67 protein-coding genes (2 of these 67 cut by a window edge) are annotated in these 57671 nt (G+C 29.3%); 62 read left to right on the plus strand and 5 right to left on the minus strand.

What is annotated here, in order from left to right; translation table 11 throughout:
• The 22 genes from CLHOM_RS05420 to CLHOM_RS05525 all read left to right on the plus strand — a co-directional run.
• Window positions 1-1130, plus strand: the 3' portion of a protein-coding gene (locus CLHOM_RS05420) for a DUF512 domain-containing protein (RefSeq protein ID WP_052220677.1). It extends 211 nt beyond the left edge of the window; only the last 1130 of its 1341 coding nucleotides appear in the window; the start codon falls outside the window, past its left edge; it ends in the stop codon at window positions 1128-1130.
• A 2-nt stretch (window positions 1131-1132) separates the two neighbouring features.
• The gene (der, locus tag CLHOM_RS05425) at window positions 1133-2449 is read left to right on the plus strand and encodes a ribosome biogenesis GTPase Der (RefSeq protein WP_052220678.1); all 1317 of its coding nucleotides are present in this window, start codon (window positions 1133-1135) and stop codon (window positions 2447-2449) included.
• 1 nt (window position 2450) lies between these two features.
• Window positions 2451-3443, plus strand: coding sequence for an NAD(P)H-dependent glycerol-3-phosphate dehydrogenase (locus tag CLHOM_RS05430; protein ID WP_052220679.1), 993 nt, complete (start codon window positions 2451-2453; stop codon window positions 3441-3443).
• Window positions 3444-3567: 124 nt separating this feature from the next.
• Entirely contained in the window at window positions 3568-5046 is a 1479-nt protein-coding gene (gene spoIVA, locus CLHOM_RS05435) for a stage IV sporulation protein A (protein WP_052220680.1), read from the plus strand.
• Window positions 5047-5288: 242 nt separating this feature from the next.
• Complete coding sequence (locus CLHOM_RS05440; RefSeq protein WP_052220681.1) at window positions 5289-6650, plus strand: NCS2 family permease; 1362 nt, start codon at window positions 5289-5291, stop codon at window positions 6648-6650.
• Between the two features lie 179 nt (window positions 6651-6829).
• Window positions 6830-7978 (plus strand): aminotransferase class I/II-fold pyridoxal phosphate-dependent enzyme, encoded by a 1149-nt coding sequence (locus tag CLHOM_RS05445; RefSeq protein WP_052220682.1) that lies wholly within the window; start codon window positions 6830-6832, stop codon window positions 7976-7978.
• A 131-nt stretch (window positions 7979-8109) separates the two neighbouring features.
• Complete coding sequence (locus tag CLHOM_RS05450) at window positions 8110-8991, plus strand: YicC/YloC family endoribonuclease (RefSeq protein WP_052220683.1); 882 nt, start codon at window positions 8110-8112, stop codon at window positions 8989-8991.
• Window positions 8992-9008: 17 nt separating this feature from the next.
• Complete coding sequence (remA, locus tag CLHOM_RS05455; protein WP_052220684.1) at window positions 9009-9281, plus strand: extracellular matrix/biofilm regulator RemA; 273 nt, start codon at window positions 9009-9011, stop codon at window positions 9279-9281.
• A complete protein-coding gene (gene gmk, locus CLHOM_RS05460; protein WP_052220685.1) occupies window positions 9281-9919 on the plus strand; it encodes a guanylate kinase in 639 nt (212 codons plus the stop codon). The genes remA and gmk overlap by 1 nt, the downstream gene beginning before the upstream one ends.
• Complete coding sequence (rpoZ, locus tag CLHOM_RS05465) at window positions 9900-10121, plus strand: DNA-directed RNA polymerase subunit omega (protein WP_052220686.1); 222 nt, start codon at window positions 9900-9902, stop codon at window positions 10119-10121. Before gmk ends, rpoZ begins: the two co-directional genes overlap by 20 nt.
• A gap of 1 nt (window position 10122) precedes the next feature.
• Complete coding sequence (gene coaBC / locus CLHOM_RS05470; protein WP_052220687.1) at window positions 10123-11313, plus strand: bifunctional phosphopantothenoylcysteine decarboxylase/phosphopantothenate--cysteine ligase CoaBC; 1191 nt, start codon at window positions 10123-10125, stop codon at window positions 11311-11313.
• Window positions 11314-11370: 57 nt separating this feature from the next.
• Window positions 11371-13572 carry a primosomal protein N' gene (gene priA, locus CLHOM_RS05475; protein ID WP_052220688.1) on the plus strand — a complete coding sequence of 734 codons (2202 nt, stop codon included), beginning with the start codon at window positions 11371-11373 and terminating at the stop codon, window positions 13570-13572.
• Window positions 13573-13636: 64 nt separating this feature from the next.
• A complete protein-coding gene (def, locus tag CLHOM_RS05480) occupies window positions 13637-14089 on the plus strand; it encodes a peptide deformylase (protein ID WP_052220689.1) in 453 nt (150 codons plus the stop codon).
• Between the two features lie 4 nt (window positions 14090-14093).
• On the plus strand, window positions 14094-15023 hold the full coding sequence (fmt, locus tag CLHOM_RS05485; RefSeq protein ID WP_052220690.1) for a methionyl-tRNA formyltransferase: 930 nt from the start codon (window positions 14094-14096) through the stop codon (window positions 15021-15023).
• A gap of 27 nt (window positions 15024-15050) precedes the next feature.
• Window positions 15051-15731: a zinc metallopeptidase gene (locus tag CLHOM_RS05490; protein ID WP_052220691.1), complete on the plus strand. Its 681-nt coding sequence runs from the start codon at window positions 15051-15053 to the stop codon at window positions 15729-15731.
• A 24-nt stretch (window positions 15732-15755) separates the two neighbouring features.
• Window positions 15756-17084: a 16S rRNA (cytosine(967)-C(5))-methyltransferase RsmB gene (gene rsmB / locus CLHOM_RS05495; RefSeq protein ID WP_052220692.1), complete on the plus strand. Its 1329-nt coding sequence runs from the start codon at window positions 15756-15758 to the stop codon at window positions 17082-17084.
• 7 nt (window positions 17085-17091) lie between these two features.
• Window positions 17092-18123, plus strand: a complete 1032-nt coding sequence (gene rlmN / locus CLHOM_RS05500) for a dual-specificity RNA methyltransferase RlmN (RefSeq protein WP_052220693.1) — start codon at window positions 17092-17094, stop codon at window positions 18121-18123.
• 29 nt (window positions 18124-18152) lie between these two features.
• Window positions 18153-18929 carry a Stp1/IreP family PP2C-type Ser/Thr phosphatase gene (locus CLHOM_RS05505; RefSeq protein ID WP_052220694.1) on the plus strand — a complete coding sequence of 259 codons (777 nt, stop codon included), beginning with the start codon at window positions 18153-18155 and terminating at the stop codon, window positions 18927-18929.
• Complete coding sequence (pknB, locus tag CLHOM_RS05510; RefSeq protein ID WP_052220695.1) at window positions 18904-20793, plus strand: Stk1 family PASTA domain-containing Ser/Thr kinase; 1890 nt, start codon at window positions 18904-18906, stop codon at window positions 20791-20793. The genes CLHOM_RS05505 and pknB overlap by 26 nt, the downstream gene beginning before the upstream one ends.
• Before the next feature lie 16 nt (window positions 20794-20809).
• Window positions 20810-21679, plus strand: coding sequence for a ribosome small subunit-dependent GTPase A (gene rsgA, locus CLHOM_RS05515; protein WP_052220696.1), 870 nt, complete (start codon window positions 20810-20812; stop codon window positions 21677-21679).
• The gene (rpe, locus tag CLHOM_RS05520; protein ID WP_052220697.1) at window positions 21673-22323 is read left to right on the plus strand and encodes a ribulose-phosphate 3-epimerase; all 651 of its coding nucleotides are present in this window, start codon (window positions 21673-21675) and stop codon (window positions 22321-22323) included. The genes rsgA and rpe overlap by 7 nt, the downstream gene beginning before the upstream one ends.
• Window positions 22324-22325: 2 nt before the next feature.
• Entirely contained in the window at window positions 22326-22961 is a 636-nt protein-coding gene (locus CLHOM_RS05525) for a thiamine diphosphokinase (RefSeq protein WP_052220698.1), read from the plus strand.
• 237 nt (window positions 22962-23198) lie between these two features.
• On the opposite strand, the gene rpmB is transcribed toward CLHOM_RS05525, so the two are convergent.
• On the minus strand, window positions 23199-23390 hold the full coding sequence (rpmB, locus tag CLHOM_RS05530) for a 50S ribosomal protein L28 (protein ID WP_052220699.1): 192 nt from the start codon (window positions 23388-23390) through the stop codon (window positions 23199-23201).
• A 199-nt stretch (window positions 23391-23589) separates the two neighbouring features.
• Between rpmB and CLHOM_RS05535 the strand changes: the two genes are divergently transcribed.
• The 6 genes from CLHOM_RS05535 to CLHOM_RS05560 all read left to right on the plus strand — a co-directional run bounded on the left by CLHOM_RS05535 (window position 23590) and on the right by CLHOM_RS05560 (window position 29375).
• Window positions 23590-23937, plus strand: a complete 348-nt coding sequence (locus tag CLHOM_RS05535) for an Asp23/Gls24 family envelope stress response protein (protein ID WP_052220700.1) — start codon at window positions 23590-23592, stop codon at window positions 23935-23937.
• Between the two features lie 13 nt (window positions 23938-23950).
• On the plus strand, window positions 23951-25618 hold the full coding sequence (locus CLHOM_RS05540) for a DAK2 domain-containing protein (RefSeq protein ID WP_052220701.1): 1668 nt from the start codon (window positions 23951-23953) through the stop codon (window positions 25616-25618).
• Window positions 25619-25668: 50 nt separating this feature from the next.
• Window positions 25669-27696: an ATP-dependent DNA helicase RecG gene (gene recG / locus CLHOM_RS05545; RefSeq protein ID WP_052220702.1), complete on the plus strand. Its 2028-nt coding sequence runs from the start codon at window positions 25669-25671 to the stop codon at window positions 27694-27696.
• A gap of 99 nt (window positions 27697-27795) precedes the next feature.
• Entirely contained in the window at window positions 27796-28353 is a 558-nt protein-coding gene (gene rsmD, locus CLHOM_RS05550; protein ID WP_052220703.1) for a 16S rRNA (guanine(966)-N(2))-methyltransferase RsmD, read from the plus strand.
• Window position 28354: 1 nt separating this feature from the next.
• Complete coding sequence (gene coaD / locus CLHOM_RS05555) at window positions 28355-28834, plus strand: pantetheine-phosphate adenylyltransferase (RefSeq protein ID WP_052220704.1); 480 nt, start codon at window positions 28355-28357, stop codon at window positions 28832-28834.
• A gap of 13 nt (window positions 28835-28847) precedes the next feature.
• Window positions 28848-29375 carry a hypothetical protein gene (locus tag CLHOM_RS05560; protein ID WP_052220705.1) on the plus strand — a complete coding sequence of 176 codons (528 nt, stop codon included), beginning with the start codon at window positions 28848-28850 and terminating at the stop codon, window positions 29373-29375.
• On the opposite strand, the gene ylbJ is transcribed toward CLHOM_RS05560, so the two are convergent.
• Both ylbJ and CLHOM_RS05570 read right to left on the minus strand, forming a co-directional pair.
• Complete coding sequence (gene ylbJ / locus CLHOM_RS05565; protein ID WP_052220706.1) at window positions 29355-30542, minus strand: sporulation integral membrane protein YlbJ; 1188 nt, start codon at window positions 30540-30542, stop codon at window positions 29355-29357. The two genes, CLHOM_RS05560 and ylbJ, sit on opposite strands and share 21 nt — an antisense overlap.
• 79 nt (window positions 30543-30621) lie before the next feature.
• Entirely contained in the window at window positions 30622-31848 is a 1227-nt protein-coding gene (locus CLHOM_RS05570; protein ID WP_052220707.1) for a nucleotidyltransferase, read from the minus strand.
• Window positions 31849-32047: 199 nt separating this feature from the next.
• Between CLHOM_RS05570 and pta the strand changes: the two genes are divergently transcribed.
• From pta to CLHOM_RS05670, 20 genes are all read left to right on the plus strand, one after another.
• Window positions 32048-33040, plus strand: coding sequence for a phosphate acetyltransferase (pta, locus tag CLHOM_RS05575; RefSeq protein WP_052220708.1), 993 nt, complete (start codon window positions 32048-32050; stop codon window positions 33038-33040).
• Window positions 33041-33106: 66 nt separating this feature from the next.
• Window positions 33107-34300, plus strand: coding sequence for an acetate kinase (locus tag CLHOM_RS05580; RefSeq protein WP_052220709.1), 1194 nt, complete (start codon window positions 33107-33109; stop codon window positions 34298-34300).
• A 129-nt stretch (window positions 34301-34429) separates the two neighbouring features.
• Complete coding sequence (locus tag CLHOM_RS05585; RefSeq protein WP_052220710.1) at window positions 34430-34930, plus strand: YceD family protein; 501 nt, start codon at window positions 34430-34432, stop codon at window positions 34928-34930.
• A gap of 14 nt (window positions 34931-34944) precedes the next feature.
• Window positions 34945-35127, plus strand: a complete 183-nt coding sequence (gene rpmF / locus CLHOM_RS05590; RefSeq protein ID WP_052220711.1) for a 50S ribosomal protein L32 — start codon at window positions 34945-34947, stop codon at window positions 35125-35127.
• 95 nt (window positions 35128-35222) lie between these two features.
• Window positions 35223-36221: a phosphate acyltransferase PlsX gene (gene plsX, locus CLHOM_RS05595; RefSeq protein ID WP_052220712.1), complete on the plus strand. Its 999-nt coding sequence runs from the start codon at window positions 35223-35225 to the stop codon at window positions 36219-36221.
• A gap of 91 nt (window positions 36222-36312) precedes the next feature.
• Window positions 36313-36546: an acyl carrier protein gene (gene acpP, locus CLHOM_RS05600; protein WP_052220713.1), complete on the plus strand. Its 234-nt coding sequence runs from the start codon at window positions 36313-36315 to the stop codon at window positions 36544-36546.
• A gap of 57 nt (window positions 36547-36603) precedes the next feature.
• Window positions 36604-37317 carry a ribonuclease III gene (rnc, locus tag CLHOM_RS05605; RefSeq protein WP_052220714.1) on the plus strand — a complete coding sequence of 238 codons (714 nt, stop codon included), beginning with the start codon at window positions 36604-36606 and terminating at the stop codon, window positions 37315-37317.
• Complete coding sequence (locus CLHOM_RS05610) at window positions 37310-38395, plus strand: elongator complex protein 3 (RefSeq protein WP_052220715.1); 1086 nt, start codon at window positions 37310-37312, stop codon at window positions 38393-38395. The genes rnc and CLHOM_RS05610 overlap by 8 nt, the downstream gene beginning before the upstream one ends.
• Window positions 38396-38464: 69 nt before the next feature.
• Entirely contained in the window at window positions 38465-38725 is a 261-nt protein-coding gene (locus CLHOM_RS05615) for a stage V sporulation protein S (protein ID WP_052220716.1), read from the plus strand.
• 158 nt (window positions 38726-38883) lie between these two features.
• Entirely contained in the window at window positions 38884-42441 is a 3558-nt protein-coding gene (gene smc, locus CLHOM_RS05620; protein WP_052220717.1) for a chromosome segregation protein SMC, read from the plus strand.
• Window positions 42442-42467: 26 nt separating this feature from the next.
• Window positions 42468-43379 carry a signal recognition particle-docking protein FtsY gene (ftsY, locus tag CLHOM_RS05625; RefSeq protein WP_052220718.1) on the plus strand — a complete coding sequence of 304 codons (912 nt, stop codon included), beginning with the start codon at window positions 42468-42470 and terminating at the stop codon, window positions 43377-43379.
• A 71-nt stretch (window positions 43380-43450) separates the two neighbouring features.
• On the plus strand, window positions 43451-43798 hold the full coding sequence (locus CLHOM_RS05630; RefSeq protein ID WP_052220719.1) for a putative DNA-binding protein: 348 nt from the start codon (window positions 43451-43453) through the stop codon (window positions 43796-43798).
• 10 nt (window positions 43799-43808) lie between these two features.
• The gene (gene ffh, locus CLHOM_RS05635) at window positions 43809-45161 is read left to right on the plus strand and encodes a signal recognition particle protein (RefSeq protein ID WP_052220720.1); all 1353 of its coding nucleotides are present in this window, start codon (window positions 43809-43811) and stop codon (window positions 45159-45161) included.
• 31 nt (window positions 45162-45192) lie between these two features.
• Complete coding sequence (gene rpsP / locus CLHOM_RS05640; protein WP_052220721.1) at window positions 45193-45450, plus strand: 30S ribosomal protein S16; 258 nt, start codon at window positions 45193-45195, stop codon at window positions 45448-45450.
• 19 nt (window positions 45451-45469) lie between these two features.
• Complete coding sequence (locus CLHOM_RS05645) at window positions 45470-45697, plus strand: KH domain-containing protein (protein ID WP_052220722.1); 228 nt, start codon at window positions 45470-45472, stop codon at window positions 45695-45697.
• Between the two features lie 76 nt (window positions 45698-45773).
• Window positions 45774-46262 carry a ribosome maturation factor RimM gene (rimM, locus tag CLHOM_RS05650; RefSeq protein WP_052220723.1) on the plus strand — a complete coding sequence of 163 codons (489 nt, stop codon included), beginning with the start codon at window positions 45774-45776 and terminating at the stop codon, window positions 46260-46262.
• The gene (gene trmD / locus CLHOM_RS05655; protein ID WP_052220724.1) at window positions 46259-46984 is read left to right on the plus strand and encodes a tRNA (guanosine(37)-N1)-methyltransferase TrmD; all 726 of its coding nucleotides are present in this window, start codon (window positions 46259-46261) and stop codon (window positions 46982-46984) included. Before rimM ends, trmD begins: the two co-directional genes overlap by 4 nt.
• Window positions 46985-47105: 121 nt before the next feature.
• Window positions 47106-47453: a 50S ribosomal protein L19 gene (gene rplS / locus CLHOM_RS05660; protein WP_052220725.1), complete on the plus strand. Its 348-nt coding sequence runs from the start codon at window positions 47106-47108 to the stop codon at window positions 47451-47453.
• A 73-nt stretch (window positions 47454-47526) separates the two neighbouring features.
• Window positions 47527-48369, plus strand: a complete 843-nt coding sequence (gene ylqF / locus CLHOM_RS05665) for a ribosome biogenesis GTPase YlqF (RefSeq protein WP_052220726.1) — start codon at window positions 47527-47529, stop codon at window positions 48367-48369.
• A 6-nt stretch (window positions 48370-48375) separates the two neighbouring features.
• Window positions 48376-49197 (plus strand): ribonuclease HII, encoded by an 822-nt coding sequence (locus CLHOM_RS05670; RefSeq protein ID WP_052220727.1) that lies wholly within the window; start codon window positions 48376-48378, stop codon window positions 49195-49197.
• 22 nt (window positions 49198-49219) lie between these two features.
• On the opposite strand, the gene CLHOM_RS05675 is transcribed toward CLHOM_RS05670, so the two are convergent.
• On the minus strand, window positions 49220-49588 hold the full coding sequence (locus tag CLHOM_RS05675) for a YraN family protein (protein ID WP_052220728.1): 369 nt from the start codon (window positions 49586-49588) through the stop codon (window positions 49220-49222).
• Window positions 49589-49715: 127 nt separating this feature from the next.
• Between CLHOM_RS05675 and CLHOM_RS05680 the strand changes: the two genes are divergently transcribed.
• Window positions 49716-50366, plus strand: a complete 651-nt coding sequence (locus tag CLHOM_RS05680; protein WP_052220729.1) for a magnesium chelatase domain-containing protein — start codon at window positions 49716-49718, stop codon at window positions 50364-50366.
• Between the two features lie 238 nt (window positions 50367-50604).
• On the opposite strand, the gene CLHOM_RS05685 is transcribed toward CLHOM_RS05680, so the two are convergent.
• Window positions 50605-50799, minus strand: coding sequence for a CopG family ribbon-helix-helix protein (locus CLHOM_RS05685; protein WP_052220730.1), 195 nt, complete (start codon window positions 50797-50799; stop codon window positions 50605-50607).
• Between the two features lie 125 nt (window positions 50800-50924).
• Between CLHOM_RS05685 and CLHOM_RS05690 the strand changes: the two genes are divergently transcribed.
• From CLHOM_RS05690 to CLHOM_RS05745, 13 genes are all read left to right on the plus strand, one after another.
• Window positions 50925-51320, plus strand: a complete 396-nt coding sequence (locus CLHOM_RS05690; protein WP_052220731.1) for a hypothetical protein — start codon at window positions 50925-50927, stop codon at window positions 51318-51320.
• A 30-nt stretch (window positions 51321-51350) separates the two neighbouring features.
• Window positions 51351-51506 carry an aspartyl-phosphate phosphatase Spo0E family protein gene (locus CLHOM_RS17835; RefSeq protein WP_082204362.1) on the plus strand — a complete coding sequence of 52 codons (156 nt, stop codon included), beginning with the start codon at window positions 51351-51353 and terminating at the stop codon, window positions 51504-51506.
• Window positions 51507-51949: 443 nt separating this feature from the next.
• Entirely contained in the window at window positions 51950-52162 is a 213-nt protein-coding gene (locus tag CLHOM_RS05695; RefSeq protein WP_052220732.1) for a hypothetical protein, read from the plus strand.
• A 26-nt stretch (window positions 52163-52188) separates the two neighbouring features.
• Window positions 52189-52377 carry a hypothetical protein gene (locus CLHOM_RS05700; RefSeq protein ID WP_052220733.1) on the plus strand — a complete coding sequence of 63 codons (189 nt, stop codon included), beginning with the start codon at window positions 52189-52191 and terminating at the stop codon, window positions 52375-52377.
• A gap of 18 nt (window positions 52378-52395) precedes the next feature.
• Window positions 52396-52659 carry a hypothetical protein gene (locus tag CLHOM_RS05705; protein WP_052220734.1) on the plus strand — a complete coding sequence of 88 codons (264 nt, stop codon included), beginning with the start codon at window positions 52396-52398 and terminating at the stop codon, window positions 52657-52659.
• Window position 52660: 1 nt separating this feature from the next.
• Entirely contained in the window at window positions 52661-53029 is a 369-nt protein-coding gene (locus CLHOM_RS05710; RefSeq protein ID WP_052220735.1) for a hypothetical protein, read from the plus strand.
• Window positions 53029-53211: a hypothetical protein gene (locus CLHOM_RS05715; RefSeq protein WP_052220736.1), complete on the plus strand. Its 183-nt coding sequence runs from the start codon at window positions 53029-53031 to the stop codon at window positions 53209-53211. Before CLHOM_RS05710 ends, CLHOM_RS05715 begins: the two co-directional genes overlap by 1 nt.
• A 192-nt stretch (window positions 53212-53403) precedes the next feature.
• The gene (locus tag CLHOM_RS05720) at window positions 53404-53652 is read left to right on the plus strand and encodes a hypothetical protein (RefSeq protein WP_052220737.1); all 249 of its coding nucleotides are present in this window, start codon (window positions 53404-53406) and stop codon (window positions 53650-53652) included.
• Between the two features lie 3 nt (window positions 53653-53655).
• Window positions 53656-53949, plus strand: a complete 294-nt coding sequence (locus tag CLHOM_RS05725; protein ID WP_052220738.1) for a hypothetical protein — start codon at window positions 53656-53658, stop codon at window positions 53947-53949.
• A gap of 312 nt (window positions 53950-54261) precedes the next feature.
• Window positions 54262-54468 (plus strand): hypothetical protein, encoded by a 207-nt coding sequence (locus CLHOM_RS05730; protein ID WP_052220739.1) that lies wholly within the window; start codon window positions 54262-54264, stop codon window positions 54466-54468.
• A gap of 84 nt (window positions 54469-54552) precedes the next feature.
• Window positions 54553-55317, plus strand: coding sequence for a replication initiation protein (locus CLHOM_RS05735; RefSeq protein WP_052220740.1), 765 nt, complete (start codon window positions 54553-54555; stop codon window positions 55315-55317).
• Window positions 55318-55983: 666 nt separating this feature from the next.
• On the plus strand, window positions 55984-56643 hold the full coding sequence (locus CLHOM_RS05740) for a type II restriction-modification system restriction endonuclease (RefSeq protein WP_052220741.1): 660 nt from the start codon (window positions 55984-55986) through the stop codon (window positions 56641-56643).
• A protein-coding gene (locus CLHOM_RS05745; RefSeq protein WP_052220742.1) for a hypothetical protein crosses the window boundary here: on the plus strand, window positions 56630-57671 show its 5' portion. Its footprint extends 509 nt past the window's final position; 1042 of the gene's 1551 nt are visible here — the first part of the coding sequence; its start codon is at window positions 56630-56632; its stop codon lies beyond the right edge, outside the window. Before CLHOM_RS05740 ends, CLHOM_RS05745 begins: the two co-directional genes overlap by 14 nt.

The raw sequence follows: 57671 nt of genomic DNA on the forward strand, positions 1-57671 counted from the left end.
AAATCGGTATAGAGTTTGCTGATCCTATGATGGATAAACCAAGAAATTGCCATAACAAATGTATTTTTTGTTTCATTGATCAGCTTCCAGAAGGAATGAGAGAGACTTTATATTTTAAGGATGATGATTCAAGATTATCATTTTTACAAGGTAATTTTATCACTATGACTAATATGAGTGATGAAGATATAGATAGAATAATAAAATATAGAATCAGTCCAATTAATGTCTCTGTACATAGTACCACACCTGAAGTTAGATGTAGAATGATGAATAATAGATTTGCAGGAAACATATACAATAGACTTAAAAAACTTGCAGATGCAAAGATTAATATGAACTGTCAGATTGTTGTATGCCCTGGGTATAACGATGGAAGTGAACTTGTAAAAACAATTGAAGATCTATTTAAATTATATCCATATGTAAGCAATGTAGCTGCTGTTCCTATAGGAGTTACAAAATTTAGAGAAGAAAAAAATTTAGTAAAACTCAAACTTTTCGATAAAGAAAGTGCGACTGCAGAAATTGATACTATAAGTAAACTTCAAGACAAATACTTTAATAGAGTAGGTCATCCTTTTGTTAGATTATCAGATGAATTCTACATTTTAGCCGAAAAAGAAATACCTGAAACAGGATTCTATAATGGATTTGAACAATTAGAAGATGGAGTAGGAGTTGTAAGGTTATTTAGAAATAATATTGAATCTTCACTTAATAAACTAGATAAAAAATTAAAAGGTAGCTTTACAATAATAACTGGAACTTTAGCATATAAAGAAATATTTGATGCGGCTCAAAAGATTATGGGCGAAAATAAGAATATAAAAATTGATGTTAGGAAAATAATAAATAATTTTTTTGGCAACACTATAACTGTTACAGGGCTGTTAACAGGTAAAGATATAATTGAGCAATTAAAAGATTTTCAGCTTGAAAATTACATTATATTGCCAGATAATATGTTTAGAAAAGGATATGAGCTCTCTAATAATAAAGAACTTATTATGCTTGACGATATTACTGTTGATGCCTTAGAGAAGATACTTAATAGAAAAATTATTGTATGTGATTATACAGGAGAAGATTTTATTGATATTATAAATGAACACTGTAAGGAGGATTAAAGATGGGTAAACCTTTAGTTGCAATAGTGGGAAGGCCTAATGTAGGGAAGTCCACTTTGTTTAATAAATTAGCGGGAAAAAGAATAGCTATTGTAGATGACCAGCCAGGAGTAACTAGAGATAGGATTTATGCAGAGGCTGAATGGCTAAACAAAAAGTTTACTATCATAGATACAGGCGGAATTGAACCTGAAAGTGAAGATGTAATAGTCTCTCAAATGAGAAGGCAGGCTCAAATTGCTATTGAAATGGCTGACGTTGTTGTTTTTTTAGTTGATGGTAAACAAGGGTTGACTGACTCTGATAATGAAGTTGCTCAAATGCTTAGAAAAGCACAAAAGTCAGTGGTGATTGTTGTAAATAAAATTGATAATAGAAACTATGATGATAATATTTATGAATTTTATAATTTGGGCATTGGTCAGCCTATACCTATTTCAGCTTCACAAGGATTAGGACTAGGCGATATGCTTGATGAAATAGTATCAAAATTCTCAAATAAAGAATATACAGATGAGCAAGAAGAACACGTAAGATTAGCTATAGTTGGCAAGCCAAATGTTGGTAAGTCATCTTTAATTAATAAATTGCTAGGAGAAGAAAAACATATAGTAAGCAATATTCCTGGAACAACTCGAGATGCAGTAGACAGCTATTTAGAGAATGAAATAGGCAAGTTTATTTTAGTCGATACAGCTGGACTTAGAAAGAAGAGTAAAATAAAAGAACAGATAGAAAGATACAGTGCTGTAAGAACCTTAGCGGCAATTGAAAATGCAGATGTTTGTGTTTTGATTATTGATGCAGAACAAGGGGTTACTGAACAGGATGAAAAAATAATTGGATTTGCCCATGATAATAATAAGGCAATAATGATTGTAGTAAATAAGTGGGATTTGATCGAAAAAGATGATAAAACAATGAAAAAGTTTAAAGATATAATTAGTGAAAAATTATCATTTTTATCTTATGCCGAGTATTTATTTATCTCAGCGAAAACTGGTCAAAGAGTGAATAGAGTATTGACTTTAGCTAAAGAATGCTATGAAAATTATTGTAAAAGGGTTAAAACTGGAGTACTTAATGAAGTTATAAGTAAAGCAGTTATGATGAAGGAGCCTCCAATAGTTGGGGTAAATCGACTTAAGATTTACTATGTGACCCAAGTAACAATAAAGCCACCGACTTTTATATTCTTCGTGAATAATCCTGAGTTATTACATTTCTCATATAAAAGATACTTAGAAAATCAATTAAGGGAAAGCTTTAATTTTTCGGGAACTGGAATAAAGCTAGAATTTAGAGAAAGGAAGGAATAGAATGTCGGATATTTCTTTTATAGGCGGGGGAAGTTTTGGAACAGCATTGAGTATTATGCTAGCAAAGAAAGGATATAAAATAAATATATGGGCTAGAAATGTTGATGTGGTAAATGATATTAATATTAAAAGGGAGAATATTAAATATTTGCCTCATGTAGTAATACCAGTTAATGTTTCTGCTTTTACAAACTTAGAAGAAGCTATAAGTGATAGTAAAATTGTTGTTATAGCTGTGCCTTCACATGCTGTGAGAGAAATAAGCAGAAAGATAAAGTCCTATATAAGTGATGATACAATAATAGTAAATATTGCAAAGGGAATAGAAGAAGATTCTCTTAAAAGGCTTTCAGTTGTAATAGAAGAGGAAATACTTAATAATCCGGTTGTGGTTTTATCAGGCCCAAGTCATGCTGAAGAAGTAGCATTAGACATTCCTACAACAGTTGTAGTAACCTCTAAAAATATTGAAGTTGCTAAGCAAATTCAAGATAAATTCATGACAAATAAATTTAGAATATATACAAATGAAGATATAGTTGGAGTTGAAATTTGTGGTGCTGTAAAAAACATAATTGCATTAGCTGCAGGTATATCTGACGGTATAGGTTATGGAGACAATACTAAGGCTGCCTTAATGACTAGAGGTATGAGCGAAATAGCTAGAATAGGGCTAAGATTAGGAGCTAGACAAGAAACTTTCGCAGGACTTGCTGGTATAGGTGATTTAATAGTAACTTGTACTAGTATGCATAGTAGAAACAGAAGAGCAGGTATTCTTATAGGGAAGGGATATACTTTAGAAAAAGCTTGTAGTGAAATTGGAATGGTTGTTGAGGGAATAAAGGCTTGTAAGGCTTTTTACAATTTAAAGGAACGTTTAGCAGTATCTATGCCTATTACAGATATTTTATATAAGGTACTTTTTGAAGGAATGGATCCTAAGTATGGAGTCTATGAACTTATGTCAAGAGACAAAAAAGATGAAATGTAAAAAATAATTAAAGTCAGTTAATTTCAAGTAATTAACTGACTTTAATTATTTTTTTGTAATATTTTAATAAATCTCGAAGTATATATGTAGTGTTAATAATAACTAACAGGTAGGAGGGTTTACTTTGGAGAACTTTAACATATACAAGGACATAGCAGAAAGAACTCAAGGAGACATATATGTAGGAGTCGTTGGTCCTGTAAGAACTGGAAAGTCAACATTTATAAAGAGGTTCATGGAACTAATGGTAATTCCTAATATAGAAAATACTTATAAAAAACAAAGGGCACAAGATGAACTTCCACAAAGTGCATCAGGGAAGTCTATTCATACTACAGAGCCAAAATTTATTCCAAATGAAGCTATTGAAATTGATTTAAATGGAGGAACAAAATTTAAGGTTAGAATGGTAGATTGTGTAGGGTATATAGTAAAAGCTGCATTAGGGTATGCTGAAGGGGAACAGCCTAAAATGGTTTCAACTCCTTGGTATGATCATGAAATTCCATTTGAAGAAGCTGCAGAAATAGGAACAAAAAAGGTTATTAACGAACATTCAACAATTGGAATTTTAGTAACAACAGATGGAAGTATCACAGGAATAAATAGAGAAGATTATGTAGAAGCTGAAGAGAGAGTTGTAAATGAACTTAAAACTATTAAGAAGCCTTTTGTGATAATATTAAACTCTAGAAATCATAATTCTCAAGAGACTTTAGAACTTGCAAGCACTCTACAAGAAAAATATGATGTACCGGTTCAATCTATGGATATAGCTAATATGAAAGAGACAGATATTACGAATGTTTTTGATAGAGTTCTAAAAGAATTCCCTATAAAAGAGATAAATATAGATATGCCAGAATGGATAGAAAAACTTGAAATCACTCATTGGCTTAAAGATAATTTTATGGGTGTAGTTAAAGATATGTGTAATAACATATATAGAGTTAGAGATGTTAAGGGATTTTTAGATAATTTAGTAAATGTTGAATTTTTGCAAGATTCTAGAATTAATGAAATTAATATGGGAGAAGGTAATGTTAGATTAGAACTAAGACCTAAGTCAGAATTATTTTACAAGGTTTTAAGTGAAGTCTGCTGCAGAAATATTGGTGGTGAGAATGAATTACTCAATATTATGAAAGATTTAAGTAAAGCTAAAATTGAGTACGATAAAATATCAGATGCCTTAAGAGATGTGAGGGAAAAAGGATATGGATTGGTTTCACCTCAATTAAATGAAATGAGATTAGAAGAGCCTGAAATAGTTAGGCAAGGAACTAGGTATGGAGTAAAGCTAAAAGCTAGTGCACCATCATTACACCTTATAAAGGCCGATATTCAAGCAGAAATATCACCGATAATGGGAACAGAAAGGGAAAGTGAAGAATTAGTAAAATCCTTATTAGAGCAATTTGAAAATGACCCTTCAAAGATATGGGAAAGCAATATGTTTGGAAAGTCTTTAGAGGTATTAGTTAAGGATGGATTACAAAATAAATTATACAAAATGCCAGAAGATGTTCAAGTTAAAATACAAAGAACTTTAGAGAAAATAATAAATGAGGGCAATGGAGGATTGATTTGCATAATTTTATAGCTGAATTCTCTGATAACCAATATATAGCGTCTATATATTGGTTATTTAATTTTACTAGCTATTTTTTCATAAAATGACATTTATACGAATAATAAATAATATTATTGTTATAAAATTTCGCTACGTGTTGACAGATAAATATAACTATGCTAATATTTCCTTTGTGCTAACTATTTGAAAACCGTTTTATAAAATTATAATAGTTACGTGATGAATATTAAGTTTTCAAAGGAGGATATATAATGGAAAACTTTTTTAGATTAAAAGAGAATGATACCAATGTTAAACGGGAGGTTATAGCTGGAATAACAACATTTTTAGCAATGGCGTATATAATTGCTGTAAATCCTAATATACTTAGCGTAACAGGTATGCCTAAGGGAGCAATATTAACTGCCACTTGTCTTTCAGCTGGATTAACAACTATATTGATGGGTATGTATGCAAATCTACCATTTGCTCTAGCTTCTGGAATGGGACTAAATGCTTTTTTTGCATTTAGCGTTGTTCAAGCCAGAGGAATTGATTGGAAGGTAGCTTTAACAGCCGTATTTATTGAAGGTATAATTTTTATTATTTTATCTTTAACAAACGTTAGAGAAGCTGTTGTAAATGCCATACCACTTACATTGAAATTGGCTGTTACTGCTGGTATTGGACTTTTTATAGCATTCATTGGATTTGTAAATGCTGGAATAGTAATTAAAAATGATGCGACTTTAGTTGGTATAGGAAATTTTGCAACACCACCTGTAGTGATTGCTTGCATAGGAATTATTGTAATTGTAATTTTGTCCAAAAAGAATGTTAAGGGAGCTTTGCTTATAGGAATTGTTGTAAGCACTATAATTGCTTGGGTATACGCTTTAAAAAATCCTAAATTAGCTGCGGAAACATATCAAATATATCTACCACAAGGAATATTTAAATTTGAATCTTTTGCTGATATTGCTTTTAAATTAGATTTTTCATATATAACAGATACAACTAAGATTTGGACATTTATTACAATAATATTAACTTTCTTATTTGTTGATTTTTTTGATACTGTTGGTACATTAGTAGGAGTTGCATCTAAGGTTGGTATGATTGACAAGGAAGGAAAAGTAAAAAATGCTGGTAAAGCATTACTTACAGATGCAATTGGTACAACTTTTGGAGCATTAATCGGAACATCAACTGTTACTACTTATGTAGAGAGCTCAGCTGGTGTCGCTGAAGGTGGAAGAACAGGACTTACTTCGATAGTAACTGGAATTTTATTTTTAGCAGCAATGTTTTTCTCACCATTATTTATTGCAATTCCGGCTTGTGCAACTGCTCCAGCATTAATAATTGTAGGCTTTTTTATGATGGAAAATGTAACAAAAATTGATTTTGCTGATTTTACTGAAGGGGTACCAGCTTTTTTAACAATTGCTTTAATGCCTTTAACCTACAGTATAGGTGATGGACTTACTTTAGGAGTTTTGGCTTATGCAATATTAAATTTAATAAATAATATATTTACAAAGGATAAAAATAAAAGGAAAAAGGTTTCGATTGTAATATATATTCTAGCTGTATTATTTATAATAAAGCTTGTTGCAATAGGATTAAAATAATATTAGTAATAACATGCTTATACGCGTTTGATTTTATATTAGCTTATAAATTCAAACGCTTTTATTTTAAATAATTTTATCTAAATAATTACTGTGATAGAGTAACATTTCAGCATAGTAACCTGCATGTTTTAATTTGAATAATATAAATTAAAATAATTATTCAGGGTGATCTATTAATGATAAATAATAGACTTTCAAATATTAAAGAATACCATTTCAAATCTTTAGAAAAGATTAAAGAAGAAGTTACTTCTAGAGGATATGAAGTTATTGATTTAGGAATAGGAGATCCTGATTTAAGAGTCCATGAAAGTATAATTAATGGCATTATTGAAGGATTAAAAATTGATGGCTTTAATAATTATCCACCATATGATGGTATAGTTAATCTAAAAAAAGAGATTATTAAATATTACAGAGAAGTGTTTTCAGTTTGCTTAACGTTAGATGAGATTATAATTTTAATAGGATCTAAAGAAGGAATAAGCAACCTAATACCAGCCATATGCAGTATTGGAGATTATGTAATAGTTCCCGATCCAGCATATCCTGTATACGAAGCTTGCTCCTATTTGTGGGGGTGCATTCCATATAAGGTAGTTATTAAGGAAAAAAATAATTTTCAAATGGATTTTAATGTAATTCCAGAAAAAATAATTGAAAATTCTAAACTCATTATAATAAACTATCCTAATAATCCTACTGGAGCTATTGCAGATGAAGCTTTTTATAAAAATGCAATAGATTTCTGCTGGAAAAATAACATTATATTGTGTAATGATGGAGCCTATAATGAAATTGTTAAAGAAAAAGAAAATCCAATAAGTTTGTTGCAATACGGAAAAGGAAAGAAGGTTATCGAATTTGGATCCTTTTCAAAAACTTTCAATATGACAGGATTTAGAGTGGGTTTTGCAGTGGGGGATAGAGAAATTATAAAGTCTCTGCTAAAGGTTAAGAGCAATGTAGATTCAAGTCAATTTAAACCAATTCAACAGGCTGCTATCAACGCTTTAAAAATTAATAGAGAATATATTAAAAGTATTAGAAGAATTTATGATGAAAGAAGGAGAATAACAGAAGAGATTTTAAAAGAAAAAAACATCCAATTTTATAACCACAGTAGAAGCTTTTACTTATGGTGCAAAATACCTAAGGGGTATACTACAGAAGAATTCTGTCTAGAATTACTATTAAATTTTGGAATTATAGTAACACCTGGAAATGCTTTTGGAGATTCAGGAGAGGGATATTTTAGAATTTCACTTACAAAAGATAAAGATCATATTATTAAATTTTTGAAGGCTATAAAGGTATATAATTAATATATTTAATTATAATAAAAAATATGGTATTATAGTTAGTATGTTACTCGACCTAAATAAAACTTGATATTTTTATTGCTGATTATGTATAATTAATGTAATCTAGGATTAAATGCGGAAGGATGATAATAATGGTAAAGAGTATGACAGGTTTTGGTAGGTCGGTGAGCAAAGAGGAAGATGCCAATAACTTTACAGTTGAAATTAAAAGTGTAAATCATAGATATCTTGATTTTAATATTAGAATGCCAAGAAGTTTAATGTCACTAGAAAATAAGGTAAGAGAAGCTGTAAAAGAAAGAATAAATAGAGGGAAAATAGATATATTTATCAATCAGAATATTTATGGAAAAGAAGACTTAAATGTTAAATTTAATGAACTTTTAGCTGATAGCTATTTGAATGTATTAGAAACAATAAGAGATAGATATAATGTAAATAATGATATTTCTGTATCCCTAATTGCAAAATTTCCAGAGGTAGTTTCATTAGAGAAAAAAGAGGAAGACCTAGAAGAGGTTTGGATAAATTTAAATGATGCACTAATTGAAGCTACTGAAAGCCTAGTTAATATGAGAAAAGCAGAAGGATTAAAATTATTAGAAGATATTTTATCTAATAGTAATAAAATTAAAGAACTATTGTATAATATAGAAAAAAAAGCACCTTTTGTAGTAGAAGATTATAAAAATAAACTTAATAATAGATTAAAGGAATTGCTAGAAAAAGGTACTATAGATGAAGCTAGAGTTTCAGCTGAAGTTGCTATTTTTGCAGATAAAGCAGCAATAGATGAAGAAATTATAAGACTTCATAGTCATCTAAATCAGCTTAAGGAGACCTTAGAAATAAACGAGCCTATTGGCAGAAAGCTAGATTTTATTGTTCAAGAAATGAATAGAGAAGCTAATACCATGGCTTCAAAGTCAAGTGATTTAGAAATAATTAATTTAACAATAAATATAAAAAACTATATAGAAAAAATTAGAGAACAAATACAAAATATAGAATAAAATTTGGGAGGATAATTATGAGTATTAAGTTAATAAATATTGGATTTGGGAACATAGTTTCTGCAAATAGGCTTGTAGCAATTGTAAGCCCAGAATCTGCACCTATTAAAAGAATTATTCAAGAAGCTAGAGATAGAGGTATGCTAATAGATGCTACATACGGAAGAAGAACAAGAGCCGTAATAATTACAGACAGCGACCATGTAATCTTATCTGCTGTTCAACCAGAAACTGTTGCTCATAGATTAACTTCAAAGGGTGAAGTTACAATTGATGAGGTTGAAGAGTAATGACAGATAGCGAAAAAAAGATTGGTTTACTAGTAGTAATATCTGGTCCTTCAGGTGCAGGAAAAGGAACTATATGTAAAGAGCTAATAGAAAGCGGTGAATTCTGGTTATCTGTTTCTGCAACAACTAGATCACCAAGAACAGGTGAGGTAGAAGGGAAAAATTATTATTTTCTAGAAAAAGAAAATTTTCTTAACAAGATTAAACAAGGAGATTTTCTTGAATATGCAGAAGTATATGGTAATTATTACGGAACACCAAAATCTAAAGTAATTGAAAAACTTGAAGAAGGAAAAGATGTAATATTAGAGATTGATATACAAGGTGCTTTAAAGGTAAAAGAGACATATTCAAAAGGAGTATTTATATTTATACTTCCTCCTTCCATGGAAGAATTAAAAAATAGAATTATTAAAAGGGGAAGTGAAACTCCTGAATCCTTAATGACAAGATTTAAGTCTGCATATAAGGAAATTAATTATGTATCAAAGTACAATTATGCTGTAGTAAATGATAAAATTGAAGAAGCAGTAAATAAAATTAAAAGTATAATAATTGCAGAAAAATGTAGTGTTGAAAGAATACAAGAAAACATTGTATCAAAGGAGGGACTAATACATGAACAATTATATGATTAAACCATCCATAGTTGACTTATTAACTAAAGTTGATAACAGATATTCGCTAGTTATTGTTACATCAAAAAGAGCAAGACAATTAATTGATGGAGATGAAGCGCAAATTAAATTAGAAGAAGCTTCAAAACCACTTACTATTGCTATAAACGAGCTCAATGAAGGAAAAGTATTATATGAGTCAGTAGCGAAAGGAATAAAATAAAATGAGTGACAAGAAAACTATTGTAGTAGGGGTTACTGGTGGTATTGCAGTTTATAAAGCCTTGGATGTAATCAGCAAGTTAAAGAAGGCTGGATTAGAAGTACATGTAATAATGACTGAGCATGCTACGAAGTTTGTAAGTCCGTTATCTTTTCAATCACTTAGCCAAAACATGGTAGTGGTTGATATGTTTGCAGAACCAAAAGCTTGGGAAATTCAACATATTTCTTTAGCTAAAAAAGCAGATTTAATGCTAATAGTTCCTGCAACTGTAAATGTATTAGGAAAGGTCGCTAATGGAATAGCTGATGATATGCTTACTACTACAATAATGGCAACAAAAGCACCAGTAGTATTTGCACCAGCGGCCAACACAAACATGTTCTTAAATCCTATTGTTCAAGATAATATTAGAAAACTAAAGGTCTTTGGATATAAATTTATTGAGCCTGAAGAAGGAAGACTTGCTTGTGGAGATACTGGCTCAGGTAAACTAGCGGATACAACCTTAATTAGTGAAATTGTTCTTAGTATGGTATATGATATTAAAGATTTAAAAGGTAAAAAAGTTCTTGTTACAGCAGGTCCGACTATTGCACCTGTGGATCCAGTAAGATTTATAACTAATAGATCAAGTGGGAAAATGGGATATGCCATAGCAGAAGAAGCAAGAGATAGAGGTGCAGAGGTTACCTTAATAAGTGGACCATGCAATATAAATAAACCTTTTGGCATGAAGGTTATTAATATCAAAGAAAATCATGAAATGCTGAAAGCGGTAAAAGAAAATTTTGAGTCTTCAGATATTGTAATAAAAGCTGCAGCAGTAGCAGATTATAAACCTAAAAACTATTCTAATAAGAAGATTAAGAAAGTTAATGAGGATTTAGTGATTCAGTTTGAAAAAGATACTGATATACTTAGAACTATTGGTGAAATGAAAAAAAACCAAATTTTAGTTGGCTTTGCTGCAGAAAGTGATGATCTTATTGCTAATGCAAAATCAAAGCTGGAAAGAAAAAATTTAGACTACATAGTGGCTAATGACATTACTTGTAATGATACAGGCTTTGCTTGTGACGAAAATAAGGTAAATATTTTATGTAGAGATGGTAGAAATATTTCAATTAGTAAGATGAGCAAAAGAATGATTGCAAGAGAATTGTTTAATATTATTAATGAAAAGCGCTAATGCGCTTTTTTCTTATAATTCTACAATAACTTAGTTTTATAAAAAAGGGTGAAGTATGTGTTTAAATATGCAGGAGTTATAGTAAATAACCAATCGATTAGCTTGGACAAAATTTTTACATATGGAATACCTGATAAATTAATAGGTAAAATAAAGCTTGGATCCATGGTAAAGGTACCTTTCGGAAGAGGAAACAAAATAATTGATGGTTTTGTACTACAATTATATAATGAATGCGAAAATCCTAGTAGATTAAAAGAAGTGGTAAGTGTATTCGAAGAATTTACTGTTATTAGTGATAAAGATATTAAGCTAATTGAAATAATGAGAGAAAAATATTTATGCACTTATTTAGAATGTATAAAAGTAATTATTCCTACTGGAATAATAAAAGGAATAAGTAAAAAGTCAAAAGAATTAATTTATGTAAATAATGAATTGTATGATGAAACCTTAAAAGATAATTATAAACAAATATATAGCATTATACAGAATAATAATGGAATGTACAGTAAATCAGAATTGAGCAAATTATTTAATATATCTCTATCTTCTATAAATACAATGATTAAGCACAAATTGTTATCTACAGAAGATACTATAGTAGATAGATTTAATACAAAAGACTATTCTGAATATAAACCCAAAATACTTAATGAAGAACAAAGTTCTGTAGTCAAGAATATTTTAGGTTCAAATAAAAATTTGTTTTTAATACATGGAGTTACTGGTAGTGGCAAAACGGAAATTTATATGAACTTAGTTAATGAAATGATTAAAAATGAAAAAGAATCTATAATTTTAGTTCCTGAAATATCTCTTACTCCTCAGATGGTAGAAAGATTTAAGGGAAGGTTCGGTAAAAATATAGCTGTTTTTCATAGTAGACTTTCTGATGGCGAAAGATATGATGAATGGTTAAGAGTAAAAAATGGAAGAGTAAAGGTAGCAATTGGTGCACGTTCAGCTATTTTTCTTCCATTTAGAAATTTAGGAATTATTGTTATTGATGAGGAACATGAAAATAGTTATAAATCAGATAGTGATCCTAAATATAACACTTTAGAGATTGCTGAATTAAAGTGTAATTTAGAAGGATGTAAGTTAGTATTGGGTTCTGCAACTCCATCAATAGAAAACTATTATAGATGCCTAAAGGGAGAAGTTCAATTATTAACTATTAATAATAGGGCAGATGGAGCAGATATGCCAGAGGTCCATATAGTTGACATGAGACAAGAATTGCTGAAAAATAATAAATCGATTTTTAGTGAAAAGCTATATGAAGAAATAGAGAATGCACTAAACAACAAAGAACAAATCATTTTGTTTCTAAATAGAAGAGGATTTTCTACTTTTGTATCCTGTAGAAAATGTGGATTTGTATTTAAATGTTTGGATTGTGATATTGCTTTGACATATCATAGCAAAGGAGATTTTCTAGAGTGCCATTATTGTGGAAAAAGATATAAAGCTTTGAAGGTGTGCCCTAAATGCGGAAGCAATTATGTTAAATATTTCGGTATAGGCACTGAAAAAGTGGAAGAAGAAATAAAAGTTAAATTTCCTAATGCTAGAACAATTAGAATGGATTTTGATACTACAAGAAAGAAAAATTCTCATGAGCAAATTTATAATGATTTTAAAGATGGTAAAGCTGATATACTTGTTGGAACACAAATGATTGCAAAAGGATTAGATTTCAAAAATGTTACTCTTGTAGGTGTAATTGCTGCAGATATTTCTTTAAATTTACCTGATTTTAGATCTGGTGAAAAAACCTTTCAGTTAATTACTCAAGTTGGAGGAAGAGCTGGAAGGGGCAAAAAAAAGGGAAAAGTAATTGTGCAGACCTATAATCCTGAAAACTCCAGCATAAAATATTCTTTGATAAATGATTATAAAAGTTTTTATAAAGAAGAAATAAGTATAAGAGAAAACATGGGGTACCCTCCATTCTCTAAAATACTATCAATTAATTTAAGCAGTAAAAATGAGCAGTTGTTAATAAAAAATATACAATTACTTGCCATAAAACTAAACAATAATCTAAAAGAAAATGATAAAATAGGGATACTAGGACCTTCTCCTTGCCTTTTATCAAAAATAAAAGAATATTTTAGATGGCAAATATTGATTAAGGGAGAGATAGACAATATTTTAGCCTTAAAGGTTAAAAATATTGTTTATGATTGTTTACAAGAGGTTTATAATGATATAAGGATAAGTTTGGATATTAATCCATCTAATTTGTTATAGGACTATTAACATAGTTACTATAGTTTAGCATTGACTTGAAGTGAAATTAAAAGGAGGATTTAAAATGGCTTTAAGAAATATAAGAAAAGAAGGAGATTCAATTTTAAGAAAAAAATCTAAAAAGATTGAAGAGATTAATGATAGAATTATCACTTTAATAGAGGATATGAAAGAAACTATGTATGCTGCAGATGGAGTTGGACTTGCAGCGCCACAAATAGGAATTTTAAAAAGGCTAGTTGTAATTGACGTTGGAGAAGGACCAATTACACTAATAAATCCAGAAATATTAAAGGCTCATGGAAGTCAGATTGACTTTGAAGGATGCTTAAGTATACCTGGAGAACAAGGTAAAGTAGATAGACCATTAAATGTAACCGTTCGTGCCCTAAATGAAAAAGGAGAGGAATTTGAAATGGAAGGAGAAGGGCTTCTTGCTAGGGCTTTTTGTCATGAAATAGATCATCTAAATGGTATATTATTTATAGATAAAGTAATGGAAGAAAGTGAGGAGTAATTTAATGAAGATAATTTTCATGGGAACTCCTGATTTTGCAGTTCCTTCTTTGCAAGCTCTAATTGACAACTTCGGTGTAGAGGCAGTTTTTACTCAACCTGACAAGCCAAAAGGAAGAGGGAAAAGTCTTGCCATGTCTCCAGTAAAAGAACTAGCTTTAAAATACAATATTAAAGTGCTGCAGCCGCATAAATTAAGAAAAGAAGAAGAGGCGATTGAAAGCTTAAGAGCAATTAAACCAGATTTTATTGTAGTTGTAGCTTATGGTCAAATTTTATCTAAAGAAGTTCTTGAAATTCCTAAATATGCTTGCATTAATTTACATGCTTCGCTGCTTCCAAAATATAGAGGTGCAGCTCCAATTAACTGGGCTATAATAAAGGGTGAAGAAAAAACAGGAAATACAACTATGCTTATGGATGTAGGCTTAGATACAGGTGATATGCTTTTAAAACAAGAAGTTAATATCCATAGAGATATGACTGCAGGAGAATTACATGATATTTTAATGAACAAAGGTGCCGAATTATTAGTAGAAACTATTAATAAAATGTATGAGGATAAAATTGTTCCTGAAAAACAAACGGAAACAGATACTATATATGCTTCTATGTTAAATAAAGAAATGGCTAAGATAAATTGGGATATGTCCTCAAAAGATATTCATAATTTAATTAGAGGATTAAATCCCTGGCCAGTAGCTTATACTAATTATAATGGAGTTGTAATGAAAATATATAAGGCAGAGCCAATATCAGAAGAACATAAGTATATGCCTGGAACTATAATAGATGTTTCACAAAAAGGAATTAAAGTTTCTTGTAAAGATGGTGCAATATTAGTAAAAGAGATACAATTTCCAGGAAAAAAAGTTTTGACTGTGGAACAATATACAAGAGGAAATGTTATCGAAAAAGGTACTATTTTAACATAACAATTGTATATGAAAGGAGTGGTATAAATGTTACCATTTTATGATTGGACATTTATTATAATAATTCCTGCTTTAGTTTTATCAGCTTGGGCACAAATTAAAGTTAGCTCATCCTTTAATAAATACTCAAAAATTACTACTATTAATGGCTATACAGGTGAAAAGGTAGCTAGAATGCTTCTTGATTCTAATGGACTTTATGATGTTCCAATAGAACTAATAAATGGTAAGCTTACTGATCATTATGATCCTAGAAATAGAGTTATGAGATTATCAAGGGAAGTTTTTTATGGAGATTCAGTTGCATCAATTGGTGTCGCAGCACATGAAACAGGTCATGCAATACAGCATAATGAAAGATATTCTCCACTTGAAATAAGAAATGCTATTGTGCCGGCAGTAAACTTTAGTTCAAGAGCATCTTGGATAATCTTTTTGCTTGGAATGTTTTTGGGACTTGGCTATTTTGTTAACATCGGAATAATCTTGTTTATTGCTGTAGTAATTTTTCAACTTATAACACTTCCAGTTGAATTTGATGCCTCTAATAGAGCTTTAAAGATATTACAACAAAGAAATATATTATATGGAAATGAAATTAAAGGAGCAAAGGCTGTTTTGTCAGCAGCCGCAATGACTTATGTAGCAGCAGCTATTATGTCACTTTTACAACTTGTTAGACTAATTGCTATAAGTAGGGAAGACTAAAATAAATATGAATGGAGACACATGATGAAAAATGCTAGAAAATTATGTGTAGATATTTTAAATACTGTATTTTCTAATGAAGGATATTCAAATATAATTCTGAGAAATGAACTTAAAAAAAATAGTTTTAATGATAAAGACAAAGCTTTAATAACAGAAATAGTATATGGAACCATAAAATATAAATATACAATAGATAAGATTTTGAATTCTTTTCTTAAAAAAGGTATAGAAAGTTTAGAGCCATATGTTCTAAACATTTTGAGGAGTGCTATTTATCAAATAAGATACTTAGATAAGGTTCCAACCTTTGCTGCAGTTAATGAGGCAGTAGAGATAGCAAAGAAATACTCTTCTGTAAGTGCATCTAAATTGGTAAATGGGGTTTTGAGAAACTATATTAGGGATTCAGAAAAAACATATTATAATAAGAATAACTTGGTGGAGTCATTATGCTTCAACTATTCATTTGAAAAGTGGTTAGTGAATTTGTTTATGAAACAATATGGAGGAAAGATAACTGAAGAAATATTATCTGGTTTAAACGAAAGACCAGTAACCTCTGTTAGAGTAAACCCTTTAAAAATTAATTATGATGAAGCTTATGAAGAATTGGAAAGACTAGGATATGATATAGAAGAAGGATATGTTTGCCCGGAAGCTATTATTATTAATAAGGGCAAAAATATTGAAGATAACCAGCTATTTACAGAGGGCAAAATTACTGTTCAAGATGAAAGTGCTATGTTAGTTGCACCAGCCTTGGGCTTTTGTGAAGAATTAAAAATATTTGATTTATGTAGTGCACCCGGCGGTAAAAGTACTCATATATCTGAATTATCAAATGATAAAGCACAGATTATTGCTTTTGACATACACGAGAATAAATTGTCTCTAATAAAAGAAAACGCGTTTAGGTTGGGAATAAATAATATTTTATGTAGACAAATGGACGCTTCAACTTTTAATGAAGACCTTAAAGATATTGCAGATGCAGTTTTAATAGATGTACCTTGTTCTGGTTTGGGAATTATTAAGAAAAAACCAGAAATTAAGTATACGAAAAATAATAAGGCATTAGAAGATATAATACAAATTCAAAGAAAGATAATGCTCAATTCAATAAAATATGTAAAACCTAATGGAACTGTAATATATTCAACATGTACTTTAAATAAAAAAGAGAATATGGAAAATATTAATTGGCTAATAGAAAACTATCCCAATATTTCAATAGAACCAATTTATTTTGGCAATTTACCTAATCTTATTTATGAAAATGGAATGGTAACTATACTACCAAACAAATATATGGATGGATTTTTCATAGCAAAACTTAAAAGAAACTGGTAGGTGAATTATGCAAAATATTCTAGATTTCAGCTTAAAGGATTTAATTTTGTGGATGGAAGAAAATGGGCAAAGTAAATTTAGAGCTAAACAGGTTTTTGATTGGATTTATAAGAAGCAAAAGCTAGATTTTTCGCTAATGAGTAATTTACCTTCAAATATGAAACAAAAGTTAGCTGAAAATTTTCTCATAGGGATTCCCAAAGTACTTCAGGAATATAAATCTAATATAGATGGTACTCAAAAGTTTCTGTTTCAATATAGAGATGGAAATATTATTGAAGCAGTTGTTATGAAGTATAAGCATGGAAATACTATTTGCATTTCGACCCAGGTTGGCTGCAGAATGGGATGCAAATTTTGTGCTTCTACTATTGGTGGAGTTATAAGAAATTTATCACCAGGTGAATTGATAGGTCAAGTAATTAAAGCTCAAGAATCAATAGGTGAAAGAATTTCAAATGTTGTACTAATGGGAAGTGGTGAACCATTAGATAATTTTGATAATGTAATAAAATTTATATACTTAATTAATTCTGAAGAAACTCTAAATATTGGACAGCGTCATATTACCTTATCTACTTGTGGCATAGTAGAGAAAATAATGGAATTGGCTGATTTAAATTTACAGATAACTTTAGCAATATCATTACATGCTTCAAATGATGAGATGAGGAAGGAAATCATGCCAATAGCATATAAGTATACTTTGAAAGAATTAATTGAAGCATGCAAATACTATTATAATAAAACTAATAGAAGAATAACCTTTGAATATGCTTTAGTAAAAGGAATTAATGATAAGAAAGAAAGTGCAGAAGAACTATGCATAGTACTTAGAAAATTGCCTTGCCATGTTAATTTAATACCCGTAAATGAGATAGAAGAAAACAGCTTTATTAAATCAAGTGTCAATGATATTAACATTTTTAAAAATACTTTAACTAGTTTTGGAATCGAAACTACAATTAGAAGAGAAATGGGTTCAGATATAAATGCTGCCTGTGGGCAATTGAGGAGAAATTACATGAAGAGTGAATAGTATGTAATGTGTGATGGAGGGTAAGTTTTATGGGTGAGTTTTATAGAGAGAAAAACAGTAAATCAATTGGAATTTTGTCCGATGTTGGGAATACCAGGGACGTGAACGAAGATTATGTAGGTTTTTTTTCCAATGAAGAAATAAGTATGTATATTGTTGCTGACGGTATGGGGGGCCATAATGCAGGAGATGTAGCAAGCAAAATTGCAGTAGAGTCATGTATTGAGTATATTAAAAATTTAGGGGATTTAAATAACTTAGAAGAAGAGTTTCGAAATGCTATTTGTTATGCAAACAAAGTTGTGTATGAAACATCCATATCAAGTAATAATTTAAATGGTATGGGGACAACTATTACAGCTTGTTTAATTAAAGATAATAACGCCATTATAGCAAATGTTGGAGATAGCAGCTGTTATATAATAAAGGATAATTCAATAAAAAAGATTACAAAAGATCATTCTTTAGTACAAGAATTGGTAGATGATGGCAGTATTAGTGAAGAGGAGGCATTAAAACACCCAAATAAAAATATAATTACAAGAGCTCTTGGAACTAAGGAAAATGTTGAAGTAGATATCTATGCAATTGAATTAGATACAAAAATTAAATTTTTACTTTGTACAGATGGATTGACAAATGAAATTAGTAAAGAAGAAATTTATGATATAATAATAAATAATGATAATGAAGATGCAAGTAAATATTTAGTAGAGAGAAGCAAAGAAAAAGGTGGAAGAGATAATATTTCTGTGATTGTTTTTGAAGGAGAGTGCAAAAATGATAGGTACTATTCTAGGAAATAGATATGAGTTATTAGAAAAAATCGGTGAAGGCGGTATGGCTGAAGTTTATAAAGCTAAATGCCATCTATTAAACAGGTATGTTGCTGTAAAAATATTAAAATCACAATTTGTTGATAATATGGAGTTCGTAGCTAAATTTAAGCAAGAGGCCGCATCTGCTGCAAGTTTATCACATAACAATATTGTAAGTATTTATGATATTGGTTCAGAAAAAAATATTAATTACATAGTAATGGAATATATTGATGGAAAAACTTTGAAGGAAATTATAAATGAACAAAAGGTTCTTAGATATAATGAAGCTATAATTTTAGCTATTCAGATAGGAAAAGCATTAGAGTGCGCACATAAAAATAATATTATTCATAGGGATGTTAAACCACACAATATTCTTGTGACTAAGGATGGTGTAGTGAAAGTTACGGATTTTGGTATAGCTAAAGCTACTTCTTCAGTTACAATCACTAATTCTGATAGAATTCTTGGATCGGCTCATTATTTTTCTCCAGAACAGGCTAGAGGAAACTATGTTGATTGTAAAACTGATATATATTCATTAGGAATTATTCTTTATGAAATGGTAACTGGTAAACTTCCTTATGATGGAGATAGTCCTGTTTCTGTAGCAATAAAGCACATTCAAGAACAGGTAAAACCACCAAAAGAGGTAAATCCAAAGATACCAGAAAGCCTAAATAGATTAATTTTAAAGGCTATAGAAAAAGAACAATTTAGAAGATATCAAAGTGCAACTGAAATATTAAACGATCTTCAAAAAATTAAAGATAATCCTAATGTAGAGCTATCAATAGATAATAAAGAGAATGATTATACTATGATTATGAGGCCTATTCATGATTATGAAGATGAAGATTATGATGATATAGAAAATGATGAAATTGAAAATGTTTCAGGTGGCAGTGGTATAACTATGAAGAAAAAGAAAATATTAATAGTAAGTTTAATTGCGATTACAGTTATTTTAGTTGGGTTTATTTCTGCATATATGCTTTCAGGAGGCAAATTGAGTGGTGTTGATAAACCTACTGGTAAAGTTATAGTTCCTGATATTATAGGCTTAGATAAGGAAGAGGCTCAGAGGCTTGTTGAAGAAAAAGATTTGAAATTTGTTGCTACAACTGAAAGCAGTGATAAGCCAGCAGGAGTAGTTATTAATTGTTACCCATATCCAGGTACAGAAATTGATAGAAGTGAAAATGATGAAGTAAGAGTAATATTAAGCTCTGGACCAAAGGTATCAACAGTTCCAAATTTAATTGAGATAGAGTTTGAAGCAGCAAAAGAGTATCTAAAGGTATATAATTTAAAACTAGGTAAAGTAACATATGTTTTCAGCGATACAATTGATAAAGGTAAAGTAGCAGATCAATCTCCAAAACCTGATTCTCCTATTGGTACTAATACTACAGTGGATTTAGTAGTTAGTAATGGTTCAGAATCTAAAATGACTAAAGTACCAAATCTAGTTAACAAAAATGTTGATGAGGCAGAAGAACTCATAGTCAATGCAAAATTGAAATTAGGGGTTCTTACAAAAATAAAGACGCAGGACGAATCTAAAGATGGAATAGTAACAGTTCAAAGTATTGAGCCAAATAAAGAAGTTAAAGAAAACACTGTAATAAATTTAAGCTATTATGTATATGGTGATAAAAGTTTGATTATTGTTCCTAATTTTGTAAATAAAACAGTAAAAGAAGCTCGAAGAATTGCACAAAATTATGATTTGATTTTAGATGTAAGCGGAAGAGATGATTTTATTATAACAGTACAGGATACTTATGCTGGAAAAGAAGTTGAAGCAGGTACTGTTATTAAATTAACTAGTGAACCAAATCCATAATAAGCTAGGAGGAAAAATGGAAGGAACGATTATTAAAGGAATTGGCGGATTTTATTATGTAAAAATCAATAATGATATTATTGAATGCAAGGCAAGAGGCAAATTTAGAAGTAAAGGATTAGTTCCTATGGTAGGAGATAATGTAATTATTTCCATTAAAAATGATCAAGGAGCTATAGAGGATATTTGCAAAAGAAAAAATCAATTAATCAGGCCAGCAGTTTCTAATGTTTCCCAAGCTTTTGTTGTATTTGCATTAAAAAATCCGGAAATCAATTTAGAGCTTTTAAATAAGTTTTTATTGCAGTGTGAGATGAAAAATATAAAATCTATTGTATGTTTTAATAAAATAGATTTAGAAGAAAATTTTATTAATCATGAAGCAGTTAAGATGGTGGAAAGTGCTGGATATGAGTACGTCTTTTTAAATGCTAAAAAAGGTATTGGTCTCGATAAGATTAAAGATAAATTCAAAGGAAATGTCACCGTATTTTGTGGTCCTTCAGGAGTTGGAAAATCTACAATTTTAAATAAATTTGTAGGAACTGAATTAATGGAAACTGGAGACATAAGTGAAAAACTAAAAAGAGGAAAACATACTACAAGACACAGTGAATTAATTGAGATTTCTGGAGGGTTCCTAGTGGATACTCCAGGATTCTCTACTATTGAGCTTTCAATTAAAAGTAAGGAAAGTCTAAAAGAATTTTTCCCTGAATTTTTTAAATATGATTCCCAGTGTAAGTTTAATGGATGTATGCATTACAAAGAACCTGGATGCAGGATAAAACAAGCATTAGATGAGGGAGAAATTAACAACAATAGATATGATTTTTACATAAAAACGCTAGAAGAAATTATTAAAGGAGGAAAGGACAAATGGTAAAGTTATCACCATCCCTTTTATCAGCAGATTTTTCAAAGTTAGGAGAAGATGTATATAAATTAGAAAGATACGGAGCAGACCTTTTACACATAGACGTAATGGATGGAATGTTTGTTCCAAATATATCTTTTGGAGTTCCCATTATGAAGAGCATACGAAAGCTTACAAAGTTACCTTTCGATGTCCATTTAATGATTGAGGATCCTGCAAGGTATATTGAGGATTTTGTTAAAGCTGGAGCAGATATTATAACAGTTCATTATGAAGCTGATAGACATTTGGATAGAACAATAAATTATATAAAAAGCTTTGGAGTTAAAGCGGGTATTGCTTTAAATCCTGGTACACCAGTATCATCACTTAATAACCTGATAGGGATTGTAGATATGGTATTAATAATGTCTGTTAATCCCGGCTTTGGAGGTCAAAAATATATAAAGTACTGTTCAGAAAAGATTAAAGAGGTAAAAAAACTATCTGAAAAATACAATAAAGATTTATTAATTCAAGTTGATGGTGGTATAGGAGTAGATAATATTAAAGAAGTAATTGAAAGTGGAGCAAATGTTATTGTAGCAGGTTCATCGGTATTTAAGGATGGAAAATTAGAAGATAACATTAAAGCTTTAAAGGAAAAATATTAATCATGAAGTTTGTAATAATATCTGGAGGGAAAAAACCATCTCTTGACTTAATTAAAAAGGAATTATTAAATTCTAATTGTGTAATTTGTGCTGATAGTGGTGCTAATTCATTGTATGAATATGGAATTTATACAGACTATATTATCGGAGATTTAGACTCAATAAAAGAAGAAGCATTAGAGTTTTTTAGAAATACTAATACTGAAATATTGAAATATCCTCCAGAGAAAGATTATACAGATACTGAAATTGCTGTTGATAAAGCTATAAGCTTAGGAGCAAAGGAAATTGTTTTATTAGGTTGTACAGGAAGTAGACTGGATCACCTAATGGGCAACCTTGGAATGCTGCTAAAATGTCTTAGAAAAAATATTTTGGCTACAATGAAAGATGATAATAATGTTATTATGATAACGGATAAAAGTGTTACTATAAAAGGAAGTGCTCGCACTACCTTTTCTTTAGCGGCGTACTTTTCAGATGTATATAATTTAACTATAAACGGAGCTAAGTATTTACTTAAGGATTATTTTTTGAAAATAGGAGATCCAATAACTATTTCAAATGAATTCTTAGAAGAAAAAGTAAATATTGAATTTACAAAAGGAATTTTATTAATTATTTTTCCAACAGATTAGCAAGATGTGAAAAACATATCTTGCTATATTTTTTGTAACAAATTTTATTGTTAAGCATAAAATATAAATAGAATGAACTTTTTTTATTTAATAGCTATATATTAGGAGGGTATTATGAGAATTGTTGCTATTAAGGTACCTAAGTTTATATCTAAGATAATAAGAATATTTAAAAAAGGATGAAAATAAAAAATGCAATTGTTATACAATTGCATTTTTTATATAATATCCAAATTATTAAATAGCACGTTGAACTTTTCCAGAACGTAAGCATCTAGTACATACGCTGATTGTTTTAGGTGTACCACTAACTAGAGCTTTAACGCTTTTTATATTTGGAGACCATCTTCTCTTTGTTTGACGATGAGAATGGCTGTATTGAACGCCTGATATAACGCCTTTTCCACATACTTCGCATTTCTTTGACATTAATAACACCTCCTAAATGAAGATAATAATTCCATACGATAGAACGTCTTATATTGTAGCACAAAAATTGTGATTTTGGCAAGTAAAATATATTTCTAACAGTAAGAAAAAGTATATATATCATTAATTTTCTTGATTATATCATATATATATTATAAAATAAATAATATGTGTGAGTAATATACAAGGAGGAATTTGTATGCTTGGAATAACCAATAACTTTGGTTTGGTGAATTATTCTGACGAGGTTTTGGCAAATATTATTGGAGTTTCTACAATGGAATGCTATGGAGTAGTTGGTATGGCCTCAAGAAATGCTAAAGATGGACTTTGGGAGTTAATTAGAGCAGAAAGTTTAAGCAAGGGTGTTAAGCTTTATAATAAAGATAATAAATTGTGTATTGAATTATATATTATCGTTCAGTATGGAACAAAAATTTCAGTTATAGCAAATAATATTATTCAAAAGGTAAAATATAATATTGAGAAGTATACAGGATTAAATGTTGGAAGTATAACTGTAAATGTTCAAGGTGTAAGGGTCTAAGGAGGTACTAAAATTGGAACGTTTTAAGATAAATGGACATGATTTGCGGAATATGGTAATAAATGCAGCAAACAGTCTTCACGGAAAAAAGGAATATGTTAATTCTTTAAATGTATTTCCAGTACCAGATGGTGATACAGGTACAAACATGTCAATGACTTTTAAAAGTGCAGTATCAGAAATTGAGAATTTAGAAACAGTCTCCATATCTGAAGTTGCAAAACGTGTATCTAGAGGAGCCCTAATGGGAGCAAGAGGTAACTCAGGAGTTATTCTTTCACAGATTTTTAGGGGTATAGCTAAGGGAATGGAAGGATATGATGAAATAGATGCAGTTTCCTTTGCTAATTGTATAAAAGAAGGTGCTAATTTTGCTTATAAGGCTGTTATGAGACCTACTGAAGGTACAATTTTAACAATCATAAGAGCAGCAGGTGAAAGTGCCATAGAGGCAAATGAAAAGGATATAGTTGGATTATTAAAGAAGGTTTATGAACACTCTGAAGTTGTATTAAATAAGACTCCTGACATGCTTCCAGCTTTAAAAGAAGCTCAAGTAGTAGATGCAGGAGGAATGGGTCTTTTAATTATTTTTAAAGGAATGTATGAAGCTTTAAAAGACGGAATAAAATCTGATATTAAAGAAGATATAGACTCTCAAGAAGAAAGCAACTTTATTAAAAGTGCAAATATTAAACTGGAAGATATTAAATTCGGATACTGTACTGAGTTTTTTGTAATCTCAAAGAATGCAGCTGAAAATGCAAATACATTAAGAGATCAATTAGAACCTTTAGGAGATTCTATGATTGTAGTAGGGCTAGATGAAATAATAAAGGTACATATCCACACAAATGATCCAGGAAATATCTTATCTAAAGCTGTAAAATTCGGTGAATTATCAAAAATTAAAATTGATAATATGAGAGAACAACATAGGCAAATTCTAGAATTAGAATATGCTTCTACAAAATCTGATGATGTTGCACCTATTACAAATACCAATGTAATTAAAGAAAATGAGAAAGAATTTACATTTATATCAGTTGCAATGGGTAAAGGAATTAAACATATTTTTGAAGAACTAGGTGTCGACTATGTTATTGAAGGTGGTCAAACTATGAACCCTAGTACTCAAGACTTCATTGAACATATTAATAAAGCAAATGCAAAAAATATTTTTATTTTGCCTAATAATAAAAATATTATAATGGCTGCAGAGCAAGCGGCAGAATTATCAGAGAAAAATGTAATTGTACTACCAACAAAGACTATTCCTCAAGGAGTAACTGCACTTACAGTATTCAATGGAGAAATGTCTTTTGAAGATAATATTCAAGAAATGAAAGAAGCAATTAAAAAAGTTAATACTGGATCAATTACATATGCTGTTAGAGACACTGAAATGGATGGCAAAGTAATTAAAGAAGGAAATATTTTAGGATTAATTGAAGGTAAAATAGCTGAAGTTGGAAAAGATATTTATGAAGTTTGTAAAAATGTAATAGATAAAATGGTTACTGAAGAAAGTGAGCTAATTACAATTTTTTATGGTAAAGATTGTGATGAAGAAAAGGTTCAAGAATTTATTAATAGTATAGAAAAACAATACGAAGATTTAGATGTCCACTGCTATAGTGGAGAACAACCCTTATACTATTTTATTATCGCTGTTGAATAAGAAAAGCCTAAGGGCTTTTTTTGTTATAATTTTATTTGGAGTATGATTACATGAATATTAATGATGATATTACAGTAATGAAAGGTGTAGGACCTAAAACTAAAATTGCGCTAAACAAATGTGGAATATTTAAAATTCTTGATTTAATTTTATATTTTCCAAGAGACTATGAGTTTAATAGTTTTTTTGAAAGCATAGAGGAGGTTAAGGAAAGTAAAAGAGTTACAACGAAAGTTTTGATTAAGAATATTAAGAAGGATGCTTATATAAGAAGAAACCTGATTCTTTCTACAGTTTTAATCAAAAATGAAAATATATTATTAGAAGCTAAGTGGTTTAATCAACCTTATATTAAAAACAAAATTGAACTTAATAGAGAATATATTTTTTCAGGAACATTAAAAATAGAAAAAAATAAAAAGATATTTATAAATCCAGAAATTAAGAACGTTGAAAAATACAGTTGCAGTATAAAACCTAAATATAATTTAACAGCTGGTATTTCAAATAATCTTTTAAATAAGTTAATCAATGAAGTATTATCAAAATTTAAGTTTGTTGAATCGCTTCCTAATACAGTATTAACTAAATATAATTTATTCTCTTTAGACCAAGCCATTAGAAATATACACATTCCTGAAGATAATTATAAGCTTCAACAATCTAAGGAAAGGCTTAAATTCCAGGAGCTTTTTAGTTATTGCTTAAAGCTAGAAATGCTTAAAAAATATAGAGAAAATCAAGGGATTAGCTATAAAATTTCTCCAGAATTGAAATTGTTAAAGGAAAAGCTGCCATATAATTTGACAAATGCGCAAAATAGAGTTATAAGGGAAATTCTTATTGACGAAAAGAAAAGTAGGCCTATGAATAGGCTTGTTCAAGGAGACGTTGGATCTGGTAAAACAATAATAGCATTGATAGCATTATTTAATGCTATTAAAAATGGATATCAAGGTGTATTGATGGCTCCTACTGAAATATTAGCATCTCAGCATTTTGAGGAGGCAAAAAAACTTTTTTATGATTTTGGAGTAAATATTGGTTTACTTATAGGAAGTATATCTAAAACTGAAAAAAATAGAGTAAAAGAAGAATTAAAATTAGGTAAAATAGATTTAATTGTTGGTACTCATGCATTGCTAGAAGAAGATGTAGAGTTTTTTAACTTAGGGATTATAGTAACTGATGAACAACATAGATTTGGAGTTGGTCAAAGAAACAGATTACTAAATAAAAATAGTAATGTAGATGTACTAGTAATGTCAGCTACACCTATTCCTAGAACTCTTGCTTTGACTATGTATGGTGACTTGGAAGTTTCAGTAATTGATGAATTACCACCCGGAAGGAGTAAGGTAGATACATTTTTCATAGAGAAGAATAAAAGATACTTAGCATATGAATTTGCTCTTAAAGAGATAAAAAAAGGTACTCAAGTATACATTGTATGTCCATTAGTAGAAGAAAATGAAGAAATAAAAGTAATTTCTGTTGAAGAATTATTTGCAGAACTTAAACAAGAATATTTTAATGGTATTCCAATAGAAATGCTTTATGGGAAAATGCCTCCAAAGCATAAGGATGTTATAATTGAAAATTTTAGAGATAATAAAGTTAAAGTTTTGGTATCTACTACTGTTATTGAAGTAGGGGTAAATGTTCCCAATGCTACTGTTATGATTATAGAGAATGCAGAAAGATTTGGTTTATCGCAATTGCATCAACTAAGGGGAAGAGTTGGCAGAGGAAATAAAAAATCCTATTGCATTTTAATTAGCGATTTAAAAAGTGAAGTATCAAAAAAGAGAATGAATATAATAACGAAGAGTAATGATGGCTTTTATATTGCTGAAGAAGATTTAAAATTGAGAGGTAGCGGAGAAATTTTTGGGATGAATCAGCATGGTGAAGATGGTTTTAGCTTAGCAAATTTAATCGATGATATTAATTTATTAAAAATAGCTAGCAATGAAGCAAAAATTCTAGTTAAAAGTGATAAAAAGGAAGATATTATCATAAAAAATAAAATTATTGCAAAGTTAAAAGAAACATCTAAATTAATTTGTTTTAATTAATAATAATATGATAATTTTAAAATATTTTTGTATAATGACTTTATATATGTTAAAATGTGAGTTAAGATAGACTTCACGTATTAACATAGGAGGATTAATATGAGAATTATTTCAGGAATTGCTAAGGGGAAAAAAATTTTGCCCCCAGATGGAATACAGACTCGTCCGACCCTAGACAGAGTAAAGGAAAATATTTTTAATATAATTCAAAACGATATTGTAGATGCTAATGCTGTAGATGTATTTGCAGGTACAGGCAGCCTAGGGCTAGAAGCGGTAAGTAGAGGTGCTAAAGAATGTTATCTTGTAGATAAACATCCTTCTACATTTAATATTTTAATGCAAAATGTTAAAAATTTAGGCTTTCAAGAAAAGTGTAAATGTATAAATAAGGATTCATACGCAGCATTGAAGGACTTTAGTAAAAAGGGATTGATTTTTGATTTAATATTTATTGATCCACCTTATGCTAAAGACATGATTCCACCTGCAATTGAAATAATAACTTCTGAATCATTATTAGCTGAAAACGGTATTATTGTAACTAAGATTGATTCTTCAGAAGACATTTATAAAGGAAATGAGAAAATTGTATTATATGATTATAGAAAATATGGTAATACTACTGTATGTTTTTATAAGCATGGGGAGGTTTGAAATGAGGATAGCAGTTTACCCAGGTAGTTTTGATCCTATAACGAAGGGGCACTTAGATATTATTGAGAGATCAGCTAAAGTTTTTGATAAATTAATTGTTGCTGTACTTATAAATCCAGATAAAAAGGGATTATTTAATATTGAAGAAAGAGTTGAACTAATAGAAAAGGTAACAAATCACCTGGATAATATTGAGGTAGATAGTTTTAATGGGCTTTTAGTTAATTATATGGTGGAAAATAAAGCTCAAGTTATTATTAAAGGACTAAGGGCTGTATCAGATTTTGAATATGAATTTCAAATGGCACTAGTTAACAAAAAATTAAACCAAGACATTGAAACCCTATGCATGATGACTAGTGCAAAATATGCTTATTTAAGCTCTTCATCTTTAAAACAGGTAGCAATGTTTGGTGGTTGTATAAACGATCTTGTTCCAGAAGAAATTATTGATGATATTAAGATGAAATTAAAAAAGTAGGGTGGATAATTTTATGGAGGTAATGAGATTATTAGAATATCTTCAAGAGATAATTGAAACTGCACATACTATGCCTTTTGTAAATAAGACTGTTGTAAACAAAACTGAAGTTATAGATATTATTGAGCAAATAATTAACTATCTTCCAGAAGAGTTTAAAAAAGCACAATGGATATGTAATGAAAAAGAAAGAATTTTAAATGATGCTTATAAACAATCTGAACAGATAAAAATAGAAAGCTTTGAAGCCTTAAAAAGGGAAATCGAAAAGCATAGCATTACTAGGGAAGCAGAGGCAAAAGCACAAGAAATAATTGCTGCAGCTAATCGTGATGCTAAAACAATAAGGCTTGGAGCTAAAGAATATGCAGATGAAATACTATCTCAGTTAGAAAGTCAAATTAATATTAAGGGCGAAAAAATGCTTGTTACAATAAAAAATGAAACAGAGGAATATTTAAAAGCTACAGAAAGCAACATAACCTCTGTTATAGATATTATAAGAAAGAATATAACGGAGCTAAGAGAATCTAATAAGTAACTTTTTCATTACTATTGGAATTGATAAAATGAATACTTCAATTAAAAATATTTTTTTTAAATTAATTGATGAATAATTCATTAACCCGATATTAAAAGTAGATTGGGAAAGGTCTAGCATATTGCTTTTATATATGATGAGAGTTAATAGAATACATACTAACCCTTGTAGAACTTTTCTTTTAACATATAAATTAATTGGAAAGTTGTACTTATAAGTAATAGAATATGTTTGTGATATTATTGATATACCACTAAATGCTATAAAAAAGCTTATTATAATTAATTTATATAGTATGTCTATATTTAACTCTGAAATTAAATGAGTTCCATTTGTCATCTCTAATAAACCAAGAAAAAAACTTTCAAGCAAAACTAAATTCATTCCTGTAAATGAGGAAATACTTTTAAAAACAATATCAAATAAGATATTGTTTTTTATTATTGCGGTGAGAACTGAAAAGAATATGATAAATCCGCCTATGGAAATAGAGGTCTTAATTGCATTATCAATACTATTTTTTAGTATATCTCCTATAGTTGTATTTTCTTTGGTTACATTTCTATAGAGGTAAATGTTATCATTTAAGTTTTTATGAGAAGGCAGTAAAAAAGACATTATAATACATGATAAATAACTTGAAATAAGAAGTATTAATCCTAGAGAAGGATCTTTTAGCATTGATGTACCTATAGCACCTAGTATAAATAGAGGACTTGGATTTGAAGCAATACTAATTAACCTTTCGCAGGTAGTATAGGATATAATTTTTTTTTCGTAAAGTTCACAAGCATATTTTGCTCCTAAGGGATATCCACATAAAATACTGATTAATATAACAACGGAACATTCTCTAGGAAGTTTAAGAGGTTTGCATAAAATTCCACCTAACAGATTTGAATATATATTAACTCCATCATAGTAAAGCATTATGTTTATTAATACTAGGAAAGGGAACAAGGAAACAAACACTGAGTTAAGGAATAATTGGGCACCTTCTAAAGCAGAATCTATACAAACTTTCGGATTCAAAACAATATTGAAAATTAGTATAGTACATAATAAAGTAAATATAAAATTTTTACTAAAGCCTTTATTTTTACTTTTTATTAAATTGAATATCAACAATCCTATAATTAAAAATATTAAATAAAAGAGTAGTTTCATATTAAATCCCCTTAAAATAAATATTGGTACATGAGCATGACTACTATATTTATATTTTAATTAGGATATAATATTACATTTATAATATACGAATTGGAGAAATTGTGAAATCTGCTTCTGGTGAAATAGAAGAATTTATTATACTATAAGCTTTAGTTGTTAAAATATCTAATTCTAACGGTTTGCATAGCTGTTTTGGAACTTTTGTTATAATAGGTATTGAACTCACTTTTTTAATTTCTTTTAATATGGTTCTTCCTAAAGAGTTGAAACCTAATACTCTTGCGTAGTGAGCGTTAGAGTTCCTTAGAGCAATAAGTTCGTTTCTGGTCATATTTTCAAGACCAATAAAATATTGACATAACAATCTTGAAATTCTAGTATATGAATATCTTTTGCTTTTTACTTTATCCAAAAGTTCATCATAAGTATTACTATTATGTAAGGCTTTATATATTTTATTATCTAACCCTTCCGAAGCATCAGGAAGGTTAAATAAATTGTTATTATTTGTTAAAGCTTTATATTTTATATATGGAAAAATGCTATTCTCAAAAACTAGAGATTTATTTGTGATGTTTTCTTGTAGTTTATTTAAGGTATTAGAAGGAACAGCATTTATTATTGATTCAATAGAATTATCAGTTTTAAGTGAATTTCTTATGGAGGTCGCACTTGGAAGTAGACCAATTAAATTAGATTCGTTATAACTAGATCCAATTCTTTGAATTGTGTGTGGTATTATAGAGCTATTTAATTTTAGTAAACTTTTACAATACTCTATTCCAAGAATATTATTTGAATTATTTAGAATATTATCAAGTTCTATATTATCAAATTCACTATTAGAAATAATAATTTCATTTAAGGCTTTATTTCTAGCTTTTGGGAAAGAAATTCCTTGTGATAAATAATTTCTTAAAGAACTTTTAAATTCATTAGATTCTTTATATAATATTTCTGCAATTTTATATAATAATTTTATATCTCCATGCTCGCTTCCAAAACATATTGATTTTACTATACCTAATGAATTTAATAGACTTACTGCCCCATAAGAAAAAAATTCAGCTGAAGATAAACTATAGGTTGAAGGTAATTCGATTACCAAATCAACACCATTTTTAAGAGCAATTTCTGTTTTACTCCATTTATCAATAATAGAGGGGGCACCTCTTTGTACAAAATTTCCACTCATAACACAGATCAATCCATCGCATTTTGTAACCTCTTTGGTCTTATTTATATGTAATAAATGACCGTTGTGCATTGGATTATATTCTGTAATTATGCTTGATATATTCATTAAATCACCTTTCTTTTATAGGATTATAATAATTAATTATCTCAATAAATGTATATAGTATAACAATTAAAATTGAAAACCAATGAAAAATTATATATTTGTTATTGAAAATTATAGTAAAGTAGGTGTATATTATAATAGAGTATTTTATACATATAATATACAGTAAACTGATCTAGATTGAAAGGAGAAATTAATTATGGGATTTATGGAAAAAATGTGGGAATTGGCAAAAAAAGATTTAAAAACTATTTTACTTCCAGAAGGTGAGGAAGATAGAAACTTAATTGCCGCAGAAAAAATAAAAGATAATAAATTAGCTAAGGTAGTTTTAATAGGTAATGAAACTAAAATTACTACAAGAGCTAAGGAATTAAATTTAAATCTTGATGGAATAACTTTAATTGATCCTGAAACCTATGAAAAGACTCCAGCATATGCAAAAGAACTTTATGAAATAAGAAAAAATAAAGGTATGACTGAAGAAAAAGCTCTTCAAGTAGTAAAAGATCCATTATACTTTGGAACAGTTATGGTTAAAGTTGGAGATGCTGATGGAATGGTATCAGGAGCAATTCATACAACTGGTGATTTATTAAGACCGGGACTTCAAATTGTTAAAACTACTCCAGGGATTTCTATAGTTTCTGGTACATTTGTAATGCAAGTACCTAATTGCCAATATGGACAAGATGGATTATTATTATTTGCAGATTGTGCAGTAAACCCTAACCCAACTGCTGAAGAACTAGCTTCTATTGCTATTGCAACTGCAGAAACTGCTAAAAAGTTATGTGGAATGGAACCTAGAGTTGCCATGTTATCCTTCTCTACTATGGGAAGTGCTAGTCATGAACTAGTTGATAAGGTTAGAAAAGCAACAGAACTTGCAAAAGCTCAAAGACCAGATCTTGCAATTGATGGAGAATTACAATTAGACGCTGCACTTGTAAAAGAGGTAGCTGAACTTAAAGCTCCAAATAGCCCTGTAGCAGGAAAAGCTAATGTTTTAGTTTTCCCAGATTTACAAGCAGGAAATATTGGATATAAATTAGTTCAAAGATTTGCTCATGCAGATGCAGTAGGCCCTATTTGTCAAGGATTTGCTAAACCAATTAACGATTTATCAAGAGGATGTAGTGCTGAAGATATAGTAAACGTTGTTGCTATTACAGCAGTTCAAGCTCAATAACTTATGTAAAACTTAGTATAAAATTTGTTAAATAATATCATATAAATTAATTTAGGAGGAAAACTCATGAAAGTATTAGTTATTAACTGTGGAAGTTCATCTTTAAAATATCAACTTATCGATATGACTACTGAAAAACCATCAGCTCAAGGATTAGTAGAAAGAATCGGCTTAGAAGGATCAATTTTAACACAAAAATCAAATGGTGAAAAATATATTATTGAAGAGCCAATGCCAGATCATAAAAAAGCAATAGAATTAGTACTTGGCGCTTTAGTTGATAAAGAACATGGAGTAATAAGCAGCATGTCAGAAATTTCTGCTGTAGGTCACAGAGTTGTTCATGGTGGAGAAGCTTATGCTGATTCTGTATTAATTGATGAAAATGTAATGAAAGCTTTAGATGATTTTATTAAATTAGCTCCATTACATAATCCTCCAAATATAATAGGTATAAATGCATGTAAAGAATTAATGCCAAATACTCCTATGGTAGCTGTATTTGATACTGCATTCCATCAAACATTGCCAAAACACGCATACATGTATTCATTACCATATGAATTATATACAGATTATGGAATAAGAAAATATGGTTTCCACGGAACATCTCATAAATATGTATCTTCTGTGGCTGCTGAAATGTTAGGAAAAGATTTAAAAGATTTAAGAATAATAACTTGCCATTTAGGAAATGGAGCTAGTTTAGCAGCTATTAAAAATGGAAAGTGTATAGATACAACAATGGGATTCACTCCACTTGGTGGATTAGCTATGGGAACTAGATGCGGAAATGTTGACCCAGCTATAGTAACTTTCTTACTAAAAGAATGTAAGTATTCAGTAGAAGATCTTGATACTTTAATGAACAAAAAATCTGGTGTATATGGAATTTCAGGTGTAAGTAGTGATTTTAGAGATATTGAAGCTGCTGCAAAAGAAGGAAATGAAAGAGCTCAATTAGCATTAGATATGTTTAAATACAGAGTTATCCAATATACTGGTTCTTATACAGCTATAATGGGTGGTGTAGATGCAATCGTATTTACAGCAGGACTTGGAGAGAATGGAATAGAAATTAGAGAACAATTAGGAAATTCATTTGGATTTGTAGGTGCTAAAGTAGACCCAGAAAAGAATAACGTAAGAGGCGAAGCTAGAATAATAAGTACAGATGATTCTAAAGTTAAATTAATGGTTATTCCTACTAATGAAGAATTAATGATAGCAAGAGATACTAAAGCAATAGTTGAGAAATAAAACAAATTATAACAAATTAAAATATATTGCTTGACTTTTTATTGGCGTGTTTATATAATAGTTTGTGGCTAATAAATTCTGCTTAAATGCTAAATTTATTAGCCCATTTATAATAATAGAGGTGTACTTATGCTAATCGATATTTCTGATTTAATAGGCAAGAAGACCAATAAAAAAGAAGTCAGTGTATCTTTTGAGGGTAAAAACATCACATTTGAAGGTGAAGATATACAGTTTGTAGATCCTATCAAAGTTGAAGGTACTATTACTACTACAGGTGATATAATCAATTTTGATGGAACTATTCAAACAACATTAAACCTTGTTTGTTCCAGGTGTCTTGAAAACTTTAATTACCCTTTAGAAATAGAGATTCATGAAAAGTTTTCAAAAGTTCTTCGTGATGAGGATAACGATATTATCATTATTAATAGTGATAAGATAGATTTCTCTCCAATCATTGAGACAAACATTATATTGTCACTACCAATGAAAAAACTTTGCACTGAAGAATGTAAAGGACTATGTTCGGTATGTGGCACTAATTTGAATCATTCCACATGTAATTGTGAAAAGAATGATATTGATCCAAGGCTTGCAAAGTTAAGAGAATTTTTCTCAACTAACTAAGGAGGTGAAAATAGATGGCACATCCAAAAAGAAAAATGTCAACAGCTAGAAGAGATTCTAGAAGAGCTCAAACTTTTAAATTAAGTTTACCAGGAATTGTTGAATGTCCACAATGCCACGAAATGAAGCTTGCTCATAGAGTATGTAAAGATTGTGGTTACTATAATGGAAAAGAAATAATTTCTAAAGAAGATTAAGAAAGAAAGTCTAATGACTTTCTTTTTTTGGACTTTTTTTAGTATAATTTATGTATGAAATGAAAAGAAATAATATGCTAAAATGAGGTGGAATTATGAAAATTGCGGTGGATGGCATGGGTGGAGATTATGCTCCTCATTCTATAATTGAAGGTTGTATTGAGGCATGCAAGACTCATTCTGATATAGAGATTATAGTTACTGGTCCTAAGGAGTTATTAGAAAAAGAATTGTCTAGCAATGGATACTCTGGCGATAGAATAAAAGTTATGGATGCTAAAGAGATTATAACAAATAATGAACATCCTGTAATGGCGATTCGTAGGAAAAAAGATTCCAGTTTGTATAAAGCTTTAGAATTAGTTAAAAATAAAGATGCAGATGCAATTATATCTGCTGGAAGTACTGGCGCTTTTTTAGCTGGTGCTACACTAGTAGTAGGTAGAATCAAAGGGGTAAATAGACCTGCACTAGCTCCTATTATGCCTGGTAAAAACGGGCCATTTATGGTTATTGACTGCGGTGCAAATGCAGATTGCAAACCTATTAATCTATTACAATTTGCACTTATGGGGGAAACTTATTTTGAGAATATATTAAATATTGATAATCCTACTGTTGGAGTGATAAATATTGGTTCTGAGGAAGAAAAGGGAAATGAATTAACTAAAGAAGCACATAAGTTAATAAAAGATAGCACATTGAACTTTGTTGGAAATGTTGAACCAAGAGAAATTCCAGAAGGAAAAGTTAATGTTTTAGTGTGTGATGGGTTTGTTGGTAATACAGTGCTAAAAATGTATGAAGGAGTTGCAGCAACAATTTTTTCTACATTAAAAGAGCAAATTATGTCTTCTTTCAGAACTAAAATTGGTGGTATTATTTTAAAGCCTGTATTTGATAAATTTAAAAAAGACTTCGATTATAAAGAATATGGTGGAGCAGCTTTCCTTGGAGTAGATGGAATTTGCATAAAAGCTCATGGAAGCTCTGATGCAAAGGCTATTAAAAATGCAATAAGGCAAGCAGTTAACTTTAAACAAAATGATATACTTAACAAAATAAGAGGATCAATAGAAGAAAAAATGGTATAAAGCTATTATTAAAATAATATTATCTTATTGACGATGTATAAGTTATATAATATTATCATATTGTAGAAATTATAATTAGGAGGTGAAGAAAATGGTATTTAACAGAGTTAAAAAAATTATAGCAGACCAACTAGGTCTTGATGAAAATACAATAAAATTGGATTCATTGTTTGTTGATGACTTAGGTGCTGATTCTTTAGATGTTGTAGAACTTATTATGGCATTAGAAGAAGAGTTTGATATTGAAATACCAGATGAAGAAGCTGAAAAGGTAACAAAGGTTGGAGATGTAGTAGAATACATTAGTAGTCATATTGAAGAATAGCCAAAGTCCCGTAAACTACGGGACTTTGATCTTCTTTTAGATAAAAGGAGCAAGAATATGAAAAAGAATAGGCAAAATACGTTGGCTAAATTAGAAAATATACTTAATATTAAGTTTAATAATATAGAGTTATTAGATATGGCGCTTTCGCATAGTTCATATGTAAATGAGAACAAGAATTTATGTTCAAATGAGAGATTAGAATTTTTAGGAGATTCAATACTTCAATTGTGTATTTCAGAAATATTATATAATACATACAAAGATAAACCAGAAGGATTTTTAACTAAAAAAAGATCTCTTATAGTTTGTGAAAATTCTTTATACAATGTAGCTACTAAATGGAATATTGGCGAGTTTATTAATATGAGTAAAGGTGAAGAACTTACTGGTGGAAGAACACGTATATCAATCCTTGCTGATTGTGTTGAAGCTATTATTGCTTCCATATATTTAGATTTAGGATATTCTGAGGCTAAAAGATTCATTGAAGAGAATTTTAGTGAAATATTATTAAAGGCCCATAAGGATGAAATTATTTTAGATTATAAGACTAAGCTTCAAGAGATTATTCAAAGCTATGGCGATTATAACATTGAGTATAACCTATTAAATTTTGAAGGGCCGCCCCATAGAAGAAAATTCTATTCAGAAGTATTGGTAACTCCATTAGTTTCTGGCACAGGTGAAGGTTATAGTAAAAAAGAATCTGAGCAAAATGCTGCAAAAGAAGCTTTAGAAAAGTTAGGAGATATGCAAGAAAATGAATAAACATTACATAATTCCTATATTTGTACCCCATGAAGGATGTCCACATGACTGTGTATTCTGCAATCAAAAAAGCATAACTGGGGTATTAGAAAAAGTAACACCTGAATTAGTAAAAGAAACTATTGAAGACTATTTAAGTACTATTGATTATACAAGTTCTACCGTGGAAGTATCATTTTATGGTGGAACTTTTACTGCAATTCCAATAGAAAAGCAGAAATCCTTTTTACACGTGGCAAAAATGTATAAGGATAGAGGACTTATAAAGTATATTAGATTATCTACTAGACCAGATTATATTAATATAGAAATTTTAGAAAATCTTAAAGCTTACTCAGTAGATATTATTGAATTAGGGGTTCAATCTTTAGATAGAGAAGTATTGATTAAGGCTGGCAGAGGTCATTCTGTAGAAGACGTATTTGAAGCTTCTAAATTAATTAAAAAGTATGGATTTATTTTAGGTCATCAAATTATGATTGGTTTACCAGGAGATAATTACAAAAAAGACTTAGCTACTACTAAAATGATAGTTCAGATGGAGCCAAGTATGGCAAGAATATATCCAGCACTGGTAATAAAAAATACTGCTATGGAGACAATGTATAAGTTAAATAAGTATACTCCTTATACTTTAAATGAAGCAATAGAAATTTCAAAGGATATTTACTCTATTTTTGTAGCTAATGATATAAATGTTATCAGAATAGGACTTCAGCCTACTGAAGAAATAACTTATGATAGAGATTTAGTTGCTGGTCCATTTCACCCATCTTTTAGAGAATTAGTTGAAGGAAGCTTAATAAATGAAATAATTAGAGAAAATATTAGTGATGGATTTATAAACAATATTGAAATTCATATAAATAGCAAAGACTTATCAAAGCTATATGCTTATAAAAAGAAATTTTTTAATGACATGATAGAACAAATTAAAACAAATAAAATAAGTGTTTTTCAAGATAACAATATAGATAGAAATGGTTTATTGTTATATATCGACGAAAACTGTAAAAAAATAAATATTAAAGAATATTTACAAACAAAGTATAAAGAAGGATATTTTAATACAATATAGAATATATTCCCTATAAAACATATAAGAAGCAATTATATTTAACAATTATTTTTGTAGGGAGGATTATTAATGGAAGTATTAAAGGTATCAGCTCAATCTCAACCAAAATCTGTAGCAGGTGCGTTAGCAGCAATATTAAGAGAGTGTGGAAGTGTTGAACTTCAAGCAGTAGGTGCAGGAGCAGTAAATCAAGCAGTAAAAGCGCTAGCTATTACAAGAGGCTTTGTAGCTCCTAATGGTATAGACTTGGTAGTTATACCAGCATTTTCTCAAATCTTTATTGATGGGGATGAAAGAACAGCTATAAAGTTTATAGTGGAACCTAGATAATGAATTAAAAGCCGTGCATTGCACGGCTTTATTACTTTTAATTTTTACAGTATTTATTTGATATTTATCATAATTTGCTTTAAAATTATAAGATAAAATTAATAAAATTTTCAATTTACTTATTTAGCAATAACTAATTAAAAATAGGAGAGGTTATTATGTTTTTGAAGTCACTTGAGATAAGAGGCTTTAAATCTTTTGCAGATAAAACGGAATTATTATTCAAGGATGGAATAACTGTAATTGTTGGGCCAAATGGAAGCGGAAAAAGTAACATTTCCGATGCAGTAAAATGGGTTTTAGGAGAGCAAAGTATTAAAAATCTTAGAGGAGGTAAAATGCAGGATGTTATATTCTCTGGTACTGCATACAGAAAGCCAGTTGGTTTAGCACAAGTTAGTCTTGTATTAGATAATAGTGATGGAGAGCTTCCAGTAGAATACAATGAGGTAACTGTTTCAAGGAGAATATATAGATCTGGTGAAAGTGAGTATTACATAAACAATACAAAGTGTAGATTAAAAGACGTTCAAGAACTTTTCATGGATACCGGTATTGGTAAAGAAGGTTATTCTATTATTGGACAAGGCAAAATTGAAGCAGTATTAAGTGGAAAGCCTGAGGAAAGAAGAGGTATATTAGAGGAAGCGGCTGGTATTGTAAAGTTCAAGACAAGAAAAGAGGAAGCAGAAAGAAGACTTGAAAATACTGAGCAAAATCTTCAAAGAATAAATGATATTTTTAGTACATATGAAGAGAGGATTGAACCGTTAAATTTAGAACGAAATAAAGCTAAACAATTTTTAGCACTATCGGAAAGCTTGAAGTCAAAAGAAGTAACTCTAGTGCTTTATAATATTGATAATATTGAAAATAAAATTGCCAACATAAAGAAAAGTATCTTAGAAAACGATTTGCGACAAAAGGAATTTTTGAAAGAAATAAACGATTATAAATTAAATTTAGAAGCTTTAAATAAAGACATGGAAAAGTTTCAACTAGAAAGCGAGTCTGAAAAAAATAATTATTACCATAAGAAGAGTGAAATTCAAAATCTTAATTCTGAAATTGACTTGTTAAATGAAAGAATAAAAAATTTAAATGAATCAATAGAAAAGGATATAAAAAAACATGAGCAAATCCTTAAGCGTCAGGAAGAACTTCGTAAAAACTTACAAGATTTTAAATTAGAAGAAGAAAGATATATCTTAGAACAAGAGAGCTTGAATAAAAACATACTTGAGAATGAGAAGTTAATTGAAGAAAAAAGGATTAACTTAGAAAAAGAAAACTATACTCTAAAAGAATTAAAAGCTTATAATGAAGAACTATTGAATAAAATATCTGAAAATAAAAATGAAACATCAGTTAAAAAAAATAGTATTGAGAATTTTAAAAATAGACTTCGAGAACTTAAATTAACAAATGAAACTTATTTAAGCTCTATTAAAATTAATACAACTACAAAAGACAAGCTATTAGAAGAATATAATAATGTTGAAGAAAAAATAAAGAATTATGAAGAACAGTTAGAGAATAATAATATAGAAATAATAAAAGCTACTAAAATTTTAAAAAATAATGAGTTAAAATACAGGGAAATATATAATGAGTTTAATAGAGTAGAGGCGAATAAAAACGCATTAATTAATTTGGAAAAACACTACGAAGGATATAGTAAATCAGTAAAAAATCTCATGCAACATATTGATAAAGGAGAAATACCTTCTGCTATTGGGAACGCTAGGATTTTAGGAGAGGTATTAAAAGCTTCAGAAAATATGGAAACTGCTATTGAAGTTGCATTAGGAAGCAGTATCTCAAATATTATTACGAGTAATGAAGAAATTGCAAAAGAATTAATTAACTATTTAAAGCAATATCATCTTGGTAGGGCAACATTTTTGCCATTAACAATCATTAAGGGTAAAAGAATTTCTATTCCAGATAAAATAGAAGGAATTAAGGGGTTTATTGGCATAGCCAGCGAATTGGTTGAATGTGATGTAAGTTACATAAATGTAATAGAACATATTTTAGGACGTACATTAATTTCTAAAGATATGGGGAGTGCTTTAGCCATTGCAAAGGAAACAAATTATAGCTTTAGAATTGTTACTCTTTTTGGAGAAATGATAAATCCAGGAGGATCGTTAACAGGTGGAAGTATTTTTAGCAAGAATACTAACATAATTGGAAGAAAAAGAGAGATAAATAGACTAGAAGAAAAGTTGATGAATTATAATTCTACTTTAAAAAGCTTAAATGAAATCATCCTTAAAACTAAGGAGAATATTAAGTTATTTGATGATGCCATTGTAGATATAAAAGATAAATTATATGGAGAATATATAGAAAAAACAAAAATTAAAGAAAAGATTAATGCTTTAAATAATGAAGGTGACAAACTTAAAAATACTATAAATATTTCTGAAAAAGAGATTTGTGTTACATTAGAAAATATAAATGAAAATGAAGAGTGTATTAAAAATATTAGCAATACTATTTCTCTATTAGAAGAGGACGTAGCTAATATTTCTTCTAAAATAGAAGAAATAGAAACTTTATTCAAGGCAGAAGAGGAGAAAATTTTTAAAATAAATGAAGAGATTACTTTAATAAAAGTGAAAAGAGCACAGATTGATGAGACTATATTAAATAAAACAAGAGAAATAAAAAGAGTTAAAACAGAATTAGAACAGTTAATCTTAGAAATTAATAATTTGGAAAAGGAAATTAAAGATTCACAGGAAGGAATATCTAAAGCACAAGATAAAATCAACCAAAATACTGATAAAATAAATGAAATTAGTAGGGATTTATCAAACTTAGAAGAAAAATTTAAAAATAATGAATTAAGAAGAATTAAAATAAAAGAGGATACTAATCATAATTCAGAAAACTTAGAAAGAGTCAGAGTCTTGCTTGATAAAGGAGAAAAGACTCAAAATAATCTGCAGCTATCTTTAGTTAAGAATGAAACTGAAAGGGATGTATTTTATTCAAAGCTCAATGAAGAGATGGGGCTAACTTATGCTGAAGCATTAGAGTTAAAACTAGAGAGTGATAATGTAGAACAATTTAAAAATGAAATTACTGAATTGAAAAAAGAGATAACTTCATTAGGTACTGTAAATTTAGGTGCAATTGAAGAATATGAACAATTGATTGAAAAGTATAATTTTATGAAGAATCAAAAGGATGATTTAATTAAGGCGAAAGAAGAATTGATAAATGTAGTTAATGAAATGACTGATAAAATGAGGACAGTATTTAATTCAAACTTCCTTAAGCTAAGGAAAAATTTCAATGAAACCTTTAAAGAATTATTTAATGGAGGAAATGCTGACCTTATTTTAGATGAAGGTGATGAATTAACAGCAAATATAGAAATAAATGTTCAGCCACCAGGTAAAAAACTTCAAAATATTAATTTGATGTCTGGTGGAGAAAAAGGTCTATCAGCTATTGCTTTATTATTTGCTATTTTAAAAATGAAACCTTCTCCATTTTGTATACTAGATGAAATAGAAGCAGCCTTAGATGATTCAAATGTAGCAAGATATGCAGATTTTTTAAAGAAATTTTCTAAGAATACTCAATTTATTATAATTACACACAGAAAGGGAAGTATGGAAGTAGGAGATGTGCTTTATGGTATTACAATGGAGGAAAAAGGTGTTTCGAAGGTAGTATCTGTTGATTTTGGTAATTAAATTATATTTATTAGGAGATGATATAAATGCTTGGGAATTTGTTTGATAAATTAAAAACTGGTTTAGTTAAAACAAAAAATAACTTTACTGAAAAAGTATCAGAAGTATTGAATTTAGCTGTAAAAATTGATGATGAATTGTATGAAGAACTAGAAGAAATATTAATTACAGCTGACATAGGCGTTGAAACCTCACTAGAAATAATGGATAAGTTAAAAGAAAAAGTACAGGAGAATAAAGTTAAGGATCCTAAAGAGGTTTATACTTGTTTAAAAGAAGTTTTAACTGAAATGCTTGATGATGGAACAGCTGATGTAAAGATTGACAATAAGCCAAAGGTTTTATTAGTTATTGGAGTAAATGGAGTTGGAAAAACAACTTCTATTGGTAAAATGTCATATAAATATAAAAAAGATGGCTTAAAAGTAATAATGGCAGCTGCTGATACCTTTAGAGCAGCTGCTATAGATCAGCTAGAAATATGGAGTAATAGAGCAGGAGTAGATATTATAAAGCATCAAGAAGGCGCAGATCCTGGATCAGTAGTTTTTGATGCTATACAAGCAGCTAAAGCAAGAAAATCAGATTTATTAATCTGTGATACAGCAGGTAGACTTCATAACAAGAAGAATTTAATGAATGAATTAGAAAAAATTAATAGAATAATTGATAGAGAATATGGTGATGCACATAAGGAAACTTTGCTAGTTTTAGATGGAACAACAGGACAAAATGCACTTCAACAAGCAAAACAATTCAAAGAAGTATGTCCTATAGATGGAATTATTTTAACCAAGCTAGATGGAACTGCAAAGGGTGGCGTCGTAATAGGAATAAAAAATCAATTAAATATACCAGTAAAGTTAATTGGAGTTGGAGAAGGAATTGAAGATTTACAAGAATTCAACTCAAAAGATTTTGTGGAAGCACTTTTTTAATAAGTGTTAAGTAAAAATACTTGACACCATGTTCTTAATTTGATATTATCTATTACGGAGTTGATGATTACATGGAGGATAGAGTAAGAATTTCTATTTTAATGGATTATTACAAAGAACTCCTAACGGAAAAACAAAAGGATATTATGGAACTGTATTTTAATGAAGATTTATCTTTAGCAGAAATATCTGAAATTACTAATACAAGCAGGCAGGCTATTTATGATATTATTAAAAGGTGCAACAAACTGTTAGATGATTATGAAGATAAATTAAAGTTATTTGAAAAAAGTATTAAATCTAAAAAAAATAAAGAAATAATCATCGAAAAATTAACCTTGCTAGAAAAAGATACTAATAAGAAAGAATGCTTAGATTTGTTAAAAGAAATAAAGGTAAATATTATAGATTCTATTTAGGAGGATCCATATGGCGTTTGAAGGATTAGCATCTAAACTTCAGGATACTTTAAAAAAATTAAAAGGCAAAGGTAAACTCTCTGAAAAAGATATTAAAGAAGCTATGAGAGAAGTTAAGCTAGCTTTACTAGAAGCAGATGTTAACTATAAAATCGTTAAAGACTTTGTAAAGAATACTGGTGATAAATGTTTAGGAAATGAAGTTATGACAAGCTTGACACCAGGACAACAGGTAATAAAAATTGTTAACGATGAGTTAAAAGAGCTAATGGGCAGCACTGAAAGTAAGATAAATTTTTCTCCTAATGGTTTAACAATTATAATGTTAGCTGGATTACAAGGTGCTGGAAAAACCACTATGGGTGGAAAGCTTGCTCTTGATCTTAGAAAAAAAAATAAAAGACCATTACTAGTTGCCTGTGATGTATACAGACCGGCGGCAATTAAACAATTGCAAGTGGTTGGTAAACAAATAGAAGTACCAGTGTTCTCTATGGGTGATAAAATAAGTCCAGTAGATATTGCAAAAGCTTCTATAGAATATGCTAAAAATAATGATTTGAATGTAGTAATTATAGATACTGCTGGAAGACTTCATATTGACGAAGAGTTAATGAATGAATTAAAGAATATAAAAGAAAATGTAGAACCAAGTGAAATTTTGCTTGTAGTAGATTCCATGACAGGTCAAGATGCAGTTAACGTTGCTGAAAGCTTTAATAATGCTTTGGACATTTCTGGAGTTATTTTAACAAAACTTGATGGTGATACTAGAGGTGGAGCTGCCTTATCAATAAAGGCTATCACCGGTAAACCTATTAAATATGTTGGACTTGGGGAAAAAATGAACGATTTAGAAATTTTTTACCCAGATAGAATGGCATCTAGAATTCTAGGTATGGGTGACATTTTATCTTTAATTGAAAAAGCACAAGAAGCTATGGATGATTCTAAAGCTAAAGAACTTGGCGATAAAATGATGAGTCAAGATTTTAATTTAATAGATTTTAAGGAATCTATGGTTCAATTAAAGAAAATGGGCCCTATGGGTAAAATATTAGAAATGATTCCTGGAATAAACAGCAAGCAGCTTCAAGGGATAGATTTAAGCCAAAGTGAAAAAGAGATTAAAAAAATTGAAGCTATTATTGATTCAATGACAATTAAAGAAAGAAAAGATCCTACTCTAGTAAGTAATTCTCCTTCTAGAAAGAAAAGAATTGCAAGTGGGTCTGGAACTACTATACAACAGATTAATAAATTGCTTAAAGATTTCCAGATGATGAAAAAGATGATGAAACAAATGAAAAATAGTCCAAAGTCGTTTAAAAAGGGTATGTTTGGAAAATTTCCATTCATGTAAATAGATATATACTTTTAAGGAGGTGAAATTAATGGCAGTTAAGATAAGATTAAGAAGAATGGGTGCAAAGAAAGCTCCATTTTATAGAGTTATTGTTGCTGATTCAAGGTCTCCAAGAGACGGTAGATTCATAGAAGAAATAGGGTACTACAATCCAGTTTCTGAACCTAAGACAATAAAGATTGATGAAGAAAAAGCTGTTCAATGGGTGAAGAATGGTGCTCAACCAACAGATGTAGTTAGAAGATTATTTGAAGAAGCTGGAATAAATGAGAAGCTTTCTAAATAATAACCTGGGGGTGTAGTAGATGAAAAATTTACTTGAAATAATAGCTAAAGCTTTAGTTGATAACCCAGAAATGGTTAGTGTAAACGAAATTGTTGGTGAACAATCTATAATTCTTGAATTAAAGGTTGCTCAAGAGGATATGGGAAAAGTAATTGGAAAACAGGGAAGAATTGCAAAAGCAATCAGAACTGTTGTAAAGGCAGCAGCTGTAAAAGAAGATAAGAGAGTTGTTGTTGAAATTATCTAGTTACATATACATTTAAGACTAGAAGAGTTAGGTAATCCTAACTCTTTTAAATATATAATAAAGGAGTATAAGTATTATGAAACAGTTTCTTACTGTGGGAAAAATAATAAATACTCATGGAATAAAAGGAGAAGTAAAAGTTCAATCAGCTACTGACGATTTGAATAGATTTAAAAGCTTAAAAAAAGCTTATATAGATAATGTAGAAGTAGAGGTTTGTGGATGTAAGCTTCAGCCCAATAAAGCAATATTAAAAATAAAGGGCATTGATACTATTGAAGAAGCAGAAAGACTTAAAAATAAAGAAATTAAAGTGGAAAGACAGAATGCTATAAAGCTAAAAAGAGATTGTTATTTTGCAGCAGATATAGTCAACTGTAATGTATATGATGAAAATGGCTTATACCTTGGAAAAGTAAATGATATAATTTATACTGGAAGTAATGAAGTATACTGTGTTGAAGGAGAAAAAGAAATTTTAGTTCCTGCTTTAAAGAGTATAGTCACGGATATAGATATTGAAAATAATAAGATAATAATAAAACCATTGGATGTATGGCAATGAGAATAGATATTTTAACTTTATTTCCTGAAATGTTTAGCATATTTAATCATAGCATTATTGGTAGAGCTTTAGAAAAAGGGTTGATAGAAATCAATTCACATAATATAAGAGAATTTTCTTTAAATAAGCATAAAAAAGTAGATGACTATCCTTATGGTGGAGGAGCTGGAATGGTAATGACTCCTCAACCTATAGTAGATTGTATAAAAGCAACGAAAAAATTAAATAGGGGAAAGGTAATTTTCCTTGGACCAAGAGGAAAAACCTTTAATCAAGAAATAGCAAAAAATTTATCTAAAGAAAAAGAACTTATATTTTTATGCGGACATTATGAGGGAATTGATGAGAGAGTATATAACTATATTGATTTAGAAATATCCTTAGGTGATTTCATATTAACGGGAGGAGAGATAGCTGCTATTCCAATAATTGATAGCATATCTCGAATGGTTCCAGGTGTTCTTGCAGTTGAAGAGAGTTATACAGAAGAATCTTTTTATAGTGGTTTGCTTGAATATCCTCAGTATACACGTCCGGAAGAATTTGAAGGATTAAAAGTTCCAGAGGTTTTGCTTTCAGGTCATCATGAAAATATTAGAAAATGGAGAAGAAAACAATCTCTTATTTTAACAAAAACTAAAAGAGCAGATTTATTTAGTAAAATAAATTTGACAAAAGAAGATATTAAGTTAATAAATGAAGATAATATTAACAAAAGATAAAATATTATGTTGAAGTATATGATTAATTGTGGTAAAATATCCTTTGTGCTAGTACGAGCGGTCCTCTGTCTTATTTTTATATCTGATACGAACGCTAATTTATTTTAAGGAGGGAATGCACATGCTAGATATAATAAAGTCAATTGAAGCAGAACAAATTAAAAAGGACATAACTGAATTCAACGTAGGAGACACTATAAGAATTGATGTAAGAATCAAAGAAGGAACTAAAGAAAGAATTCAAGCGTTTGAAGGAACAGTTATTAAGATCCAAAATGGAGGAATTAGAAAAACTTTCACTGTAAGAAGAGTTGCTTATGGTACAGGTGTTGAAAGAACTTTCCCTATGAATTCTCCAATGTTAGCAGCAATTAAAGTAGTAAGAAGAGGTAAGACAAGAAGAGCTAAACTTTACTACTTAAGAGACAGAGTTGGTAAGGCAGCAAAAGTAAAAGAATTAATCAGATAAAAAACGGGACTGTGGAGTCCCTTTTTTTTATAAAGAAATATAAACATCTGTAAATTATGAGGAGGTACAATAAATGCCTATAAATTGGTTCCCTGGACATATGGCTAAAACAAGAAGACAAATAAAAGAAGATTTAAAGTTAGTAGATGCAGTAATAGAAATAAGAGATGCTAGAATAGTTAAGTCCAGTACTAACCCTGATATAGATGAACTTTGTAAAGACAAACCTAGAATAATTTTGTTAAATAAAAGTGATTTAGCAGAGGAAAACATCACTAGAGAATGGATAAATAAACTTTCTAAAGAATTTATTAAAGTGTCTAGTGTTAATAGCTTAGATGGAAAAGGATTATCTAATATCAAAAATCTAGTGAATGATCTTTTAAAGGAAAAGCATGAAAGATTGAAAAATAAAGGGATTGTCAATATAACTTCAAGAGCAATGGTTGTAGGTATTCCTAATGTAGGCAAATCTTCTTTTATAAATAGAATGGCTAAAAATTCAAGGGCAAAAGTAGGAGATAAGCCTGGAGTAACTAGAAGCAGCCAATGGATTAAAACAAACTTAGGAATTGAACTTCTGGATACTCCTGGAGTTTTATGGCCAAAATTTGAGGATGAAGAAGTAGGATTAAATCTAGCATTCACTGGAGCTATTAAAGATGAAATAATGGATATAGAAACCTTAGCTTTAAGATTAATTGAAAGGCTTCAAAAATATTATCCTAATCAATTAATGCAAAGATATAAATTGGATTCATTAAGTGAAGATTCATTAGAAAACATGGATAATATTAGTCGAAAAAGAGGAGCAGTTATTTCTGGAGGCAATATAGATTATAATAGAATTTCTGTCCTAATTTTAGATGAGTTTAGAGGTGGTAAATTAGGACCAATATCTCTTGAAAGGCCGTGATTTTAAATGCTAAATAAAAATTTGAGCCAAATGAATTCTACAGAAATAAAAGAATACATATCAAAAGTTCTAAGTGATAATTCAAATAATTATGACTATGAATTATTAATAAACCTTCTTCTAGAAGATGAAAGAAAGTCAGTAAAAAAAATATCTGATAGAGTTAAATTATTCGTAGAAAATAGAGAAAAAGAAATAAATAGAGTTACTAATATGTATAAATTTGATCTTGAATTTAGTAAATCTACATATATAGCTGGTGTAGATGAAGTGGGAAGAGGACCTCTAGCGGGCCCTATAGTTGCAGCTGCTGTTATATTAGATTTGAATATTGATTCTACACAGGATTTACTTTTAAAAATAAATGACTCAAAGAAATTATCGGAAAAAACTAGAACTGAACTTGATTTAATAATTAAAGAAAGAGCTTTAAGCTATAGAATTGAAGAAATTAGCGGTGAAGAAATAGATGAAAAAGGAATTGCCTGGTGCAATAATGAAGTTTTGAAAAGAACAGTGATTGGGTTAGATATTAAACCAGACTTAGTATTATCTGATGGATATGCTATTAAAAATTGCCCTTTTGAAAATAAATTTGTAATAAAGGGTGATTCCAAAAGTGCAAGTATTGCTTGTGCTTCTATAATTGCAAAAGTCTACAGAGATAATTTAATGAAAGAATATGATAAACTATATCCTGAATATAAATTTGAAAAAAATGTAGGCTATGGAACAAAGGAACATATTGAAGCTATTGAGAAATATGGGTGTTCACCTATTCACAGAAAAAGTTTTTTGAAAAATATAATGAATTTTATAAATAACTAAGGTTAACAAATATGTTAACCTTTTAAAATGCATTTTCTATAACATTTATACTAAAATCATCTGATTTTCTGTCAAGAAATACTTCAATTACATCAAATCTAAATTCATATTCAAATAACTTATTCTTATTAATGTAGTATTCAGCTGCTTTTCTAATTTTCTTTATTTTACTGTAAGTAACAGCTTCCAGCGGCATACCATAAGAGGTGTTAAATCTGCTTTTTACTTCAATAAAACATATACAGTTTGCATTATTAATGGAGCTAATAATGTCAATTTCACCTAATTTACATTTAAAGTTTTTTTCTAAAATTACATGTCCTCTCTTTATAAGTAAATCTTGAGAAATTTCTTCCCCATAAGTTCCTATTATATTATTGAAGCGTTTCATTTAATCAACTCCTTTTTTCTAATTATATCCACTGATCAAAAATTTATCATTTAGTCAAAAATAAAAATATTATTTTATATTATATAAATGAATAATATGTCAATAATCTCTAATGAGGTGATTAAAATTGACTATTAATATAAATTCATCAACTTTTACAGGGTTGAAAGGTATAATGGTTAGTATTGAAATTGATATAAGTAACGGATTACCTAGCTTTAGTATAGTAGGACTTCCTTCTACATCTGTTAAAGAATCTAAAGAAAGGGTTAGATCCGCCATAATAAATTCCGGCTTTAAATTTCCGCTTAAAAGAATCACAATTAACATGGCTCCAGCTGATTTAAAAAAGGAAGGAGTCTTATTTGATTTACCGATTGCACTAGCAATTCTACTAGCTACTAATCAAATTGTAGTGAATAATCTAGACGAGTTTTTGTTTATGGGAGAGCTTTCTTTATCAGGAGATTTAAAGAAAGTTAAAGGTGCGTTACCAATAGTAGTTGATTCAATAAACAATAAAATTACTAAATTTATCATACCTATTGATAACGCTAAAGAGTGCGCAGTAATAAAAAATGCTGAGATTTATCCTTTTGAAAATTTGAATCAAGTAATTGATTATTTAAGATATGGGGATTTAATGCCTTACTCATTAGGAGAGATAAAATATAATGAAAAAACTTATGAAGACCTATGTGAAGTAGCAGGGCAAGAAAGCTGCAAAAGAGCAATTGAAGTTGCTGCAGCAGGAGGTCATAATATACTTATTTTATAGTACATTACCAAGTAGGTACAAACCAAGCAAAATCAAGGCTTTTAAATAATATAATAAAGCCAGTAACAACATATTTTATGACCGCCAGCTAAAAATGCAGCAGTTAGCTTTATTAGTATGTTTATACTTACATAACTTTTATTTTTTATAATTTTATAAATTACCTCATGTTTAAAATTATTGCCAAGTATAATCATTCTAAACATGATATAAATTAAGGAGGGTTAGTTATTGCAAACTAATCCTCCTTTTCACTTTCAATAAATTTTACATTTTTTAAGGCATATTTTAAAGCCATATTAATAAGTTCATTCCTTGAACGATTACTTTGTTTAGCCAGTTCATCAAATTTATCTTGAATAACTTTATCTATTCTTATTGATATTGTAACTGACTTATCTTCTTTAGGGGTAATTATAAAATCATTATCCATTGTGCTCACCTCATATATTAAGTATATGGTATGTAATAGTATAAAAAAATATTGCAATTTGTAGTTAATATATATTACAATTTGTGTTATAATATATTGTAAAATTTTAGATTTGAGGTGGTAAAATGAAAAACAAAAAGAAAATCCTTCTATTATTAATCAGTTGTATTTTTATTATTACACTGGTTGGTTGTGGTGGTGGCAGTAAAGAAACCACAATTAATGATGATACTACAAAAGCATTTGATGAACTAATGACAAAGAACAGTAATTTATATGACTATGGTGAGTACAAGCTAATAACAAAGAGTAAGGAAACTACATTAGATGTATATTTGATGTTTAAGTCAAAAGATATCTATAGGGTTGGTACTGTAACAGCTATTAGGAATTTAGTAGTTGAGCATTTAAGCGGTAAATATAAAGAGAATACAATTCATTTACAAATTGGTGTAAGCAATGGCGGAGGTGTAGTAGATTATGTATATAAAAATGATTCATGGGATAAAGAAGTTGAATAATAATTATTATTTAGGTAATGGAGAAATATTATGGAGGAATTAAGAAAAATAATGTATAAATTAATTGAACAAAATGGAATATCATCAAGTAAAGTTTTAAATATAAGCATTGAACTGGACAAGCTGATAAATGATTATTACAAAAAATACTATCAATATAAACAAAATGGCATATTAAAAAATTGAGATTCATTTTACATAATATGGATTCTGTTGTATAATTAAATCGTGGGGGAAAACCTCACATAATAAAGTTAGGGCTAAACTTAAAAACCCAAGAATTTTCTTGTGGTTCTTTAAATTCTATACCTCTCATATTGCCTTAACTTCTAACATCTAAAAAGTAGGGGTTTACTGTGGTTTATAAACCATATGTTAAGGGCGGGAGCAACCCTTATAAACTCTCACAACCGTTTTTTCCGTTTCTTATAAAATACTCTAAAATATTATTTAGGGTGGCTTATAGTATTATTATCAAGCCTTAATAATCCCCAGTAATGTATATCGCCATACATTGCTGGGGGATTTTTTTACCCATTTTTAGAGTTCCGAAATTGTTAAAGTAAATAATATTCATTCTCCTTTATAATAAAAGTGTAAGTAAATGTAAATAAAGGAAGTGATTAAAAATGGCATTATCGCCCGAAGCTTTAGAAGTGAGAAGGAAATATATACGGGAGTATATGAGGGAATACCGTAAGAAGAATAAAACTAATGATAACTATTGGGAAAAGAAAGCTAAAGAAAAGGAACATAATTTAAGGTTGCAAGTACAAAGGCAATTAAAAGACGATATTTCAATGTTTGAGTTAGCTGGGTATTACTTCAGCTATGACAAATAAAAAAATTATTTTAGGAGGGATTTTAAATGTCAATTAATAGTGTAAACGGAATTTATTTTATTGATGGCTCATGTATTACAGACAATGAACTAATGAACAGGGTTAATGCAAAGATTACAGAACTTAAAGCACAAGGCAAAACAATAGTAAGTGTATCTATAGGCGGCACTGCCCCAGCAATAGGTGCATTTATAGTAATTGGAACAACTGCTTAATTAAAGGAGGGATAAAATATGTTACAAATTACAAGGGTTGAACCTATAAATAAAAAGTATGTAGACATGGAAAAACTTTATACTGAAATACAAGCCGATAAAGATAATTTTAGTTCTGAAGAATATGGAATATCTGGGGCTTTATATGGTAATGCACTTGATAAATTTAAAGGTGCTATAAATGCACAAATAAAAGACATTGAAGCAAATGGCGAGAATGTTATAGGTATAGGGGTTATAGGCAATGAAACCCCAGTGCTTTTTATAGGGGAGGATAAATAATATGAGTTATGAAAATATAAGTAGAACCGACCAATTTATTGACAGGGTTCAAGATATAGCAATAAAGAACCCAGAAGTTAGTGGCGAAATGCAAGAGGCATATAAGGAAGCGGCAATAAGGGCGGTATCACAAAGGTATTTAGCAATGTTTCAAACAGTAGTTGAAGATTTTAAAAGTGCTACTAATGAATTAAACCCAGCAGATAAAGATTATAAAAGAAAATTAGTAGAATTGAAGCGGAGTGCAACAAGTTCCGCTCAATTAATAGCCAGCAAACTTCCACAGACAGCTGATTTTGATATTTATATAAGTGCTGTAAATATTTTAGTAAGTGGTTTATTTGAGCAAGCAAAGGGGGCGACCGAATAATGGAAAATAAGCAACTACAAGAAATATCAGATAATAACCTAAAAATGAAGATTGCAAGGGATAAATATTTTAGTGCTAACAGAATTGATTATGAACCCGTTCAAGTAACCGAAGAAGATATTAAGAAATTTAATGAAGCAGGAAATAATATAGAATTACAGAGAGCACATTTTTTTAAATAGCTTGTACCTTAATTTATATAGGGCTGGGCGGAAAATAAATAAAAACCCCAGCCCATTTATATAAGAAAGTATTATAAAACTATACAGTAAATGTACTAATACAGGTATGTAATCATATAGAAAATGTTATTAAAATATCGTGATAAATCAAGTAATATCAATAAATCTAATACAGAGGGAGGGGGGCTGAATATGAGCAATATAGAGAATACAAGCAATGAACAAGTACCTAAAAAGATAAATACAGTTAGATTGAACACCGCAAGCAAAGTAACAAAGTTTATGGCAAATGTTATAAATCAATTAAATCAAGGGAAAATCGACCCCAACAAAGCAAGGGCACTGGGGTATCTATGTTCAGTACAGCTTCAAGGCATAGAAAAGGCTGAACTTGAAAAGAAAATTGAGGAATTAGAAACCAAGATTAAAGGGAGGTATTAATATATGTATAGTTTATTAAGGCGGGCAAATAGGTTAATTAATTTACTTGACCCAGTTGACGGTATATCAATAATAGTATTTGCTGTGACACAAGAGGACAAGCCAGTTGAGCAAGAGTTACCTAAAGAATGGGCTAATTTAGAATATGAGCCATTTATACCAGATGAACTTCCTAAAGAATTAAAAAATGCGGCAACACTGGGGGAACTTCAAAAGCTATGTAAAAAAGCAGGCTATGGGCTTGATATTCTACCAGTTAAATCGCTGGGTGATATATGGGAAGATGAAAATATTTAGTTTTTTACAATTTCATTACAGGCAATATTATAAAAAAACTGTAACTTGTAAATGACATTTATATCAAACTGTAAAAGATAAATAAAATTTACAAAACACCTATTAAGTTTTATATAGGTATCGAATGAACCAGCTAATTTATAGCTGGCTCTTTTCAGTTGGATAGAAATTAGTATCAATAAATCTTTAATTTTAAGCCCCTGTTTTTATAAGATGGTGTAATTATATTACCCTATTAAAGAAAATGCAGACAGCGGCACGACAGGCGGCGGACAATATGGAATTTATAAATTTAAAAAGGCGGTGCAGGCAATGCAAATTAAATTTAGGCTATTCAACCATTATATATTCTTCATTATTAGAAAATCAAACAGAAAAAAGCCTTCAAAAGTTAAGCCAGCAAGAAAGCCAGTTGTAAGGTTGAGCAATTACCAAAAGGCACAGGCAAGAATTAAAGAAATTAAGCAGTTTATAAATGAAAACGAGCAAACCAGCAGGCGGAACCATGGTGTTTATTAGTTGAAAACTTTAATCGCTGACGGTTTTTACTATATATTTTATAAGCGGTACAGCAATCCGCAAATATAAAGGGGGTTCTTTGAAATGAGAAATAAAGTAATAACATTATCAAATAAGCTGGCATTAAGTATTCCACAATTAAGCACACAGGAAAGCCGCTTGTTATATAGAATACTTTATAATATGTCTTATGAAATTAAATTAGAAAATGATGTTTATGGTGTTGGCACTGGTAATTTAACAACCGCATTCAATAGCGAAACATTATACAGTTTAAATATACCATTAAGAATATTCAAAGAATATTTTACTTCAAATGTAACTAAAAATCAGATATGCAATTACCTTCACAAACTGCAATCAATAACCGTACAAGTAAATTATATTGATGATGAACTGGGAGAAGTTGCATATTTTAATAGCCTGTTCAAAGGCATATATTATTATAGTGATGTTGACATGGTGCAAATTACTTTTAACAATGCTATATATCAAAATGTGGGCGATATTGTAAAGGAATTTACTCTGCTCGAACTTGATGAAATTAACAAACTAAAGACAGGCATAGGGCGAAAACTTTATATACTTTTAAGAGTTCATGAAGGGCATAATTATAATGTACTAATGACTAAAGATGACTTCGATAAATACTTTGATTTTGTTGGTGTTGAAACTACAAACCAAAATAAACTAATACAAAGGGGTATAAATGATTTAGAAAAACAGCTCGGAGTTACTGTAAAAATGACTAAAATAAAAAAGGGTAATAAAGTAACCCAAGTAAATATATCATGTAATGGACTAAAAAAGTTATATAATGCTGAACCATTATTTAGAAATAAAAACTAAAATGAATTGATTTTAAAAGATAATGACGGGTGCAAACCCGTCTACTTTTATATATACTTTTATTAATACTTTTAATATACTTTTACAGGGCGGGAACACAAGTGACGTCAAGGCTTCAGCGGTTGCAAGATGGTACAAATTTATGACCAAGCTGGTACAGATTTATGACTTAGCTGGTACAAATTTATGACTTAGCTGGTACAAATTTATGACCCTGTACCTTGTATGGTACTCCCCTCTGCGATATATGTCCCTTCACCTTTTAAACTTTCTCTGGGGCATATATAGCATAAGACAGCAAGCCCAGCGGCAAGCCAGCCAAAAGATAATATTTAGGTAGTGCAATTATACCTCCTCCAATTTTAAAACTTATACATGGCAAAATAATTGATACAGTATAATAAGAATTTAAGAGTGTGTGAAAAAAAGTTATGGCAACCACTTTAATCTTCTGTGAAAAGAAATATATATTTAATGTGGGGTAAAAACCTACACAACAACATTCGTTTCCTTTTTTATACAGGTTAAAGAACCCCTTATATTAAAAAAGTCCCAGCAATGGGGCAATTTTTTTATCTGATAAATTTATTATACATATGGGGTATTGTGTTAAATTATATGATATAATTAAAAGGATTATATCAAAATATAGGGGGTAATTATTAAATGAAACCAAGAATGACGATAGAAAATTTGATAAATGAAGCGAAAATATTTTGCGAGAAAGAAACTAAAATTAATCATACTGATTTATTAGGTGTTACAGATGGAAAAGCTGTTGGAACTTATGTTGAACACAAGTTTAAAAATTTTCTGAAACAAAAATATGAATTAGAAATTGGTAACAGTGCTTCTGGTATTGATTTACCATCAAGAGATATTAATACTGATATTAAAGTAACTTCTGTTAGACAACCCCAATCTTCTTGTCCTTTTAAGTCTGCAAGGCAAAAAATATTCGGTTTAGGTTATAATTTAATAGTATTTGTCTATGAAAAAATTGACACAGAAAACACTTGTACTCTTAACTTTGTAAATTGTACATATATTGATAAACTAAGAACAGCAGATTTTACAACCACGAAAAGAATACTTGAAATGTTAGAAGATGGTGCAAACAAAGAGGATTTAATAGCATACTTCCAAGACCGAGGAATTCCAGGAGATGAAATCACTCATAATGATTTAGCAGATGAAGTATTAAGAAGGAAACCTCTTCAAGGTTATTTAACTATATCGAATGCTTTACAGTGGCGGTTACAATATGGTAGAGTAATTGGGTTAAATAATAAAATAGAAGGAGTAATAAACTTTGATTGGAAATAATGTAAAAACTAAAGATATAGTAGAATTTGGAGATTATCAAACTCCTGAAGATTTTGTAGATAAGGTATGTCTTTACTTAAAGAATAACCTTAATATTAATCCTAAATATATTTTAGAGCCGACTTTTGGTCTGGGGAATTTTATCAAGGGCAGTTTAAAGGCATTTAATAATGTTGATAATATTTTCGGAATAGAACTTAACAAGAAATATTATGACTATGCCAGTGATGAAATAAGCAAATTACATATTATGGATAACAAAGTTGTATTGTTTAATGAAAATATATTTAATTTTGACTTTAACAAAATAAAATCTAAAATTAATAAAACTGATAGTTTGTTAGTTATAGGGAATCCGCCATGGGTAACTAATTCAGAATTAACATCGATGGATAGTAGCAATTTACCTATTAAAGAAAATTTCAAGGGTTTAAGCGGACTGGATGCTATTACAGGCAAAGGAAATTTTGATATTGCTGAATATATTATATTACAGCTATTAAATGAATTTAAAGATTATAATTGTTATATTGCTATGTTATGTAAAAACATAGTAGCAAAAAATATCGTTAGGGATTTGGAAAAATATGATTTTACATTGTCTGAAATTAAAATGTTATGCTTTAATGCTAATGATGTATTTAATGTTAGTTGTGAAGCCTGTTTACTAATTATGAAAGTTGGTGGAAAAGAAAGATTAATCTGTGATGTTTATGATTTTAATAAACCGACAAAGAAAATCAGAATGTTTGGCTGGACGGGTGGCAATTTTATTTCGGATTTAGGTAATTATTCTCAAGATATAGATGGTTTATGTCAATTAGAATGGCGACAAGGTATAAAACATGATTGTTCAAAGGTAATGGAACTCACACATAGTTCTAAAAATGAATTTACTAATGGCTTAAAAGAAAAACTTCATGTTGAAGATGATTATATTTATCCCCTATTAAAAAGTAGTGATATAAAAAAGTATATAATAAAGGATACAAGAAAATATGTTATAGTAACCCAAAGAAAAGTTCGAG

Source organism: Clostridium homopropionicum DSM 5847, assembly GCF_001263795.1.
Lineage (GTDB): Bacteria > Bacillota > Clostridia > Clostridiales > Clostridiaceae > Clostridium_H > Clostridium_H homopropionicum.

What these genes read in the sequence shown, in the direction of transcription:
- pknB (WP_052220695.1), top strand. Translation starts at nt 18,904, where the DNA reads ATGATAGGTACTATTCTAGGAAATAGATATGAGTTATTAGAAAAAATC.
- CLHOM_RS05735 (WP_052220740.1), top strand. Translation starts at nt 54,553, where the DNA reads ATGAGAAATAAAGTAATAACATTATCAAATAAGCTGGCATTAAGTATT.
- rpmB (WP_052220699.1), bottom strand. Translation starts at nt 23,390, where the DNA reads ATGTCAAAGAAATGCGAAGTATGTGGAAAAGGCGTTATATCAGGCGTT.
- rsgA (WP_052220696.1), top strand. Translation starts at nt 20,810, where the DNA reads ATGGAAGGAACGATTATTAAAGGAATTGGCGGATTTTATTATGTAAAA.
- rpoZ (WP_052220686.1), top strand. Translation starts at nt 9,900, where the DNA reads ATGAACAATTATATGATTAAACCATCCATAGTTGACTTATTAACTAAA.
- acpP (WP_052220713.1), top strand. Translation starts at nt 36,313, where the DNA reads ATGGTATTTAACAGAGTTAAAAAAATTATAGCAGACCAACTAGGTCTT.
- CLHOM_RS05585 (WP_052220710.1), top strand. Translation starts at nt 34,430, where the DNA reads ATGCTAATCGATATTTCTGATTTAATAGGCAAGAAGACCAATAAAAAA.
- trmD (WP_052220724.1), top strand. Translation starts at nt 46,259, where the DNA reads ATGAGAATAGATATTTTAACTTTATTTCCTGAAATGTTTAGCATATTT.
- CLHOM_RS05670 (WP_052220727.1), top strand. Translation starts at nt 48,376, where the DNA reads ATGCTAAATAAAAATTTGAGCCAAATGAATTCTACAGAAATAAAAGAA.
- CLHOM_RS05675 (WP_052220728.1), bottom strand. Translation starts at nt 49,588, where the DNA reads ATGAAACGCTTCAATAATATAATAGGAACTTATGGGGAAGAAATTTCT.
- CLHOM_RS05490 (WP_052220691.1), top strand. Translation starts at nt 15,051, where the DNA reads ATGTTACCATTTTATGATTGGACATTTATTATAATAATTCCTGCTTTA.
- ftsY (WP_052220718.1), top strand. Translation starts at nt 42,468, where the DNA reads ATGCTTGGGAATTTGTTTGATAAATTAAAAACTGGTTTAGTTAAAACA.
- CLHOM_RS17835 (WP_082204362.1), top strand. Translation starts at nt 51,351, where the DNA reads ATGGAGGAATTAAGAAAAATAATGTATAAATTAATTGAACAAAATGGA.
- CLHOM_RS05725 (WP_052220738.1), top strand. Translation starts at nt 53,656, where the DNA reads ATGTATAGTTTATTAAGGCGGGCAAATAGGTTAATTAATTTACTTGAC.
- CLHOM_RS05450 (WP_052220683.1), top strand. Translation starts at nt 8,110, where the DNA reads ATGGTAAAGAGTATGACAGGTTTTGGTAGGTCGGTGAGCAAAGAGGAA.
- CLHOM_RS05740 (WP_052220741.1), top strand. Translation starts at nt 55,984, where the DNA reads ATGAAACCAAGAATGACGATAGAAAATTTGATAAATGAAGCGAAAATA.
- rplS (WP_052220725.1), top strand. Translation starts at nt 47,106, where the DNA reads ATGCTAGATATAATAAAGTCAATTGAAGCAGAACAAATTAAAAAGGAC.
- CLHOM_RS05685 (WP_052220730.1), bottom strand. Translation starts at nt 50,799, where the DNA reads ATGGATAATGATTTTATAATTACCCCTAAAGAAGATAAGTCAGTTACA.
- gmk (WP_052220685.1), top strand. Translation starts at nt 9,281, where the DNA reads ATGACAGATAGCGAAAAAAAGATTGGTTTACTAGTAGTAATATCTGGT.
- rpe (WP_052220697.1), top strand. Translation starts at nt 21,673, where the DNA reads ATGGTAAAGTTATCACCATCCCTTTTATCAGCAGATTTTTCAAAGTTA.
- CLHOM_RS05535 (WP_052220700.1), top strand. Translation starts at nt 23,590, where the DNA reads ATGCTTGGAATAACCAATAACTTTGGTTTGGTGAATTATTCTGACGAG.
- ffh (WP_052220720.1), top strand. Translation starts at nt 43,809, where the DNA reads ATGGCGTTTGAAGGATTAGCATCTAAACTTCAGGATACTTTAAAAAAA.
- rlmN (WP_052220693.1), top strand. Translation starts at nt 17,092, where the DNA reads ATGCAAAATATTCTAGATTTCAGCTTAAAGGATTTAATTTTGTGGATG.
- smc (WP_052220717.1), top strand. Translation starts at nt 38,884, where the DNA reads ATGTTTTTGAAGTCACTTGAGATAAGAGGCTTTAAATCTTTTGCAGAT.
- coaD (WP_052220704.1), top strand. Translation starts at nt 28,355, where the DNA reads ATGAGGATAGCAGTTTACCCAGGTAGTTTTGATCCTATAACGAAGGGG.
- rsmB (WP_052220692.1), top strand. Translation starts at nt 15,756, where the DNA reads ATGAAAAATGCTAGAAAATTATGTGTAGATATTTTAAATACTGTATTT.
- CLHOM_RS05730 (WP_052220739.1), top strand. Translation starts at nt 54,262, where the DNA reads ATGCAAATTAAATTTAGGCTATTCAACCATTATATATTCTTCATTATT.
- pta (WP_052220708.1), top strand. Translation starts at nt 32,048, where the DNA reads ATGGGATTTATGGAAAAAATGTGGGAATTGGCAAAAAAAGATTTAAAA.
- fmt (WP_052220690.1), top strand. Translation starts at nt 14,094, where the DNA reads ATGAAGATAATTTTCATGGGAACTCCTGATTTTGCAGTTCCTTCTTTG.
- CLHOM_RS05645 (WP_052220722.1), top strand. Translation starts at nt 45,470, where the DNA reads ATGAAAAATTTACTTGAAATAATAGCTAAAGCTTTAGTTGATAACCCA.
- rpmF (WP_052220711.1), top strand. Translation starts at nt 34,945, where the DNA reads ATGGCACATCCAAAAAGAAAAATGTCAACAGCTAGAAGAGATTCTAGA.
- rnc (WP_052220714.1), top strand. Translation starts at nt 36,604, where the DNA reads ATGAAAAAGAATAGGCAAAATACGTTGGCTAAATTAGAAAATATACTT.
- CLHOM_RS05630 (WP_052220719.1), top strand. Translation starts at nt 43,451, where the DNA reads ATGGAGGATAGAGTAAGAATTTCTATTTTAATGGATTATTACAAAGAA.
- CLHOM_RS05505 (WP_052220694.1), top strand. Translation starts at nt 18,153, where the DNA reads ATGGGTGAGTTTTATAGAGAGAAAAACAGTAAATCAATTGGAATTTTG.
- coaBC (WP_052220687.1), top strand. Translation starts at nt 10,123, where the DNA reads ATGAGTGACAAGAAAACTATTGTAGTAGGGGTTACTGGTGGTATTGCA.
- CLHOM_RS05700 (WP_052220733.1), top strand. Translation starts at nt 52,189, where the DNA reads ATGTCAATTAATAGTGTAAACGGAATTTATTTTATTGATGGCTCATGT.
- recG (WP_052220702.1), top strand. Translation starts at nt 25,669, where the DNA reads ATGAATATTAATGATGATATTACAGTAATGAAAGGTGTAGGACCTAAA.
- CLHOM_RS05445 (WP_052220682.1), top strand. Translation starts at nt 6,830, where the DNA reads ATGATAAATAATAGACTTTCAAATATTAAAGAATACCATTTCAAATCT.
- CLHOM_RS05560 (WP_052220705.1), top strand. Translation starts at nt 28,848, where the DNA reads ATGGAGGTAATGAGATTATTAGAATATCTTCAAGAGATAATTGAAACT.
- plsX (WP_052220712.1), top strand. Translation starts at nt 35,223, where the DNA reads ATGAAAATTGCGGTGGATGGCATGGGTGGAGATTATGCTCCTCATTCT.
- ylqF (WP_052220726.1), top strand. Translation starts at nt 47,527, where the DNA reads ATGCCTATAAATTGGTTCCCTGGACATATGGCTAAAACAAGAAGACAA.
- CLHOM_RS05430 (WP_052220679.1), top strand. Translation starts at nt 2,451, where the DNA reads ATGTCGGATATTTCTTTTATAGGCGGGGGAAGTTTTGGAACAGCATTG.
- CLHOM_RS05580 (WP_052220709.1), top strand. Translation starts at nt 33,107, where the DNA reads ATGAAAGTATTAGTTATTAACTGTGGAAGTTCATCTTTAAAATATCAA.
- remA (WP_052220684.1), top strand. Translation starts at nt 9,009, where the DNA reads ATGAGTATTAAGTTAATAAATATTGGATTTGGGAACATAGTTTCTGCA.
- rpsP (WP_052220721.1), top strand. Translation starts at nt 45,193, where the DNA reads ATGGCAGTTAAGATAAGATTAAGAAGAATGGGTGCAAAGAAAGCTCCA.
- CLHOM_RS05690 (WP_052220731.1), top strand. Translation starts at nt 50,925, where the DNA reads ATGAAAAACAAAAAGAAAATCCTTCTATTATTAATCAGTTGTATTTTT.
- CLHOM_RS05715 (WP_052220736.1), top strand. Translation starts at nt 53,029, where the DNA reads ATGGAAAATAAGCAACTACAAGAAATATCAGATAATAACCTAAAAATG.
- CLHOM_RS05720 (WP_052220737.1), top strand. Translation starts at nt 53,404, where the DNA reads ATGAGCAATATAGAGAATACAAGCAATGAACAAGTACCTAAAAAGATA.
- rimM (WP_052220723.1), top strand. Translation starts at nt 45,774, where the DNA reads ATGAAACAGTTTCTTACTGTGGGAAAAATAATAAATACTCATGGAATA.
- der (WP_052220678.1), top strand. Translation starts at nt 1,133, where the DNA reads ATGGGTAAACCTTTAGTTGCAATAGTGGGAAGGCCTAATGTAGGGAAG.
- def (WP_052220689.1), top strand. Translation starts at nt 13,637, where the DNA reads ATGGCTTTAAGAAATATAAGAAAAGAAGGAGATTCAATTTTAAGAAAA.
- CLHOM_RS05570 (WP_052220707.1), bottom strand. Translation starts at nt 31,848, where the DNA reads ATGAATATATCAAGCATAATTACAGAATATAATCCAATGCACAACGGT.
- CLHOM_RS05525 (WP_052220698.1), top strand. Translation starts at nt 22,326, where the DNA reads ATGAAGTTTGTAATAATATCTGGAGGGAAAAAACCATCTCTTGACTTA.
- CLHOM_RS05705 (WP_052220734.1), top strand. Translation starts at nt 52,396, where the DNA reads ATGTTACAAATTACAAGGGTTGAACCTATAAATAAAAAGTATGTAGAC.
- ylbJ (WP_052220706.1), bottom strand. Translation starts at nt 30,542, where the DNA reads ATGAAACTACTCTTTTATTTAATATTTTTAATTATAGGATTGTTGATA.
- CLHOM_RS05710 (WP_052220735.1), top strand. Translation starts at nt 52,661, where the DNA reads ATGAGTTATGAAAATATAAGTAGAACCGACCAATTTATTGACAGGGTT.
- CLHOM_RS05610 (WP_052220715.1), top strand. Translation starts at nt 37,310, where the DNA reads ATGAATAAACATTACATAATTCCTATATTTGTACCCCATGAAGGATGT.
- rsmD (WP_052220703.1), top strand. Translation starts at nt 27,796, where the DNA reads ATGAGAATTATTTCAGGAATTGCTAAGGGGAAAAAAATTTTGCCCCCA.
- CLHOM_RS05615 (WP_052220716.1), top strand. Translation starts at nt 38,465, where the DNA reads ATGGAAGTATTAAAGGTATCAGCTCAATCTCAACCAAAATCTGTAGCA.
- CLHOM_RS05440 (WP_052220681.1), top strand. Translation starts at nt 5,289, where the DNA reads ATGGAAAACTTTTTTAGATTAAAAGAGAATGATACCAATGTTAAACGG.
- CLHOM_RS05695 (WP_052220732.1), top strand. Translation starts at nt 51,950, where the DNA reads ATGGCATTATCGCCCGAAGCTTTAGAAGTGAGAAGGAAATATATACGG.